The sequence below is a fragment of the Novosphingobium aeonii genome (genome assembly GCF_052279045.1).
GTDB lineage: Bacteria > Pseudomonadota > Alphaproteobacteria > Sphingomonadales > Sphingomonadaceae > Novosphingobium.
In genome coordinates, this window is sequence record NZ_CP176832.1 from 1157283 (window position 1) to 1209401 (window position 52119).

Annotated in this window: 66 protein-coding genes (1 of these 66 cut by a window edge); 37 read left to right on the forward strand and 29 right to left on the reverse strand. The window is 66.1% G+C overall.

Annotation, left to right across the window (positions count from 1 at the left end):
• Positions 1–175 precede the first annotated feature (175 nt).
• The 7 genes from ACLIMP_RS05780 to ACLIMP_RS05810 all read left to right on the forward strand — a co-directional run bounded on the left by ACLIMP_RS05780 (position 176) and on the right by ACLIMP_RS05810 (position 4998).
• Complete coding sequence (locus ACLIMP_RS05780) at positions 176–1222, forward strand: mannose-1-phosphate guanylyltransferase (protein WP_443478101.1); 1047 nt, start codon at positions 176–178, stop codon at positions 1220–1222.
• 142 nt (positions 1223–1364) lie between these two features.
• Positions 1365–2117, forward strand: a complete 753-nt coding sequence (locus tag ACLIMP_RS05785) for an HAD-IIB family hydrolase (RefSeq protein ID WP_054436516.1) — start codon at positions 1365–1367, stop codon at positions 2115–2117.
• Positions 2118–2145: 28 nt separating this feature from the next.
• Positions 2146–2703 carry a hypothetical protein gene (locus ACLIMP_RS05790; protein WP_324698126.1) on the forward strand — a complete coding sequence of 186 codons (558 nt, stop codon included), beginning with the start codon at positions 2146–2148 and terminating at the stop codon, positions 2701–2703.
• A gap of 98 nt (positions 2704–2801) precedes the next feature.
• Positions 2802–3260, forward strand: coding sequence for a Dps family protein (locus tag ACLIMP_RS05795; RefSeq protein ID WP_054436512.1), 459 nt, complete (start codon positions 2802–2804; stop codon positions 3258–3260).
• Positions 3261–3384: 124 nt separating this feature from the next.
• Positions 3385–4005: a 6-phosphogluconolactonase gene (locus ACLIMP_RS05800; protein ID WP_324698128.1), complete on the forward strand. Its 621-nt coding sequence runs from the start codon at positions 3385–3387 to the stop codon at positions 4003–4005.
• Complete coding sequence (locus ACLIMP_RS05805; protein ID WP_324698130.1) at positions 3993–4481, forward strand: NUDIX domain-containing protein; 489 nt, start codon at positions 3993–3995, stop codon at positions 4479–4481. The genes ACLIMP_RS05800 and ACLIMP_RS05805 overlap by 13 nt, the downstream gene beginning before the upstream one ends.
• On the forward strand, positions 4474–4998 hold the full coding sequence (locus ACLIMP_RS05810; RefSeq protein WP_185998027.1) for a GNAT family N-acetyltransferase: 525 nt from the start codon (positions 4474–4476) through the stop codon (positions 4996–4998). The genes ACLIMP_RS05805 and ACLIMP_RS05810 overlap by 8 nt, the downstream gene beginning before the upstream one ends.
• Before the next feature lie 10 nt (positions 4999–5008).
• On the opposite strand, the gene dinB is transcribed toward ACLIMP_RS05810, so the two are convergent.
• On the reverse strand, positions 5009–6130 hold the full coding sequence (dinB, locus tag ACLIMP_RS05815) for a DNA polymerase IV (protein WP_324698132.1): 1122 nt from the start codon (positions 6128–6130) through the stop codon (positions 5009–5011).
• Between the two features lie 91 nt (positions 6131–6221).
• Between dinB and ACLIMP_RS05820 the strand changes: the two genes are divergently transcribed.
• Positions 6222–7481, forward strand: a complete 1260-nt coding sequence (locus ACLIMP_RS05820) for a multidrug effflux MFS transporter (RefSeq protein WP_443478102.1) — start codon at positions 6222–6224, stop codon at positions 7479–7481.
• Between the two features lie 60 nt (positions 7482–7541).
• On the opposite strand, the gene ACLIMP_RS05825 is transcribed toward ACLIMP_RS05820, so the two are convergent.
• From ACLIMP_RS05825 to crtY, 6 genes are all read right to left on the reverse strand, one after another.
• Complete coding sequence (locus ACLIMP_RS05825) at positions 7542–7691, reverse strand: lmo0937 family membrane protein (RefSeq protein ID WP_132268417.1); 150 nt, start codon at positions 7689–7691, stop codon at positions 7542–7544.
• 314 nt (positions 7692–8005) lie between these two features.
• The gene (locus ACLIMP_RS05830) at positions 8006–9019 is read right to left on the reverse strand and encodes a phytoene/squalene synthase family protein (protein ID WP_324699004.1); all 1014 of its coding nucleotides are present in this window, start codon (positions 9017–9019) and stop codon (positions 8006–8008) included.
• A gap of 69 nt (positions 9020–9088) precedes the next feature.
• The gene (locus ACLIMP_RS05835) at positions 9089–9685 is read right to left on the reverse strand and encodes an LOG family protein (protein WP_054436504.1); all 597 of its coding nucleotides are present in this window, start codon (positions 9683–9685) and stop codon (positions 9089–9091) included.
• 3 nt (positions 9686–9688) lie between these two features.
• Complete coding sequence (locus ACLIMP_RS05840; RefSeq protein ID WP_054436502.1) at positions 9689–10123, reverse strand: hypothetical protein; 435 nt, start codon at positions 10121–10123, stop codon at positions 9689–9691.
• On the reverse strand, positions 10120–11598 hold the full coding sequence (locus ACLIMP_RS05845) for a phytoene desaturase (RefSeq protein ID WP_132469920.1): 1479 nt from the start codon (positions 11596–11598) through the stop codon (positions 10120–10122). Before ACLIMP_RS05845 ends, ACLIMP_RS05840 begins: the two co-directional genes overlap by 4 nt.
• Positions 11595–12809: a lycopene beta-cyclase CrtY gene (gene crtY / locus ACLIMP_RS05850; protein WP_443478103.1), complete on the reverse strand. Its 1215-nt coding sequence runs from the start codon at positions 12807–12809 to the stop codon at positions 11595–11597. The genes ACLIMP_RS05845 and crtY overlap by 4 nt, the downstream gene beginning before the upstream one ends.
• Positions 12810–12877: 68 nt before the next feature.
• Between crtY and ACLIMP_RS05855 the strand changes: the two genes are divergently transcribed.
• A complete protein-coding gene (locus ACLIMP_RS05855) occupies positions 12878–13441 on the forward strand; it encodes a GNAT family N-acetyltransferase (protein ID WP_231635784.1) in 564 nt (187 codons plus the stop codon).
• A gap of 8 nt (positions 13442–13449) precedes the next feature.
• Here ACLIMP_RS05855 and ACLIMP_RS05860 read toward each other — a convergent pair whose 3' ends face one another.
• A complete protein-coding gene (locus tag ACLIMP_RS05860) occupies positions 13450–14055 on the reverse strand; it encodes a uracil-DNA glycosylase family protein (protein ID WP_443478104.1) in 606 nt (201 codons plus the stop codon).
• Between the two features lie 173 nt (positions 14056–14228).
• Between ACLIMP_RS05860 and ACLIMP_RS05865 the strand changes: the two genes are divergently transcribed.
• On the forward strand, positions 14229–15593 hold the full coding sequence (locus ACLIMP_RS05865) for an FAD/NAD(P)-binding protein (protein ID WP_324698144.1): 1365 nt from the start codon (positions 14229–14231) through the stop codon (positions 15591–15593).
• Positions 15594–15639: 46 nt separating this feature from the next.
• Here the strand turns inward: ACLIMP_RS05865 and ACLIMP_RS05870 are convergent, their stop codons facing one another.
• The 4 genes from ACLIMP_RS05870 to ACLIMP_RS05885 form a co-directional block, all read right to left on the reverse strand.
• Entirely contained in the window at positions 15640–17925 is a 2286-nt protein-coding gene (locus ACLIMP_RS05870) for a TonB-dependent receptor (RefSeq protein ID WP_054436499.1), read from the reverse strand.
• 73 nt (positions 17926–17998) lie between these two features.
• On the reverse strand, positions 17999–19234 hold the full coding sequence (locus tag ACLIMP_RS05875) for an MFS transporter (RefSeq protein WP_132469919.1): 1236 nt from the start codon (positions 19232–19234) through the stop codon (positions 17999–18001).
• 136 nt (positions 19235–19370) lie between these two features.
• Positions 19371–20453, reverse strand: coding sequence for an LLM class flavin-dependent oxidoreductase (locus ACLIMP_RS05880; RefSeq protein ID WP_324698146.1), 1083 nt, complete (start codon positions 20451–20453; stop codon positions 19371–19373).
• On the reverse strand, positions 20450–21370 hold the full coding sequence (locus ACLIMP_RS05885; RefSeq protein WP_324698148.1) for an aldo/keto reductase: 921 nt from the start codon (positions 21368–21370) through the stop codon (positions 20450–20452). Before ACLIMP_RS05885 ends, ACLIMP_RS05880 begins: the two co-directional genes overlap by 4 nt.
• Positions 21371–21400: 30 nt before the next feature.
• Here ACLIMP_RS05885 and ACLIMP_RS05890 point away from each other — a divergent pair, with 30 nt between their 5' ends.
• Positions 21401–22489 (forward strand): Gfo/Idh/MocA family protein, encoded by a 1089-nt coding sequence (locus tag ACLIMP_RS05890; protein WP_185998019.1) that lies wholly within the window; start codon positions 21401–21403, stop codon positions 22487–22489.
• A gap of 78 nt (positions 22490–22567) precedes the next feature.
• Here the strand turns inward: ACLIMP_RS05890 and ACLIMP_RS05895 are convergent, their stop codons facing one another.
• Positions 22568–24949, reverse strand: coding sequence for an arylsulfatase (locus ACLIMP_RS05895; RefSeq protein ID WP_443478105.1), 2382 nt, complete (start codon positions 24947–24949; stop codon positions 22568–22570).
• 528 nt (positions 24950–25477) lie between these two features.
• Between ACLIMP_RS05895 and ACLIMP_RS05900 the strand changes: the two genes are divergently transcribed.
• The gene (locus ACLIMP_RS05900; protein WP_054436495.1) at positions 25478–25777 is read left to right on the forward strand and encodes a hypothetical protein; all 300 of its coding nucleotides are present in this window, start codon (positions 25478–25480) and stop codon (positions 25775–25777) included.
• Positions 25778–25795: 18 nt separating this feature from the next.
• On the opposite strand, the gene ACLIMP_RS05905 is transcribed toward ACLIMP_RS05900, so the two are convergent.
• The gene (locus ACLIMP_RS05905; protein ID WP_132469918.1) at positions 25796–26422 is read right to left on the reverse strand and encodes an SOS response-associated peptidase family protein; all 627 of its coding nucleotides are present in this window, start codon (positions 26420–26422) and stop codon (positions 25796–25798) included.
• A 239-nt stretch (positions 26423–26661) separates the two neighbouring features.
• On the opposite strand from ACLIMP_RS05905, the gene thiC reads away from it, so the two are divergent.
• From thiC to ACLIMP_RS05945, 8 genes are all read left to right on the forward strand, one after another.
• The gene (gene thiC / locus ACLIMP_RS05910) at positions 26662–28545 is read left to right on the forward strand and encodes a phosphomethylpyrimidine synthase ThiC (protein WP_324698155.1); all 1884 of its coding nucleotides are present in this window, start codon (positions 26662–26664) and stop codon (positions 28543–28545) included.
• Positions 28546–28660: 115 nt separating this feature from the next.
• The gene (locus tag ACLIMP_RS05915; protein WP_054436494.1) at positions 28661–28957 is read left to right on the forward strand and encodes a hypothetical protein; all 297 of its coding nucleotides are present in this window, start codon (positions 28661–28663) and stop codon (positions 28955–28957) included.
• Positions 28954–29721, forward strand: coding sequence for a DUF72 domain-containing protein (locus ACLIMP_RS05920; RefSeq protein ID WP_324698157.1), 768 nt, complete (start codon positions 28954–28956; stop codon positions 29719–29721). The genes ACLIMP_RS05915 and ACLIMP_RS05920 overlap by 4 nt, the downstream gene beginning before the upstream one ends.
• 71 nt (positions 29722–29792) lie before the next feature.
• Entirely contained in the window at positions 29793–30149 is a 357-nt protein-coding gene (locus ACLIMP_RS05925) for a hypothetical protein (protein WP_324698158.1), read from the forward strand.
• Between the two features lie 167 nt (positions 30150–30316).
• A complete protein-coding gene (locus ACLIMP_RS05930) occupies positions 30317–30979 on the forward strand; it encodes a hypothetical protein (RefSeq protein ID WP_132469915.1) in 663 nt (220 codons plus the stop codon).
• Positions 30980–31110: 131 nt separating this feature from the next.
• A complete protein-coding gene (locus tag ACLIMP_RS05935; RefSeq protein WP_324698161.1) occupies positions 31111–31710 on the forward strand; it encodes a hypothetical protein in 600 nt (199 codons plus the stop codon).
• Between the two features lie 216 nt (positions 31711–31926).
• Entirely contained in the window at positions 31927–32241 is a 315-nt protein-coding gene (locus tag ACLIMP_RS05940) for a YciI-like protein (protein WP_324698163.1), read from the forward strand.
• Complete coding sequence (locus tag ACLIMP_RS05945; RefSeq protein WP_185998011.1) at positions 32238–32624, forward strand: YybH family protein; 387 nt, start codon at positions 32238–32240, stop codon at positions 32622–32624. The genes ACLIMP_RS05940 and ACLIMP_RS05945 overlap by 4 nt, the downstream gene beginning before the upstream one ends.
• 29 nt (positions 32625–32653) lie before the next feature.
• On the opposite strand, the gene ACLIMP_RS05950 is transcribed toward ACLIMP_RS05945, so the two are convergent.
• Entirely contained in the window at positions 32654–33247 is a 594-nt protein-coding gene (locus ACLIMP_RS05950; protein ID WP_324698165.1) for a hypothetical protein, read from the reverse strand.
• Positions 33248–33386: 139 nt separating this feature from the next.
• Between ACLIMP_RS05950 and ACLIMP_RS05955 the strand changes: the two genes are divergently transcribed.
• Positions 33387–33785, forward strand: coding sequence for a hypothetical protein (locus ACLIMP_RS05955; RefSeq protein WP_054436487.1), 399 nt, complete (start codon positions 33387–33389; stop codon positions 33783–33785).
• A 95-nt stretch (positions 33786–33880) separates the two neighbouring features.
• Here ACLIMP_RS05955 and ACLIMP_RS05960 read toward each other — a convergent pair whose 3' ends face one another.
• The gene (locus tag ACLIMP_RS05960; RefSeq protein WP_054436486.1) at positions 33881–34168 is read right to left on the reverse strand and encodes a hypothetical protein; all 288 of its coding nucleotides are present in this window, start codon (positions 34166–34168) and stop codon (positions 33881–33883) included.
• A gap of 324 nt (positions 34169–34492) precedes the next feature.
• On the opposite strand from ACLIMP_RS05960, the gene ACLIMP_RS05965 reads away from it, so the two are divergent.
• Entirely contained in the window at positions 34493–34969 is a 477-nt protein-coding gene (locus ACLIMP_RS05965; protein ID WP_054436485.1) for a COG3650 family protein, read from the forward strand.
• A gap of 251 nt (positions 34970–35220) precedes the next feature.
• Here ACLIMP_RS05965 and ACLIMP_RS05970 read toward each other — a convergent pair whose 3' ends face one another.
• The 3 genes from ACLIMP_RS05970 to ACLIMP_RS05980 form a co-directional block, all read right to left on the reverse strand.
• Complete coding sequence (locus ACLIMP_RS05970; protein WP_054436484.1) at positions 35221–35529, reverse strand: alkylphosphonate utilization protein; 309 nt, start codon at positions 35527–35529, stop codon at positions 35221–35223.
• A 51-nt stretch (positions 35530–35580) separates the two neighbouring features.
• On the reverse strand, positions 35581–36009 hold the full coding sequence (locus tag ACLIMP_RS05975; RefSeq protein ID WP_054436529.1) for an OsmC family protein: 429 nt from the start codon (positions 36007–36009) through the stop codon (positions 35581–35583).
• A gap of 110 nt (positions 36010–36119) precedes the next feature.
• Positions 36120–36350, reverse strand: a complete 231-nt coding sequence (locus tag ACLIMP_RS05980) for a DUF2061 domain-containing protein (RefSeq protein ID WP_054436483.1) — start codon at positions 36348–36350, stop codon at positions 36120–36122.
• A 51-nt stretch (positions 36351–36401) separates the two neighbouring features.
• Here ACLIMP_RS05980 and ACLIMP_RS05985 point away from each other — a divergent pair, with 51 nt between their 5' ends.
• The 3 genes from ACLIMP_RS05985 to ACLIMP_RS05995 all read left to right on the forward strand — a co-directional run bounded on the left by ACLIMP_RS05985 (position 36402) and on the right by ACLIMP_RS05995 (position 37975).
• Complete coding sequence (locus tag ACLIMP_RS05985; protein ID WP_231635781.1) at positions 36402–36872, forward strand: hypothetical protein; 471 nt, start codon at positions 36402–36404, stop codon at positions 36870–36872.
• A gap of 176 nt (positions 36873–37048) precedes the next feature.
• On the forward strand, positions 37049–37360 hold the full coding sequence (locus ACLIMP_RS05990) for a hypothetical protein (protein ID WP_324698171.1): 312 nt from the start codon (positions 37049–37051) through the stop codon (positions 37358–37360).
• Positions 37361–37450: 90 nt separating this feature from the next.
• Positions 37451–37975 (forward strand): hypothetical protein, encoded by a 525-nt coding sequence (locus ACLIMP_RS05995; RefSeq protein ID WP_324698173.1) that lies wholly within the window; start codon positions 37451–37453, stop codon positions 37973–37975.
• A 36-nt stretch (positions 37976–38011) separates the two neighbouring features.
• Here ACLIMP_RS05995 and ACLIMP_RS06000 read toward each other — a convergent pair whose 3' ends face one another.
• Positions 38012–38494, reverse strand: coding sequence for a cupin domain-containing protein (locus ACLIMP_RS06000; protein WP_324698175.1), 483 nt, complete (start codon positions 38492–38494; stop codon positions 38012–38014).
• A 94-nt stretch (positions 38495–38588) separates the two neighbouring features.
• Between ACLIMP_RS06000 and ACLIMP_RS06005 the strand changes: the two genes are divergently transcribed.
• Entirely contained in the window at positions 38589–39419 is an 831-nt protein-coding gene (locus ACLIMP_RS06005) for a sugar phosphate isomerase/epimerase family protein (protein ID WP_324698177.1), read from the forward strand.
• A 47-nt stretch (positions 39420–39466) separates the two neighbouring features.
• Here ACLIMP_RS06005 and ACLIMP_RS06010 read toward each other — a convergent pair whose 3' ends face one another.
• A complete protein-coding gene (locus ACLIMP_RS06010; RefSeq protein WP_324698179.1) occupies positions 39467–41056 on the reverse strand; it encodes a GMC family oxidoreductase in 1590 nt (529 codons plus the stop codon).
• A 459-nt stretch (positions 41057–41515) separates the two neighbouring features.
• Between ACLIMP_RS06010 and ACLIMP_RS06015 the strand changes: the two genes are divergently transcribed.
• Positions 41516–42775, forward strand: a complete 1260-nt coding sequence (locus ACLIMP_RS06015) for a dipeptidase (protein WP_324698181.1) — start codon at positions 41516–41518, stop codon at positions 42773–42775.
• A 3-nt stretch (positions 42776–42778) separates the two neighbouring features.
• Here ACLIMP_RS06015 and ACLIMP_RS06020 read toward each other — a convergent pair whose 3' ends face one another.
• The 8 genes from ACLIMP_RS06020 to ACLIMP_RS06055 form a co-directional block, all read right to left on the reverse strand.
• Positions 42779–43021: a hypothetical protein gene (locus tag ACLIMP_RS06020; protein ID WP_443478106.1), complete on the reverse strand. Its 243-nt coding sequence runs from the start codon at positions 43019–43021 to the stop codon at positions 42779–42781.
• A 185-nt stretch (positions 43022–43206) separates the two neighbouring features.
• Entirely contained in the window at positions 43207–43413 is a 207-nt protein-coding gene (locus ACLIMP_RS06025; protein ID WP_054436527.1) for a hypothetical protein, read from the reverse strand.
• A 108-nt stretch (positions 43414–43521) separates the two neighbouring features.
• Positions 43522–43962, reverse strand: a complete 441-nt coding sequence (locus tag ACLIMP_RS06030; protein ID WP_185998002.1) for a DUF1810 domain-containing protein — start codon at positions 43960–43962, stop codon at positions 43522–43524.
• 3 nt (positions 43963–43965) lie between these two features.
• Complete coding sequence (locus ACLIMP_RS06035) at positions 43966–44235, reverse strand: hypothetical protein (protein WP_185998001.1); 270 nt, start codon at positions 44233–44235, stop codon at positions 43966–43968.
• A 155-nt stretch (positions 44236–44390) separates the two neighbouring features.
• On the reverse strand, positions 44391–45227 hold the full coding sequence (gene dapD, locus ACLIMP_RS06040; protein WP_443478107.1) for a 2,3,4,5-tetrahydropyridine-2,6-dicarboxylate N-succinyltransferase: 837 nt from the start codon (positions 45225–45227) through the stop codon (positions 44391–44393).
• Positions 45228–45443: 216 nt separating this feature from the next.
• Positions 45444–46097, reverse strand: a complete 654-nt coding sequence (gene gmk / locus ACLIMP_RS06045) for a guanylate kinase (protein WP_054436474.1) — start codon at positions 46095–46097, stop codon at positions 45444–45446.
• A gap of 107 nt (positions 46098–46204) precedes the next feature.
• A complete protein-coding gene (locus ACLIMP_RS06050) occupies positions 46205–46684 on the reverse strand; it encodes a hypothetical protein (RefSeq protein WP_185998000.1) in 480 nt (159 codons plus the stop codon).
• Between the two features lie 34 nt (positions 46685–46718).
• Positions 46719–47228 carry an SspB family protein gene (locus ACLIMP_RS06055; protein WP_054436472.1) on the reverse strand — a complete coding sequence of 170 codons (510 nt, stop codon included), beginning with the start codon at positions 47226–47228 and terminating at the stop codon, positions 46719–46721.
• A 188-nt stretch (positions 47229–47416) separates the two neighbouring features.
• On the opposite strand from ACLIMP_RS06055, the gene hisB reads away from it, so the two are divergent.
• The 10 genes from hisB to ACLIMP_RS06105 form a co-directional block, all read left to right on the forward strand.
• Positions 47417–48019 carry an imidazoleglycerol-phosphate dehydratase HisB gene (gene hisB / locus ACLIMP_RS06060; protein WP_324698189.1) on the forward strand — a complete coding sequence of 201 codons (603 nt, stop codon included), beginning with the start codon at positions 47417–47419 and terminating at the stop codon, positions 48017–48019.
• The gene (locus ACLIMP_RS06065) at positions 48019–48312 is read left to right on the forward strand and encodes a YciI family protein (RefSeq protein WP_054436470.1); all 294 of its coding nucleotides are present in this window, start codon (positions 48019–48021) and stop codon (positions 48310–48312) included. Before hisB ends, ACLIMP_RS06065 begins: the two co-directional genes overlap by 1 nt.
• Positions 48309–48947 carry an imidazole glycerol phosphate synthase subunit HisH gene (hisH, locus tag ACLIMP_RS06070; RefSeq protein WP_054436469.1) on the forward strand — a complete coding sequence of 213 codons (639 nt, stop codon included), beginning with the start codon at positions 48309–48311 and terminating at the stop codon, positions 48945–48947. Before ACLIMP_RS06065 ends, hisH begins: the two co-directional genes overlap by 4 nt.
• Positions 48948–48951: 4 nt before the next feature.
• Positions 48952–49680: a 1-(5-phosphoribosyl)-5-[(5-phosphoribosylamino)methylideneamino]imidazole-4-carboxamide isomerase gene (hisA, locus tag ACLIMP_RS06075; protein WP_054436468.1), complete on the forward strand. Its 729-nt coding sequence runs from the start codon at positions 48952–48954 to the stop codon at positions 49678–49680.
• On the forward strand, positions 49677–49922 hold the full coding sequence (locus ACLIMP_RS06080) for a hypothetical protein (RefSeq protein WP_054436467.1): 246 nt from the start codon (positions 49677–49679) through the stop codon (positions 49920–49922). Before hisA ends, ACLIMP_RS06080 begins: the two co-directional genes overlap by 4 nt.
• 4 nt (positions 49923–49926) lie before the next feature.
• On the forward strand, positions 49927–50688 hold the full coding sequence (gene hisF / locus ACLIMP_RS06085; RefSeq protein ID WP_132469913.1) for an imidazole glycerol phosphate synthase subunit HisF: 762 nt from the start codon (positions 49927–49929) through the stop codon (positions 50686–50688).
• Positions 50689–50858: 170 nt separating this feature from the next.
• On the forward strand, positions 50859–51029 hold the full coding sequence (locus ACLIMP_RS06090) for a PEP-CTERM sorting domain-containing protein (protein WP_292637113.1): 171 nt from the start codon (positions 50859–50861) through the stop codon (positions 51027–51029).
• A gap of 55 nt (positions 51030–51084) precedes the next feature.
• On the forward strand, positions 51085–51411 hold the full coding sequence (locus ACLIMP_RS06095; protein ID WP_324698195.1) for a phosphoribosyl-ATP diphosphatase: 327 nt from the start codon (positions 51085–51087) through the stop codon (positions 51409–51411).
• A gap of 41 nt (positions 51412–51452) precedes the next feature.
• Positions 51453–51830, forward strand: a complete 378-nt coding sequence (locus tag ACLIMP_RS06100; RefSeq protein WP_054436465.1) for a histidine triad nucleotide-binding protein — start codon at positions 51453–51455, stop codon at positions 51828–51830.
• A 144-nt stretch (positions 51831–51974) separates the two neighbouring features.
• On the forward strand, positions 51975–52119 hold the start of the coding sequence (locus ACLIMP_RS06105) for a YbgC/FadM family acyl-CoA thioesterase (RefSeq protein WP_185997997.1). Its footprint extends 320 nt past the window's final position; 145 of the gene's 465 nt are visible here — the first part of the coding sequence; its start codon is at positions 51975–51977; its stop codon lies beyond the right edge, outside the window.

The following is a 52119-nucleotide window of genomic DNA, read 5'->3' on the forward strand; positions in this document are numbered from 1 at the left end:
GGTCGAGGTTGGGCGTTATCCGCCGGGGGCAGCGGCGCCGGAGAAGGGTCAAACGAACGGGATGGGGCAGGGTTCCGGCCGATGTGGAAGGTCGCTTCGAGTCCTCTATGCAATCCGGCGAGGGGCTAGTATTGGCACAGCGAAAGCCAGACTTCCCTGGCATTCATCGAGCCCCATGTCCCAGATCGTTCCAGTTATTCTGTGCGGAGGCAGCGGCACGCGGCTTTGGCCGCGCAGCCGCGTTGCCAAGCCCAAGCCTTTCCTGCCGTTGGTGGGAGAGAGCACGCTGTTCGAGGCGACGGTGTCGCGCTGCCCGCCGGATCTGGGTTTCGCGGCGCCGGTGGTGGTGACGGGACGGCAGCACCTCGAACATGTCGAGGCGCAGCTTCACGGGCAGGAAGGTGCCTCGGTGATCGTGGAGCCGGCCGCGCGCAACACCGCTGCCGCCATCGCGCTGGCCGCCTGCCGCCTGCCGGATGACGCGGTGATGCTGGTCTGCCCGAGCGACCACCATATCGGCCGCCCGGACGTGTTTGCCCGTGCCGCGGCTGCTGCCGCCGCGCTTGCCAGGGACGGCTGGCTGGTGTCCTTCGGCATCGAGGCGACCGCGCCGGAAACCGGCTTCGGCTACCTCAGGCGCGGCGAGGCGATCGAGGGCACGCCCGGTTTCCGCACGGCCCAGTTCGTCGAGAAGCCTGATCTCGAACGCGCCCGCGCCTTCCTGGCTGAGGGCAATTACGCCTGGAACGGAGGCATCTTCGCTTTCCGGGTGAGCGATTTCATGGCCGAACTCGCCGCGCACCGCCCGCAGATCGCCGCCAAGGTGCGCGAGGCCGTGGCGAAAGGCACGCTCGACGGCCACCGCTTCCATCCCGACGCGGCGACTTTCGCCGAGGTGGAAAGCGATTCGGTGGACTATGCGGTGATGGAAAACACCCGCCGCGCGGCGCTGGTGCCGGCCGACATGGAGTGGTCGGACATCGGCAACTGGCACGCCCTGCACGAAGCGCTCGATCGCGACGACCACGGCAACGCGGTGCGCGGCGCGGGTGATGCGGAACTGGTGGATTGCCGCAATGTCCTGGTCGACAGCGACGGACCGCGCGTCTCGGTCATCGGCCTCGAAAACGTCGTCGTCGTCGTCGATGGAAACGACATACTGGTCACCACCGTCCAAGGTGTGCAAAAGGTCGGCAAGCTATCCGGTGCCGTCAACCAGTAAGGGACGGCAGGCGCCCGGGTCCGGGGGCCGGACATCGGGAGCAACGGTAGGGGATTTGTCATCGTAATGGTGCAGGTCCGACATTTCTTTCCCGGCCGGATGATGGCAGGGGCCCGGATTATCGCATCGCGGAAGGCATGAAATGAAGCAGATCGTAGCGTTCGACCTCGACGGGACCCTGGCGCTGAGCAAGCAGCCGTTGACCGACGAAATGGCCGAACTCATGGCGCGGCTGCTCGAAGTGGCGCAAGTTGCCGTGATCTCCGGAGGGGACTGGCCGCAGTTCGACAAGCAGGTGGCCAGCCGTCTTCCCGCCGATGCCGATCGTTCGCGGCTCTGGCTCATGCCGACCAGCGGCGCCAAGCTCTACGTCCACCGCGACGGCGCCTGGACGCCGGTCTATGCCGAACTGTTCACTGAAGAACAGAAGCGCGAGATTCTCGAAGCGTTCGACGCTTCGCTTGCCGCCACCGGCTTCACGCCCGAGGAAACCTGGGGTGAGCGGATCGAGGATCGCGGCAGCCAGATCACTTTCTCCGCCCTGGGCCAGCAGGCTCCGCTTCATGCCAAGGAGCTCTGGGACCCGGACTTCGCCAAGCGCAAGGTGATCCAGGCCGATCTCGTGAAGCGCCTGCCCGGCGTCTCGGTCAATCTCGGCGGTGCCACTTCGGTGGACGTGACCCAGCCGGGCGTGGACAAGGCCTGGGGGCTCAAGCGGCTTGCCGAACATAGCGGCGTGGCCGAAGCCGACATGCTGTTCATCGGCGATGCCATCTTCCCCGGTGGCAACGACTATCCGGCCAAGGCCATGGGGCTCGACACGATCTGCGTGCGCGATCCCGCCGATACCGCCAACGTCGTCGCCGCGATCGTCGCCTGCCAGAAGGCGGGCTGACGGCAGCGGCGCCTTCGCGGGAAGCCGGATGCCCGCTTTCTACCTGACTTTCATCGCCGTCCTGCTCGCCGGTTTCGGTGCGCGGGACCAGATGACCATATCCGGCCTCGCCGCAAGGCAGGGGCAGCGGCCCGGTGTCCTGCTGGCGGCCCTGCTCAGTGCAGGGCTGACCGCCGCGGGTGCGGCATGGGCGGCGGCTTTCATGCTCGCCCAGCTACCGCCTCCGGCACGGATGATCTTCGCCGCATTCGCCGTGGGTCTTGCCGGGCTTGAGTCCCTGATCCTAGTCCCGCGCCGCCGGCCGAAGGAGCCCACCAATTCGCTCGGCGCACTGCTGCTGGTGCTGCTGGCCAGCCAGATCGCCGATGCCGCCCGGTTCATCGTCTTCGCCATGGGCGTGGGTATGGCAGCGCCTGTGGCATCCGGGGTGGCAGGCGCGCTGGGCGGCGGGATACTGGCGGGGATGGCCTGGGCCTTCCCGCAGTTTTCGAGCGCTCCGGCGGCGGGCTGGATCAGGCGGGGCGTCGGCCTCCTGCTGGTCTGCGCTGCGCTCATGCTGTTCCTTCGGGAATCTTCGATACTCTGATCGGAAATTGATAGAGAACCGGGGGTTCACTTCCGCGTTCACAAATCTACATAGTTCACCGGACGGCATAGGCCGAACAGCAACGAGGGAAACACGGCATGACTTCCAAGGACAATTCCAAGGCCGCTCTGATCGACAGCCTGAACGGGCTGCTCGCCGACACCTTCGCGCTTTACGTCAAGACGAAGAACTTCCACTGGCATGTTCGCGGCCCGCAGTTCCATGACCTGCACCTGCTGTTCGATACCCAGGCAACCGAGATTTTCGGCCTGACCGACCTGATCGCCGAGCGTGTCCGCAAGCTGGGCGGCACCACCCTGACCTCCATCGGCTCGATCGCCGCCAAGACTTCCGTAAAGGACGAGGATGACACCTCGCTCGACGCGCAGGGCATGGTCAAGCAACTGTTCGAGGACAACACCGCTTACGTCGCCACGCTGAAGGAAACCAAGGAACTGGCAGGCGAAGCAGGCGACAATGCCACCGACGGCATCATCGATGACTGGACCGATCAGGCCGAACAGCGCGCCTGGTTCCTTCGCGAGATTCTTGCCTGAGAATGTGCGACCGGCTCGCTACAGCCGTGGCGAGCCGGTCGCACCGGCATTTCGGCACCGCCAACGCGGACCGAACCCGAAGTCTCTCCTCGCGCAGAGACAAAAACCGGCCTAAGTCCAGCTCATGCCGAAACTCGAAATCATCGAAGGTGCCGACGATGGCGCCATTGCCGCTTGGTTCGCGGAGCGCCTCAAGGCTGCTCTTGCAACCAGTCCCGACGACATCGCGATCACCGTGCCCGGCGGTTCGACGCCTTTCCCGATTTTCGACCGGTTGGCGGAGATGGACCTTCCCTGGCACCGCATCTCGGTCTGGCCGGGGGACGATCGCATCGTTGACGAGGATCACCCCGCCAGCAATGTCGGCAAGATCCGGGCAAGGCTCGAGCCTGTGGGCGCGCGCGTCGTGGCGCTGACCGAACAGGCTCGGCCGCCGCATTTCGCGGTCGCCTGGCTTGGCATGGGCGGTGACGGGCATATCGCCTCGCTGTTCCCGAACACCGATCCGCAGATCGACGATCCCCGCGAAATCCGCCGCCTTACGCCCGATCCGTTGCCGCCCGAGGCGCCCTTCGACCGGCTAAGCCTGACCATCCCGGCGCTGACGGACAGCGACGAGCTGATGTTCGTGATCCGCGGCGCTGACAAGCGCGCGGTCTTCGATGCCGCGGTCAAGGGCGAGCACGATCTGCCGGTTGCCCGGCTGCTGCGCGCGGCGCGGCACAAGGTCACGTGTTTCTGCTGAACTGGCTGCTGCACCGGCTTCCGGCGCCGCTCCACCGTACGCTTTACCGCGCGGCACACTGGGGCCGGCGGCAGGTGTGGAAGGTGTGGCGGCCGGAACTGCACGGCGTGCGCGTGCTTGCGCTCGATGGTGAAGGCCGGGTGCTGCTGGTGCGGCATTCCTATGGCTCCGGCCGCTGGATGCCCCCCGGCGGCGGGCTCAATCGCGGTGAAGATGCGCTCTCCGCCGGACGGCGGGAACTGCTGGAAGAGACCGGCTGCGCGCTTGCGGATGTTCGCCTGCTCGTTCTCGTCACCGAGGATCTCGTCGGCGCGAGCAATCATGTCCATGTCGTTGCCGGCAGGACCAACGATGTGCCGCGCGTGGATGGCCGCGAACTCGTGGAGGCGCGGTTCTTCCCGCTGGGGGCGCTGCCCGATCGGATACCGGCGCGGCTTCCCGCCGAACTGGCGCAGTGGATCGCCGAATATGCCTGATGCGGGGATCATGCTGGAGACCGAGCGTCTCTGCCTTCGCCCGCCAGAGCGGGGGGATTTCGAGCCCATGCGGCAGATGTTCTGCGATCCGCTGGTGGTCGCCCATATCGGAGGCAGTCCGCTCCTGCGTACCGAGGCATGGGCGCGGTTTCAGCGAGACGTGGGGCACTGGACGCTGGAGGGTTTCGGCCAGTTCACGGTTCTGGAGAGAGCTTCGGGCCGTTACGTCGGCAAGCTGGGGCATGCACGCTTCCTGCGCGATCTTGGACCTCTGGCGGAGACCGAGATCGAGATGACGTGGACGCTGGCATCGGGGTTTCACGGGCTGGGCTATGGGAGCGAGGCAGGCCGGGCCGCGATCGCGTGGTTCGAGGGACGCGGCCCCCGCCGCACCGCCTGCGTGATTGCTGAGGCGAATCTGCCTTCGCTCGGGCTGGCCCGAAAGCTTGGATATCGGGAAGTTGACCGGCTGGCGGGCGAAGCCGGCGCCCGGATCGTGCTCGTCAGGCAGGGGTGAAAGTCCAGGCCTAAAGAAGCGAAAGCTGCCCATCCCTGGCCGGGCGAACGTCCTCTTCCCCGCGTTCGAGGGCGGAGAGGGTCAGGCCCATCAGGCGGATCGGTTGCGGCAGCGGCAGCAGTTCCTCCAGCAGTCCATGACCGAGTGCGGAGAATTCCGCCTTGTCGGCCACGAAATGATGGAGCGAGCGGGCGCGGGTGAGGGTCTGGAAGTCGGCGTAGCGCAGCTTGAGCGTGACGGTACGGCCACGGGTCTCGGCGCGCTCGATGCGGTCCCAGACGATGTCTACGATGTTGTCCAGCGTTTCGCGCAGGGCCTCGGTGCCCTGGATATTATCGAAGAAGGTGCGCTCCCCGCCGACCGATTTTCTCGGGCGGTTGGCGCGCACCTGTCGCAGGTCCACGCCCCGGGCGGCCTGATAGAGATACTCCGCAAAGCTGCCGAAATGGGCGCGCAGGAAGGCGATGTCCTTTTCGCGCAGGTCCGCGCCGGTCTCGATGCCGAGGCGGGCCATCTTTTCCGCGCCGCGCGGGCCGACGCCGTGAAAGCGGCGTACCGGCAGGCTCGCCACGAACTGCGCGCCCTGGTCGGGGCGGATCACGCAGAGACCGTCAGGCTTGTTCTGGTCGCTGGCGAGCTTGGCGATGAACTTGTTGTAGGACACCCCGGCGCTGGCGGTAAGCCCGGTTTCGGCCTTGATGCGGCGGCGGATCTCCTCGGCGATGCGGGTGGCTGACCCGATTCCCCTGAGGTCGGCGGTGACGTCGAGATAGGCTTCGTCAAGCGAGAGCGGCTCCACGTGGGGGGTATACTCGTGGAAGATCGCGCGGATCTGCTGGCTGACCTCGCGGTAGACCTCGAAACGGGGTTTGCGGAAGATCAGGTCAGGGCAGAGCCGCGCCGCGCGGGCGGAAGGCATGGCGGAGCGCACGCCGAACTTTCGCGCTTCGTAGCTGGCCGCCGCCACCACGCCGCGCAGGGAGGAACCGCCCACCGCCACCGGCTTGCCCCGCAGCGAGGGATCGTCGCGCTGCTCCACGCTGGCGTAGAACGCGTCCATGTCGACATGGATCACCTTGCGCAGGCCGTCGGCCTCGCGGCCCTCTGCCGATTCTGCTTCGCGCGATGACATGGCGGCAGATATAGTCCCTGCGCCGGGAAAAGCGCTATCCGCGGCGCGAAATTGCTGGCCACTGCGGCGCAAGTGCTGCAATGCGCCGTGCATGACCTCCGACACAGCGAATCCCGCGCCCTTTCCGATGCGGGGGGTCGAGTTCGTCGCCCTCATGGCCGCCCTGCAGGCACTTCAGGCGCTCTCGATCGACATCATGTTGCCCGCGCTCGGCGAGATCAGCCGTGACCTGGCGGTCCCTGACCCCAACCAGCGGCAGCTGATCGTCGGCGTGTTCCTGATCTGCACCGGGCTCGGCTCGCTGGTTCCCGGCGCGTTGGCGGACCGTTACGGCCGCCGCCCCGTGCTGCTTTTCGCGATCTGCGCCTATGTGCTGAGCGCTCTGGCCTGCGCGCTGGTCACCAGCTTTCCGATGATGCTGGCGGCGCGCGCGGTGGCAGGACTTTGCACGTCCGCGCTGATGGTCATGCCGATGACCGTCATTCGCGACCGGTTCGAAGGCGATCGCATGGCCAGCATGCAGTCGCTGGTGTCGATGACCTTCATGGTCGTGCCGATGATCGCGCCGATGGTGGGGCAGGGCGTGATGCTGGTTGCCGGCTGGCGCTGGATCTTCGGCCTCATCAGCGTGCTGGGTGCCTGTGTCTACGCATGGACGGCCTTCCGCCTGCCGGAGACCTTGCACCCCGATTACCGGCAGGAAATCCGGCCCCGGGTGATCGCCACCAACATGGCGCTGACCCTGCGCACGCGCGAGGCGGTGGGCTACCTGTTCGGCGTCGCTTTCGTGCAGGGGGCGATGTTCGGCTACATCAACAGTGCCCAGCAGCTGGTGGCGGAGCACTTCGGCGCGGGGTTCTTCTTCCCGGCGGTGTTCGGCGGCATGGCGCTGGTCATGGCCATGACCAACTTCGCCAATTCGCGTATCGTCCAGCGCTTCGGTGCGCGGCGCGTGTCGCAGACGGCGCTGTTCGGCTATATCGCCAGTTCGGTGCTGCACTTCGTGCTGGCCCTGAACGGGGAGACGCTGTGGGTCTTTGTCCCGCTCATGACCTTCTCCATGTGCATGATGAGCTTCATCGGCTCGAACTTCCAGTCGATCGCGATCCAGCCTTTCGCGCGCACGGCAGGGGCAGCAGCCTCGATCATGTCGTTCGTGCGGATGGTGATGGGCGCGGTTCTGGGTGCGTTGATCGGGCAGGCCTACGACGGCACGCCCGGACCGATCCTGGGCTCGATGGTGGCAGCGGGGCTGACGGCGCTTGTCTTCGTGCTCTATTCCGAGCGAGGCCGCCTGTTCCGGCGCCTCAACTATCCTGCCGGCTACTATCCCCCAGGCAAGCGGCCCTGAGCGAGGGGCCTTTATTCGGTAATACGGGGAGCCGGTGCCCCCCGCTTACCTGCCTGAGGGCTAGACGGCCCGGCCGCCGCGAAACAGCTGGACGAGGCCCACGACGATGGCGATCACCAGCAGGACGTGGATCAGCGCGCTGGACACGTGGAACACCACGAAGCCGAGCAGCCACAGGACCAGCAGGATGGCGGCAATGGTGAAGAGCATGGCGATTCTCCCTTGTTCGTTACAAAGCAGCAACGCTCGGTATCGTTCGAGGCTCCCGGATTTTTTTGGTAAGCTCCGCGATCTCCACCGGGAAAACGGTTCGTCCCGGCTTCGGGGCAGGCGATGGAATGCTGCCATGGCCGACGATTGCCGGACAGCGGCGGCCAAGGCATGGTCGCCTCGCGACCGCGAATCGCCCTTGGGCGCATCTCGCCGCGAATTCTTCGGGTCCACCCAATTACGTCGCAACGACGACAGTTCGCGGGCATGGCGCATCCTGTGCCGGCCCGCGACACTCGCCACGCCAGCCCAGACTATTTCCGCAGGCCCATTTCCCTGAGCTCGCGGCGTGACAGCGCCGGGCGGGGCGCTGTGCCCGCAGGCTCGGCTGCGCTTTCCGGCCCGCCGCCCGCCATCCGGTCGGGATCGTTCTGATTACCCGCCTGCGCCTCGTTCCATGCGGACCAGACATGGGCGAGCTTTTCGGCGCGGGTGGTGTGTACGCGGTGGTCCCAGGCATGGGCGCCGAGCCGCTCCACCTCGCGGGCGATGCCGCCGTAGATGTTCGCGGCCGACAGCACCGCCCAGCGCTGGCGGAAGGCCAGCCGGGCAGCTCCGATCCTTGCCGATGCCTCATAGTCCCGCGCGAGCGCGCAGGCGCGGGCGATCATCGGCACCAGCGCGCCACGATAGTGCGGCTTGGTGACTTCGCCGGGCGGGATGTCCGCCTCCACCAGCCATTCGACCGGCAGGTAGCAGCGGCCCCGCGCGTCGTCCTCCCAGACATCGCGCACGATATTGGCGATCTGGAAGGCAATGCCGAGATCGCAGGCCCGGTCCAGCGTGTCGTCGTCGTCGGGCGATACGCCCATGACCGCCGCCATCATCACGCCCACCGCGCCTGCCACGTGATAGCAGTAGCGCAGCATGTCCGCCTCGCAGCGAGGCCGCCAGTCGGCCGCATCCAGCGCGAAGCCGGCCAGCACGTCATCCACCATGGCGGCGGTCAGCGGCACTTCGCGCATGAGCTGGCCGAGCGCGTCGAAAGCGGGCGTGCCGGTGGTTTCGCCCGCCATCGCCAGCTCGGTCAGCGTGCGGATGGTTGCCAGCCGGTCCTCGGGCGAGAGGCGGGTGCCGAGCCGCACGGGGCCGATGGCGTGGCCGTGGTCCTGTTCGTCGGCGATGTCGTCGCAGGCGCGGCACCAGGCGTAGAGCAGCCAGACCCGCTCGCGCGTTTCGCGGTCGAACAGGCGGCTGGCCGCCGCGAAGCTCTTCGATCCCTTGCGGATGGACCGGCGCGCCTCCTTGACGAGGTGCGCGCGGTCCAGCGGCCCGGAGCGGAGGGCGGCGCCGCGCAGGGCGGCTTCGAGGAGCTTCTCAGTCGGCACCCGAAAGCCTCACAGCGTGCTGGGGTCCATCCTGACGATCGGGACGATCGGCTCGTGCGCGTGCATGCGGTCGAGCAGGAGGTCCAGCTCGGTCTCGGCCAGGATGATGCCCTGATGGGCGGGCCGAACGAAGCCGACTTCGGCCATGTGGCGGTTGAATGCGAGCAGGCCGTCATAGAAGCCGAAGGAGTTCAGCACGCCCACCGGCTTGTCGTGATAGCCGAGCTGGGCCCAGCTCACCGCTTCCCACAGTTCGTCCATGGTGCCGACGCCGCCGGGCAGGACCAGGAAGCCGTCCGACAGGCGCGTGAATTCCGCCTTGCGCTCGTGCATGGTCTTGACGACGTAAAGCTCGGTGCAATCGTGATTGGCGACTTCGCCGCCCTTGCCGCCGGCGCCGGTGAGCGCTTCGGGGATCACGCCGATCACTTCGCCGCCCTGCGTGAGCGCGCCGGCGGCCACGGCGCCCATCAGGCCGAGGCGGCCACCGCCATAGACAACGCCGATGCCGCGCGCGGCAAGGGCGGCGCCCACGTCATGGGCAAGCTGGACGTAGCGGGGATCGGCGGGGGTGGCGGAGCCGCAGTAGACGGCGATGCGTTTCATGACTCAGGTAGCCTTCAGTTGTACCCGCGCGCCGTCCGGCAGATCGCGGGTCTGCCGGGCGAGGTCGCCGGTCAGGTAGATCAGGTCGACAAGGTCGATCCGGACCAGATTTTCATGCCCATAGTCGCCCGACAGGATCGCGGAAAGCGTCCGGCTGTAGACTTCCCCCGTGGCGGTGAAGCCGAGCCGCTGCGTCGCCGCGTCTACAAGGGCGTCTGCGCGCCAGATGGCCTTGGTTTCGTCCAGCGCCATGTGGGCCTGCGCCGCGGCTTCGTCGCCCAGCCGGGACAGGCTGAGGAGATCGGGGTCGAGGTAGTGGAAAATGCCTTCGCGGTCGATTAGCAGCATGTGGCCCATCAGGCTGTGGGCCACCTCTTCGGCGAAGTCCACGCCGGTCCACCCCCAGGCGACTTTCAGGGCGTGGAGCGCGCGGCTCACTTCAGGGCATCCAGCATGAGTCTGGCGGTGGCCTTGGCAGAGCCGACGACACCGGGAATGCCCGCGCCGGGATGCGTTCCGGCGCCGACGAGGTAGAAGTTCTTCAGCTTGTCGTCGCGGTTATGGCCGCGGAAGTAGGCGCTCTGCGTCAGCAGCGGTTCGAGGCTGAAGCCGTTGCCGTTATACGCGCCCAGATCGCGCTCGAAGTCAGGCGGGGCGTAGTGGAACCGGGTGACGATACGGTCGTCGATGTCGGGGATCAGGCGGCGACCGACTTCGGCGAGCACGCGCTTTTCGAGGATCGGACCGGCTTCGTCCCAGTCGATCGGCAACTTGCCCATGTTGGCTACCGGGACGAGGGCGTAGAACGTGCTCTTGCCCGCCGGCGCCATCGAGGGATCGGTAACGGTCGGATGGTGGAGGTAGATCGAGAAGTCGCGCGGCAGCACGCCATGCTCGAAGATGTCGTCGAGCAGGCCCTTGTAGCGCGGGCCGAACAGGATGGTGTGGTGCGGGATGCCGGGCCAGGTGCCTTCGAGGCCGAAGTGAACCACGAAGAGGCTTGGCGAGAAGCGCTTCTTCTTCAGCTTGTGCGCCATGTCCTGCCCGCGCTGGTTCCCGGAGAGCAGGTCGCGGTAGGTGTGCATCAGGTCGCCGTTGCTGGCGATGGCATCGAACCGCTGTTTCCAGCCGCTGTCCGTCTCGACCTCCGTCACCTGGTCGCCGAGCGTGTGGATCTGCACGACCTTCTCGCCGAGGCGCAATTGCCCGCCCAGCCGCTCGAACAGGCGGGCCATGCCCTGCGCCAGTTTGTTGGTGCCGCCACGGGCCCACCAGACGCCGCCGTCCTTCTCCAGCTTGTGGATCAGGGCGTAGATCGCGCTCGTGGTCATCGGGTTGCCGCCCACCAGCAGGGTGTGGAACGAGAGCGCCTGCCGCAGGTGCTCGTCCTTCACGAAGTGGCTGACCATCGAATAGACCGAGCGCCAGGCCTGGTAGCGGGCCAGCGCCGGGGCGGCCTTGACCATGCTGGAAAAGTCCAGGAACGCCTCGTGCCCCAGCTTGACGTAGCCTTCCTGATAGACCCCGGCGGCATAGCGCACGAATTCGTCGTAGCCGGGCACATCGCGCGGGGCGACGCGGTTGATCTCGCGGCGCAGGGCGATTTCGTCGTTGGAATAATCGAACGTGACGCCGTCGGTCCAGTTGAGCCGGTAGAACGGCATTACCGGCATCAGGTCGACATCGTCGGCCATTTCATGCCCGGAAAGCGTCCAGAGTTCGCGCAGGGCGTCGGGATCGGTGATGACGGTGGGGCCGGCGTCGAACGTGAAGCCGTCACGCTCCCAGACGTAGGCTCGGCCGCCCACTTTGTCTCGCGCTTCGACAAGGGTGGTGTCGATCCCGGCGCTTTGCAGGCGGATGGCGAGGGAAAGGCCGCCGAACCCGGCGCCGATGACGCAGGCCTTCTTCATCGATTGCCGCCTTTCGGGTCGAGGTCCGCCAGTGGGTGGCCGCGCCCGGCAAGGCTGGCCATCGCCGCGCCCATCGGCACCGGAGGCTTGCCGCAGAGCACGCGGGCCTTGTCGGCCGGTGTGAGGCGGCCGGCGTAGAACCGCTCGATCAGTCCTTCGGGCAGGGTGTAGAAACGTTCGAGAACGGCGCGCCGCTCATCGGGACGGGCGGCGCCGAACAACATGCGCGTCAACATCCGGTAGAAGCGCCCCCCGCGCCAGTGATTTGCGGCCCATGCATGACTTGTCCTTCCTAGGCTCTCGCCGGAGAGCTTGTCGAGTGCGGTCACGTGCATGGCGAATCTTACGGCATCAGGAAACGAATAGGACGTCATCGGATTGACGAGCGCGGCCCGCACTCCTGCACGGGCAACCGGCAGGCCCCCCGCATGGTTCCAGTCGGCGTGGTTCCAGAATGCCTCGAAATCACCGCCCGCGATGACCGGCAGCACGCCGGTCTCTTCATAAGTGACGGATTCGATGTGCCAACCCATCCCGTCGGCGTAATCCCCGATCCTCTCGCCCAGGCTGGCAACGTCGAGCGCGGTATCCCCTGAGTAGTAGGTATCTTCGACGAAGACTTCGGTGGGCGAGAAAGGCAAGCAGTAGATGAAGCGATAGCCGTCGTGCTGGGCGACGCGGGCATCCATCACGACCGGCCGGTCAAGCCCGTGGGGCGCGGCGAGGCGCAGCATCCGGCCAAGGAACTTCTGCCAGCCGCCGGACATGTGCGGCAGGCCGTGAGCGCCGCGAGCGTCGATCACGGCATCGGCGCGGATTTCGCGCCCGTCCGCCAGGATAACGCCGGTCGGAGCGGCCTGGCGCACTTCGGCGCCGGTCAGCAGGGCGTCTGCGGGAAGCGCCGCGCGGACCACTTCGTCGAGCCGGCGGCTGGTCACACTGGCATAGGCCGTGCCGAGACGGCGCGAGTAGCCGGGGAAATGGACGTCGTAGCCGGGCCAGCGCCGCGCGATCAGCGGTTCCACCAGATCGCGGTGCGCGGGCGCTACATCGCTTTCGAAGAAAGACCAGACATGCTCGCCCCCCAGGCTTTCGCCGCGCTCGATCAACAGTACGCGCAGGTCCGGCCGGTGGCGCGCCATTGCGAGCGCGATCAGCGAACCGGCGAGGCCTCCGCCCAGAATTGCCATGTTGCAGGAAATAATTGCCATCTTGGTACCGTTTAAGGACAGGTTGTGCCTGCTGCAACTTGGCAGGGCGGGTGCTTTGCGGCATTGTCATGACAATGACCGAGGAATTGACCGTCTGCGGTGCTTCGATCGAAGATGCTGCAGCCATTGCCGAGATCTACGCTCACTATGTGATCGAAAGCACCGCGACTTTCGAGACAGAACCGCCTGACATCATGGAAAGTGAACGCCGCATTCGCGATATCGTCGATGCGGGTTATCCTTTTCTTGTCGTCCGCGCCGATTCCGATGACGAGGCAGGCGAAGGGCGAGTGCTCGGTTTCGGTTTCGCTCACCGCTACGGTCCGCGCGCGGGTTATCTCTACAGTGTCGAGACCACGATCTATGTCCGGCCGGAAAGCGTGGGCCGGGGGATCGGCGGAAGACTGCTCAACGCCTTGCTGGAAGAATGCGAGAAGCGCGGCTTCCGGCAGGCCTTCGCGGTGATCGCGGAAAGCGAACCGGCCTCGGTCGTGCTTCACGCAAGGGCCGGTTTCCGGCCCGTCGGCACGCTTGACGGCGCGGGCTGGAAGCATGGCAAGTGGCTCGACGTCTTCGTGATGCAGCGCCAGCTTGGCGAGGGGGACCACACGCTGCCGGTGCATTCCGCCTAGTTTACGACCTAGCCTGACCCCACCGGCAGATCCTTTTTCAGCACATGTCTGACGCGGGCCTGCAGGTCCGGCAGCACTTCCGCTTCGAACCATGCATGGCGCGCCATCCAGATGCGGCTGCGCCAGGCGGGGTGAGGCAGCGGAAAGAACCCCTCCGGCGCTTCCTGCCAGCGATGGACCGCTTCGGTCAGGTTCGGCGCGAAATGGCGCGGAAGGTAACGTTTCTGCGCATATTGGCCGACCAGCAGGGTGAGCCGCACATCGGGCAGCGCCGCGCGCAGGCGATCGTGCCAGAGCGGGGCGCATTCGGGGCGGGGCGGCAGGTCTCCGCCCTTGCCCTTGCCGGGATAGCAGAAGCCGCTGGGCATGTGGGCGATCCGGTCCGGGGCGTAGAATGTCGCGGGATCGATCCCGGTCCACTCCCGCAGCCGGTCGCCGCTGTCGTCATCCCAGGCCCGGCCGCTGGCGTGGACCTTGCTCCCCGGTGCCTGTCCGATCACGAGAATGCGCGCGCCGCGTCCCGCCTGCACCACCGGGCGCGGTTCATGCGGCAGCACGCGCCGGCAGGCCCGGCAGGCGCGGATCGCTTCCAGCAGTTCGGGGAGATCTGTCACCCATGGGCAGATGGCGAGAGGTTGGCCTTCGCGCAAGGACTGCTAAGCTGGCGTTCGCAGGCGGCTCGTCTGCCGTCCAAACCGTTATGTCATATTCTCAACCAATTTAGTTGATAATAGGCCGATGCCTTCGCTAGACAGGCATCGCACAGAATACGCCACGGAGCTTGCCCTTGAATAATCGGAATGGAAACGGCGCGCTTCCCGTCGCGATCGTCGGCGCGGGGTTCAGCGGAACCCTGATGGCGATCAACCTCCTGCGCAACGGCGTCCGCGTCGTCCTGATCGAGCGCAAGGATGCCCAGCTTGCCAAGGGGCTCGCCTTCGGCACCCGCTGGCCGGAGCACCTGCTCAACGTGCGCGCCGCCAACATGAGCGCCTTCCCGGACGACCAGGCGAATTTCCTGCGCTGGATCGGCCATAGCGGCGACGAGCAGGCGAACCGCTTCGTGCCGCGCCTGTCCTATGGGCTCTACTTGCGCGAGCTGCTCATCCGGGCGCTGGCGGAAGCGGGGCCGAACGCGCTGATCGTCAATGCCGAAGCCTGTTCGGCCCGCTTCGAGGATGGCCGCGTCCTGGTGGAGATGGCGGACGGGGACGAGATCGAGGCGCGGGCCCTGGTGCTTGCCCTCGGCAATTTCCCGCCTTCGCCTCATCCGGTGCTGGCCACCATACCCGAGGATCGCCGCTTCACCGACCCGTGGCAGCCCGGCACGCTGGAGAAGATCGAGGAGGTCGATCATGTCCTCCTGATCGGCACCGGCCTTACCGCCGCCGACATGGTGCTTTCGCTCGACAAGGCCGGGTTCAAGGGCAGGATTACCGCGCTTTCGCGGCGCGGGCTCAAGCCGCTTGCCCATGCCGAGAGCGGGCCGTCGGTGGATTACGTTCCCGCGCCCGAGGAACGCGGATCGCAGCTCGTGCGCCGGGTGCGTGCGCGGGCGGCGGAAATCGGCTGGCGCGCGGCTGTGGACGAGCTGCGGCCGCACACCCAGAACCTCTGGCGCCGCCACGACGAGGCGGGGCAGCGGCGGTTCCTGCATCACTTGCGTCCCTATTGGGATGTCCATCGCCACCGTCTAGCGCCTGACGTGGCGAAGCGCATCGCCGAGATCGAGGCGGAAGGCCGGCTGGAGTTCGTCGCAGGCAAACTCGTGAGCGCAGAGCCGACCGAAAGCGGGGTCTCGGTGGCCTATCGTCCGCGCGGGAAGGACGAACTGGTGCGGCTGGGCGTATCGCGCACGATCAACTGCACCGGCCCGGAAGGAGACCTGATGCGCAGCGGCGCGCCGCTGGTGAAGGACCTTCTGGCGCAGGGCAAGGTGCGCTCCGACGCGCACAGGCTGGGGCTCGATGTCGATCATCTCGGCCGGGTGCGCGATATCGACGGAGAGCCGCAGGATACGCTCTTCGCGGTGGGCCCCGTTACCAAGGGCGAGGCGTGGGAGATCGTCGCGGTGCCGGATATCCGGCGGCAGGTCTGGAATCTCGCGCGCTATCTGGCGGATGCGCACTGGGTGGGCGGCGAGGGTCTGTAAGACGGAAGAAAGGCCCGGGAGACGATTCCCCCGGGCCTTCTTTTCCTCAGAAGTCCTTGCGCAGCATGATGCCGCCGTAGCGCTTGTCGTCACGCGGGACATAGCGGACGATGCCGGCGAGCGTGCCGTTGGCGAGGAAGTTCGAGTAGCTCTGGTTCGTGATGTTCTTCACGAAACCGCGCAGTTGCCACCCGTCGTTCGTGCCGATCAGGGCGACGCTGCCGTTCCAGATGTAGTAGCCCGGCTGGATCGTGCCCGGCGTCTGCGTCAGCTGGTACTGCGTGCGGCTCTTGAGTGTGATGTCGGACTGGAATTCGAGGTCGATCGAATCCGACAGCGCGAAGCGATAGGCCGCATTGCTGTAGAGCTTCCACTTCGGTGCGAAGGGAAGGACTTCGCCGTTGATGTTGCAGCTCGACGGAGCGCCTTCGGGGCAGATGAAGTTCAGCACCTTGGCGTCGGTATAGGCCACCGAGGTGTCGAGCGAGAGGCCCGGGATCGGGCGCACGCCGAAGTCGAGTTCCACGCCCTTGGTCTGGACGGTGCCGGCGTTGATGAGACGCGTGACCTGCGCCCCGCCGACCACGTCGTTGTAGTTGGCCTGGTAGTTGTGGAACTTGGTGGAATAGACGGCCAGCGCGTAAGTGATCTTGCGGTCCACCGCCGAGCCCTTGATCCCGCCTTCGAACGAATCCGAGGTTTCCGGCTTCAGCGCGATTTCGTCCAGCGGCGTGGTCGCGTTAAGCGAGCGCATGTTGAAATAGGCATTGTAGGCCGGGCCCTTGTACCCGCGCGAGTAGGTGAAATAGGCCTGGTTGTTCGCCGCGAAGTCCAGCTGGAGGCCGCCGCGATAGGAATCGCCGCGCTTCGAGGTCGAGCCTGCCGAATTGTGGTAGGCGCGGATGCCTGCCACGTCGAGCGCGGTCGCGCCCGAGTTCGTCGGGTCGTTGCTGGACGTGCGGACGTGGTAGTAGCTGAGATCGTCCCAGGTCGAACGGTAGCCCGCGATGGCGCGCAGCCAGGAGGTGAAGTTCACGTTGGCTTCGCCGAACACGGCGTAGTTGTCACTGGTGACGCCGTAGTTCGCCACGCCCGAAACGGTGTTCTCCGCACCGGAGATCAGGCGGGTGAGCGTGCGGGTATAAACCTCGTCGGTCTTGGCGTGGAGGTAATAGGCGCCCACGACATAGTCGATGAACTTGCCCTTGGGCGAGGTCAGGCGCAGTTCCTGCGAGAACTGCTTGTTGTTGACGGTGCCGTAATCCTCACCTTCGGGGAAGGTCGCGGAAAGTTCGGACAGCGCGTCGTAATCCTGGTGCTGGCGGTTCTTCCACTCGCGATAGGCGGTGATCGAGGTCACCGTGTAATCGCCCAGGCCCCACTCGGCCGTCAGCGAGCCGCCATAGTTCTTGTCGCGCACGTCGGTGTCGAAGTTGGTGCTGACTTCGCGGTTCTCGCTGCCGGGCGTGATGCCCTTGCCGGCGAGGAATGCGGCAAGCGCGGCGGAATCGGTGACGGTGCCGGTCGGATAGGCGATCTGGCTGGTGCGCGCGTAGACGCCGCTCGGCGTGGTGTCGTGCGAATGGAGGTAGTCACCCGAAAGCGTGAGCTTCAGGTTGTCGGTCGGCGTCGCCTCGATCTTGGCGCGGGCGCCGTAACGCTCGTAGCCGTTCACTTCGTTGCCGGTGGTGACGTTGCGCACGTTGCCGTCATAGTTGGCGTAGAGGCCGTCGATCCGGGCCGAGACGTTCGGGGCGATGCCGCCGGTCACGCCTGCCTTGATGCGGTATTCCTCGTCCGTGGTGGCCGATCCCTCGGCATAGGCGTGGAATTCCTGCGAAGGCGCGGCGGTGACGACGCTGATGACGCCGGCCGAGGCGTTCTTGCCGAACAGCGTGCCCTGCGGTCCGCGCAGCACTTCGATCCGCGAGACTTCGCCCACGTCGAGCGTCGCCTGCCCCGGACGGGTCAGGACGACACCGTCGAGAACTGTCGAAACGGAGGATTCGACGCCCGGCGACGTGCTGATCGTGCCCACGCCGCGGACGAAGACGGTGCGGTCCTTGTTGGAGGCGCCGTTGCGGAAATCGATCGAGGGGACCGAGGCGCTCAGGTCCTGCAGGTTGTGGATCGCCCGGTCGTTGAGCGATTCGCCGCTGACGGCGGTAATGGCGATCGGCACCTGCTGGAGCGATTCGTCGCGGTAGCGCGCGGTCACGACGATCTCGCCGGAAGCGGGTTCGGCGGCTTCATCGGCATAAGCAGTTGCCGGGAACAGGACCGCGGAAGCCAGCAGCAGGGTGCGGGCGGCGCGGAGCGGGGTCATTGTCATTTGGATCTCCCTGGAACCCGCGGAGCTATACTCAACCGTTTCGGTTGAGAAAGATAGTTTTCCTTTAGTCGCCCTATGCGAGAGACGAACCGGCGTCCTCTGCCGGGACGATGCGGGGCATGGTAAGCTGGATCCAGCCCAGCGCCAGCAGGTAGGAAACGGCCGCAAAGGCGAACAGCGGCCCGTAGCCGAGCCCGGCTGCCAGAACGAGACCGGCGATCTTGCTGATCGCGGTGCCGCCCAGATTGCCGCAGAAAGCGCCGAATCCGGTTACCCGGCCCACCTTGTGGCGCGGCGTCACGTCGGCGATCAGGCCGAACAGATTGGTCGAGAAGCCCTGGTGTCCGGCCAGGGTCAGTGCCATCAGGCCCACCGCGGGCCAATAGCCGTCCACGTGAAGGGCCAGCGGCACCGGCACCACGCAAAGCGCCGATATCAGCATCAGGGTCTTGCGCGTGCGGTTGGCGCTCCAGCCGCTCGACAGCAGGCGGTTCGCCGCGAAGCCGGAGATCAGCGAACCCGCGGCCGAACCGCAGTAGGCCAGCGCCAGCGGCGGGCCGAGTTCGGTGCCGGAAAGGCCGAACTGCCGGTTGAAATAGTCCGGCATCCAGAACAGCATGAGCCACCAGGTCGCGTCCGAGAGCACCTTGGCGAGAGCGATCGTCCAGGTGCGGCCTTCCTTGAGGAACAGCTTGTCGCCCGAAACGAGATTGCCGGAAACGCCGGGCTGCCGGTCGCCAAAATCCACCCCGCGCGAGGCGGCCAGCCACGCCGCGACCCAGAACAGCCCGACCACGCCCGCCAGCACGAAAGCCGCGCGCCAGCCCCAGACCGCCGCCACCAGCGGGATCGCCAGCGGCGCGAGGATCGCGCCAAGGCTGTTCATCGCGTTGGAAAGCCCAAATCCGATGGAGCGCAGGTTCGGCGGGAAGATCGTTGCAATGGTCTTCACGTTCGCCGGCGTGCCCATCGATTCCGTGGCGCCAAGCCCGATGCGGCAGAGCACGAACTGGCTGAAACTGTGCGCCCACCCATGCGTCATCGCCGCCAGCGACCATGCCGCCACACCTGCCGCGTTGGCCCACTTCGCGCCCAGCCGGTCGACGATCCAGCCCGCTGCGAGGAAGCCGAACGCCGCGCCCGCCTGGAACCAGGCGGCCAGGGTGCCGTAGTCGTCGTCGCTCCAGCCGAGGTCGGCGGCGATCGTCGGCTTCAGTACCGAGATGATCTGGCGGTCCACGAGATTGAGCACGCCCGCCGTCAGGGCCAGCGTGAACAGCAGCCAGCGGCGGCGCGGGGAGAGGGTCATGCGCGGCGCATCCGGGTTTTGGGGGATTTCTGCATCGCGGATCGTCTAGCGATGGCGAGGGGCAGGGGCGAACAAGAAATTCTAGGGCGGCAAGGGAGAGGCAGGGGGTGTTCGGCCCCCTGCCTCTCCCTTGTTCCTAAAGCGCCAGGGGCCCGTGATCGATCCGGGGCAGCACGTGCCGTGCGAACAGGTCCGCCTCTGCCGCATGCGGATAGCCCGAGAGGATGAAGGCATCGATCCCGGCCTCGCGATAGGCCTGCAGTTTCGCCAGGACCTGATCCGGATCGCCGACGATCGCCGCGCCGCAGCCCGAGCGGGCACGGCCGATGCCGGTCCAGAGGTTGTCCTCGGCATAGCCGTCGTCGCTGGCGGTTTCGCGAAGCGCAGCCTGAGCCTGTACGCCCACCGACTGGGAATCGAGCGAGCGGGCACGGATCGCGGCGCCCTCTGCCGCGTCGAGGCGCGAGAGCAGGCGGTTCGCCGCATCGCGCGCATCGGCTTCGGTCTCGCGCACGATCACGTGGACGCGGTAGCCGAAGCGCAAGGTGCGGCCATACTTCGCGGCGCGGGTGCGCATGTCGGCGATGGTTTCCTTTACCGCTTCCATGCGGTCCGGCCACATGAGATAGACGTCGCAGCCCTTGGCGGCGACTTCGCGGGCGGGTTCGGAGAGGCCGCCGAAGTAGAGCGGCGGGCACTTCGAACCCGGCGCGATCATGCGCGGGGCATCCAGTCTGAGGTTCCAGAAGCGGCCCTGATGGTCGAGCGACTGACCCGACAGCAGCGTGCGCAGGATCTCGATGGCCTCGGTCGTGCGCTCGTAGCGGGCGCCGCCATCCAGCGTTTCACCCGGCATCTCGCTGGAGATGATGTTGATGTTGAGGCGGCCGCCCCCGTTCCTTTGGCCAAGAATCTGGTCGATCGTGGCGATCTGGCGGGCAAGCTGGGCGGGCCACATCTCGCCGATGCGCACCGCCATCAGCAGCTTGATACGGCGGACCTGCGTGGCGATGGCGGCGGCGAAGGCGGTGGTGTCTATCCCGAGCGCATAGCCGGAAGGCAGCAGCACATTGTCGAACCCGCCTTCCTCGGCGGCAGTCACGATATTGCGGCAGTGTTCCCAGCTGGAGCGCAGCATGGGGTCCGGCTGGCCGAGGAACTCGTAGTCATCGTCGCAGAGCGCCGAAAACCAGCTGATCTCGCAAGGGTCCAGTGTCACGGCAGGCGCGCTCCCATCGATGCTTCGAGCACCGCGTACCATTCGGATGCGGTCCATTCGACCTTGAGCGCATCGCGCGAGGCGAGAATGCGTTCGGGGGTCTGCGAACCGACGATGGGGATCGCGCGCGAGGGGTGCGCCATGATCCACGACAGCGCGGCGGCGGCGGCATCGGTGCCGTAGCGCTCGCCCTGTGCGGCTACCAGCTTCGCCACCGGGTCTTCCGAATCCGCGGCAAGGCGGCCGCCACCAAGTGGCGACCATGCCAGCACCGCCACGTCGCGGGCCATCGCCTGATCGAGCGTGCCGTCATAGAGCGGCGCATAACGGGCGGCCGAGAATTCGGGCTGGGTCGAGACGATGGGGAAGGGCAGGTAGGTCTGGAGCGCGTCGAATTCGGCGGGGCTGTAGTTGGAAACGCCGATGGCCTTGACCTTGCCGCTCTTGACCATGGCAGCCAGGGTGGCCGCCACGTCGCGCGGGTGGGCCAGGAAGTCGCGGCGGTGGATCTGGTAGAGTTCGACCGAAGGCAGGCCGAGCCGTTCGAGCGAGGCTTCAAGGGCCTTGTTCAGATAGTCGGGGCTCGAATCGTAAGGCACGCCCAGCACGATGCCGCCCTTGGTGGCGATCGTCATCCGCTCGCGAAGGTCGGGGCGCAGGGCCAGCGCCTTGCCCAGCAGCAGTTCCGCGCCGCCGAAGCCGAGCGCGGCGTCGCAGCCGTAGATGTCGGCGGTATCGAACAGGGTGATTCCCGCTTCAAGCGCCGCCTCGATGCGGGCGACGATGGCGCCGATATCGTCGTTGCCGTCGGGGCGGGCGAGCCGCCACATGCCCCAGGCAATCGGAAAAACGGAAATTCCGCTCTTGCCGAGCGGGACGGATTGGGCCGATAGGCGCGTCGTCGTGGGGGAAGTCATGGGTCGCCACATGGCACACGGAGTTGCGAAATGGTAGAGACGCTGCGTTACGGAATTGTCGGAACCGGGATGATGGGTGTGGAGCACATCCACAACCTCAATATCCTCGAAGGCGCCGAAGTGGTCGCCATCGCCGACCCTGAGCCGACCTCGCTCGGCTGGGCGAAGGATGCCCTGGGCGACAAGGCCGAAGGCGTCCGGGAATTCGCCGATAGCGCCAGCATGATCGAAAACGCGGGCCTCGATGCCGTGGTGGTGGTCTCGCCCAACTTCACGCACCGCGCGGTGCTGGAGCCGCTGCTGGACAGCGACGTGGCGATCCTCTGCGAAAAGCCGCTCTGCACCACGATGGACGATGCGCGCTGGGTGGTCGAGCGGGCAGAGGCGCGCAAGGGCCTGTTCTGGACCGGCATGGAATATCGCTTCATGCCGCCCGCCAAGGCCTTCATCGACGAGATTCACGGCGGCAAGGTCGGCCGTTTGCAGATGCTCTCGATCCGCGAGCATCGCTTCCCGTTCCTGGTGAAGGTGCGGGACTGGAACCGCTTCTCGGCCAATACCGGCGGCACCATGGTGGAGAAGTGCTGCCACTTCTTCGACCTCATGCGGCTCATCACCCGTTCGGAGCCGGTGCGTGTCTATTGCTCGGGCGCCATGGACGTGAACCATATCGAAGAGCGCTATGACGGCCGCCAGCCGGACATCATCGACAACAGCTTCACCACCGTCGATTTTGCCGACGGCACCCGCGCGCTGCTGGACCTGTGCATGTTCGCGGAAGGCGCCGAGCATCAGGAAGAGATGAGCGCCACCGGCGACAAGGGCCGTCTCGACGTGCTGATCCCGCCGGGCGATCTCGTCTGGTCGCCGCGCGTGCCGTGGCCGGGGCCGAAGTCGGTCGAGCGCTGGCATGTCGCGGTGGACGAGGCGGCGATGGATGCCGGTTCGCACCACGGCGCGACGTTCTATCAGCATGAAGCCTTTGCCCGCGCCGTTCGCGGCGAGGGCGAGGTTCAGGTGACCGCGCGCGACGGCCTGATGGCCGTGGCCATCGGCGCGGCGGCGGAACTCAGCGCGCGCGAGAAGCGCGTGGTGGAGATGGCGGAACTGCTGGGCTGATGCCGAACAGGGCGTCGTCCCGGGCATGATCCGGCCAGACCTGATCCGGCCAGACCTGGTCCGGGACGACGTGCCGTTTCATTTCAATTCCAGCCGCGTCTCGCCGAGCACCTCGCTGTAGGGCTGGCGTGCCGCCGCTTCCGAGCCGACCGGCGAGTTCCGGTCTTGCCCGATATCGAAGCTCTCCGAAAACGCGCCGATGCTGGTCGGGAAGTCCGCGATCCTGCCCTCTCCCACCGGCTGGCCGTTCACGAAGAGCCGGATCGTTCCCGAAGCGGGCCGGGAGAAGAACGCGCCCTGTCCGCCGGGGGCCTGTCCGCCGGGGGGCTGGGCGGGCACGAATTCGTAGCCCACGGTCGCCGCGCCTTGCGGTAGCTTCGTGGCGGAGACCACGCGGTCCCGGCGCAGGCCGTAGGCGTTGTTCTCGAAGACCAGCTGCCCGTCCTTGGCATAGAGCACGAAGCCGCCCAGCCTTCCGCCCTCTGCCACCAGAGCGCCCTGTCCGGCGGCGGCATTGCCCTTGATCGCGACCGTCAGGCTATGTGCCTTCGATAGGTCCGGGACGGCATTCTGCGGAAGCGGGCCGATATCCGCCTGATAGACGAAGCTCCTGCGCTTGGGATCGAGCAGTGTCGGCACGCCCATCGGCAGCGGGACGAGCGGGAAGACGCCGTTGCGCTGGCCTTCCTTGACGAACTCGGCCTTGAGTTCCTCCAGCTTGGCCGGGTTCGTGGCGGCGAGGTCCTTGCTTTCGCTGAAGTCGTGCGCGACGTCGTAGAGTTCCCAGCGGTCGTTCCCGGGATCGTCGAGGAACACGCGCTGGAGGTTCTCCAGCAGTTCCCACGGGCGGTAGTTGCGCTTGGCGGCGGCAACCCAGCCCTGCTTGTAGATGGCGCGGTTGCCGAAGATCTCGAAATACTGCTCGGTATGCTCTTCGGGTGCCTTGGGGTTGGTGAAGGTGGCGAGCAGGCTGTGGCCGGCGAAAGGCGTCTGCTTCACGCCGTCCACTTCGGTGGGGAAGGCGATGTGCGCGGCGTCGAGGATGGTCGGCGCGATGTCGTTGACGTGGCCGAACTGGCTGCGCACGGCACCCGGCTGGCTGGTGTGGCCGGGCCACGAGACGATCAGCGGATTGCGCGTGCCGCCGAAGTGCGAGGCGACCTGCTTCATCCACTGGAACGGCGTGGTGGTGGCCCAGGCCCAGCCCGCGCCGTAGTGGTTGGAAAGTTCCGGCCCGCCCAGCGCATCGATATGGGCAAGCTGGGTCGGCAGGTCGTGCGGCGCGCCGCTGGCGGAGGCGCCTTCGTTGGTGATCCGGCCCTCGATCCCGCCCTCTGCGCTGCCGCCATTGTCGCCCACGACGTAGACCACCAGCAGGTTGTCGCCGCCCGGCCGCGCGCGCAGGGTCTGGATCAGGCGCCCCACTTCGTAGTCGGTCTGTTCCACGAAGGCGGAGTAGATCTCCATCTGCCGGGCATAGAGCTTGCGTTCGTCGGCCGAGAGGCTGGACCATGCCGGAATGCCCTCGGGCCGGGGTGTCAGCCTGGCATCGGCGGGAATGATGCCGAGCTTCTTCTGGCGGGCGAAAGTCTCCTCGCGGTATTTGTCCCAGCCGCCGTCGAAGCGGCCCTTGTTACGGTCGATCCACTCCTGCGGGACATGGTGCGGGGTATGGACCGCGCCGGTGGCGAAATAGAGGAAATAGGGCTTCTGCGGGGCCAGCGCGTCATGTTCGTCCACCCAGCCGACCGCCTTGTTCACCAGATCGGTGGTGAGGTGGTAGCCCTGCTCGGGTGTGGCCGGGGCGGGAATCGCGGTGGTGTCGTTGTAGAGGTGCGGCTCCCACTGGTTGTCCTCGCCGGACATGAAGCCGTAGAAATGGTCGAAGCCCAGCCCGGTCGGCCAGTGGTTGAACGGCCCGGCCGAGGAAATCTCCCACTTGGGCGTATTGTGCCACTTGCCGAAGGCGGCGGTGGAATAGCCGTTGCCTTGCAGGATGCGGGCGATCGAGGCGGTCTCGGCCTTCCAGATTGTGTTGTAGGCTGGGAAACCGGCGGGAATGTCGGCAAGGTTGCCGAAGCCGACCTGATGCTGGTTGCGCCCGGTCAGCAGCGATGCGCGCGTGGGCGAGCAGATCGCGGTGGTATGGAAGCGGTTGTAGCGAAGCCCTTCCGCCGCCAGTTTTTCCAGCGCGGGGGTGCGGGGCACGCCGCCGAAGGCAGAAGTTGCCGCGAAGCCCGCATCGTCGAGCAGGACCAGCAGTACGTTCGGCGCGCCCTTGGGCGCCTGCGGCGGCGCCGGAAAAGCGGGGGCGGAATCGGCGCGGGTGAGGCCGACCCTGCCGGTGAACACCTCGGCCCCGTTTATTCTGGCTTCCTGCGCCATGGCGCCTGTGGTGAGCGCGGACGTGGCGAGCGAGGACGCGGCAAGCAGCAGCGCTGCCCTTGTGAAGACATGCATGGAATTACCCCAAGTATCATGGCGCGGGCATCTGCCGGCGCGTGACGAACGTTCCGATCGTGGAAATGGCGCGTGCCGGAACAGCCGGCCCCTGCGGGGGCCGGGAGCGGCGCGGGAAGGCCGGGCCCACAAGTCTGGGCTCCGGTTTTCGGCCTCAGGTCTGGATCATGTTCATGCGCATCGTTTCACCTCATGAGGAGGGAATCACGATGCTGGCGCGGTCGCCCGGGCATCGTGCGCTTTAGCTGTTGGTGACGCGGAGCAAGCTGCATCCCGATCAAAAGCCGCGGGTCGGCACCTGAATTGAACGCAGGGGCGACCGACCATCGCTCCCCCTTGGGTGTATTCTCAACTTAATTGATAGAGAATGTGAGTCAAGCCCGCGCCGCCGCACCATCGTCCCGGCGTGGGCCTGATCCGTCGGGAGTTCTCCGGCAGTGACGGCGCCGGACTTGCATCTGGCGGCCGGGTCCGGCATTATGCTGCGGTGCACAACAGTCCTGTCCAATCCTATCCGGTATGCCGTCCATGAGTGAAACACGCCTGAAGCTGATGGAGGCGATCACCCGCAAGCGCACCGTCACCGCCCAATACAATGGCGGCGTCATCAAGCTTGCCCCGCACCTGCTGTTCGAGCGGCATGGCGACCTGTTCGTCAGCGCGCTCAACATGAGCAAGAACTGGCGGAGCGAGGAAGACCGGAGGCTGGGCCAGTTCAAGCTGGCAGGGCTTGGCGCAACCGAACTGCTGGACGAAAGCTTCGACCCGTTGCCCTCGTTCGAACCGGCGGCCCCGCGTTCCGACGATACCCTTATCCTGGCGATCTGAGCCGGTTTCTCCCGTCGCTCAGGACGCTGTTCGCAGGGTCATGAGGGAGGAGGAATAGGGCAGGACCAGTTGCGCGGCGCGCTTCCAGTCGCCGCGCAACCAGAGATCGTGCGCTTCGGGCGGCAGGATCACCGGCATCGTATCGCGCCCTTCCGCCCGCAAGGCGGCGTTCGCCTCGCAAGTGAGCAGGGCGAAACTCGGCACTTCGCTGTCCTTCCATACCGCCGCCATCGCGAAGATCGGCTGGTCGGCCGCGCCGAACCAGTTCTGGCGGCGCTTGCCGTCTGTCGGGCTTGCCTTGCCCCATTCCATGAAAGCGGTGGCGGGCACCAGGCAGCGGAACTCGCTGTTGCGCAAGTTGCCGATCCAGAACGGGCTTTCGAGATTGCGCACGGTGAGGATGCCGTGGCGGCGCTGGTCGAAGGCGGCGGGCGGTGGCGGCACGCCCCAGAGGCGCGGCACCATGCGGCGCGGCAGGCGCTTTTCGGGGCGCGGCCCGGCCACGAACTCGCGGCCCATCGTCACCACCGGCGCGAATCCGCCGCCTGAAACCGAACCGCCGGGCCAGGGATCGTCACCGGCTTCGGCGCCCATGGCACGGGCGACTTCGCGGGCGGGCGCGTCGAGGCGATAGATGATCGGCATGTCTGTGAGGCCCTAGACGGCTGGAAAAGCCGCGTCTATCGTCCCCGCCATCCCCGGGGAGCTTGTGCCCAGGGCTTTCGAATCCCGAAAGCCGGACGGAAACAAATGGCTGAGAGGGGCAGGTCACGCTGCCCGACCCGTTGAACCTGAACCCGTTAACACGGGCGGAGGGAAGGGCGGGCCACAGGACACTTCTGTCGCGACCTTTCTTTCGTCCATAAGCCGAAGGAAAATCGCTTATGGCCGACATCAACTCCAAGCTGGAGATCGGCGTTACCACCGGACCCATTCGTGGGTCGAAGAAGATTCACGTCGGACCGCTAGGCGTTGCCATGCGGGAAATCCGCCTTGAGCCGGGATCGGGCGAGGCGCCGGTGCGTGTCTACGACACTTCCGGTCCCTACACCGATCCGAACGTCACCATCGATATTGCAGCGGGCCTTGCCGCCAAGCGCCGCGAATGGATCGTGGCACGCGGCGATGTCGAGGAATACGACGCCCGCGCAGTGAAGCCCGAGGATAACGGCCAGCTCGGCCCGGATCGTTCGGGCGGCGTCCCGGCCTTCCCCAACGTGGTGAAACGCCCGCTGCGCGCGAAGGCAGGCATGAACGTCAGCCAGATGCACTATGCTCGCCGCGGCATCATCACGCCGGAGATGGAATACGTCGCCGAGCGGGAGAACCTCGGCCGGGCGATGCTGAAGGAATATGCGCGCGACGGGCAAGACTGGGGCGCCGCCATCCCGGACTACGTAACCCCCGAATTCGTGCGCGAGGAAGTGGCTCGTGGTCGCGCCATCATTCCCTCCAACATCAACCACCCCGAATCCGAGCCGATGGCGATCGGCCGCAATTTCCTGGTCAAGATCAACGCCAATATCGGCAATTCCGCCGTCGCCTCGGACGTGGCGAGCGAGGTGGACAAGATGGTCTGGTCGATCCGCTGGGGTGCGGACACGGTGATGGACCTCTCCACCGGGCGCAACATCCACGACACCCGCGAATGGATCATCCGCAACAGCCCCGTGCCGATCGGCACCGTGCCGATCTATCAGGCGCTGGAAAAGGTCGGCGGCATTGCCGAGGACCTGACCTGGGAGGTGTTCCGTGACACCCTGATCGAACAGGCCGAGCAGGGCGTGGACTACTTCACCATCCACGCCGGCGTGCGCCTGCCGTTCGTGCCGCTCGCCGCCAAGCGCGTGACCGGCATCGTCAGCCGCGGCGGCTCGATCATGGCCAAGTGGTGCCTTGCCCATCACAGGGAATCGTTCCTCTACGAACGCTTCGACGAGATTACCGAGATCATGAAGGCCTACGACGTCGCCTACTCGCTCGGTGACGGCCTGCGCCCCGGCTCGATCGCGGACGCCAATGACGAGGCGCAGTTCGCCGAACTCTACACCCTGGGCGAACTCACCAAGCGCGCCTGGGCGCAGGACGTTCAGGTGATGATCGAGGGGCCGGGCCATGTGCCGATGCACAAGGTGAAGGAGAACATGGACAAGCAGCTTGAGGCCTGCGGCGAGGCGCCGTTCTACACCCTCGGGCCGCTGGTGACCGACATTGCGCCGGGCTACGACCATATCACCAGCGGCATCGGCGCGGCCATGATCGGCTGGTACGGCACGGCGATGCTCTGCTACGTCACGCCCAAGGAACACCTTGGCCTGCCGGACCGCGATGACGTGAAAGTCGGCGTCGTCACCTACAAGCTGGCCGCCCATGCCGCCGATCTGGCCAAGGGGCACCCGGCCGCCAAGGTCCGCGACGATGCACTGTCCCGCGCCCGTTTCGAATTCCGCTGGCGCGACCAGTTCAACCTCAGCCTCGATCCCGACACGGCCGAACAGTACCACGACCAGACGCTCCCGGCCGAAGGCGCCAAGTCCGCGCATTTCTGCTCGATGTGCGGGCCGAAGTTCTGCTCGATGAAGATCAGCCAGGAAGTGCGGGACTTCGCGGCGAAGCAGAACCAGCCTTCGACCGGCTTCATCGCCGCCGAAGAAGGGGGCATGCTCGCCATTTCCGAAGCGGAGGCGGGGATGGCCGAAATGAGCAAGGTGTTCAGGGAAACCGGCAGCGAGCTTTACATGGGCGCCGGAGACCGCGAGCACGATTGACCTGGAAACCGCCGTCCCGGATCGAATCCGGGACGGCGGTTCCGCTCCCACCAATTCCCCTTCGCGGGAATCGATTGCGCTGCTAGGGTCGCTCTCCATTACGAAGGGTTCCTGCATGTCCCGCAATGCCAATGGCGACTGGATGAAACTCGCCCACGACAGCTACTGGCTCTGGGCCGAATCCATGATGGTCATGGGTATGCGCACAACCGACATGATGACCGGCCGAGGCAGCAATCGCGAAAACGTGCTGATGGTCACCGAAAAGCTGCAGGCCAACGCCGAACTGGCGGTATCGCTGGCGATGGGCGGGCTGACTTCTCCCGAGAAGACCGCGCACAAGGCCGTTCGCCACTATCGCAAGCGCGTGACCGCCAACCGCCGCCGCCTCTCGCGGAAGAAAACCCCATGACCGCGAAGGCGCCGGGAGAGATCCACGTCGGCATCGGCGGCTGGAGCTACGATCCCTGGCGCGAGACTTTCTATCCCAAGGGCGTCTCCAGGGCGCGGGAGCTGGAATATCTGGGCCAGCACCTCACCGGCACCGAAATCAACGCCACGTTCTACGGCCGCCAGAAACCTGCGAGCTTCGCCAAGTGGCGCAACACGGTGCCCGACGGGTTCAGGTTCGCGCTGAAGGGCTCACGCTACTGCACGAACCGCAAGAACCTGGGCGAAGCGGGTGAGAGCGTCACCAATTTCGTGGAGCAGGGCCTTGTCGAACTGGGCGACAAGCTCGGCCCGATCAACTGGCAACTCGCCGCCACCAAGCAATTCGATCCCGACGAGATCGCCGCGTTCCTGGCCCTGCTGCCGGACAAGCACGAGGGCCTGCCCCTGCGCCACGCCATCGAGCCCCGCCACGAGAGCTTCCGCGACCCGGCCTTCCTCGACCTCGCCCGCAAGGCCGGCGTCGCCGTCATCCTTGCCGACAGCCCCAAGTACCCGGTTTTCGAAGAGGCGGCCGAGGCAGGCCCGTTCCTTTACGTCCGCCTCCAGAATGCCCGCTCCGAAATCGAGCAAGGCTATCCCGACGCCGAACTGAGCCCTTGGGCGGCGCGCGCGCAGGACTGGTCGAAAGCCGGACGCGACGTGTTCATGTTCTTCATAAACGGCGCAAAGGAGCGGGCTCCCGCAGCGGCGATGGCGTTGATCGGGAAACTGCAAGGCGCCTAACCACTTCGCAAGATCATTTGCCTTCGATAATGATGCCAAAGGGCAAATGATTTCATCGCGAAGGGGGCGTTATGGAGAAAGAAGCAGCAAGGGGCGAATATGTAGGGCCGGCTGAGCAGGTCGTGCAGTATTCCGACATGGGCACGTTCATGCCTGTTGGATATTATCGTCCCATTCCGATCGTCTGGTTTGCCGGGGCCTGGTTCGCGCAAGTCGGATTGCTGCTGTTCCTGTTCGTCCTGCTGCTGGGCAAGCCCATGGCCTATACGCTTTTGACCTCGGCGCTCGTGAGCGTCGGGATCTGGCGCTGGACTTTCGGAAGAGGAATGTCCGAGGCTTCCTCCGGCTGGAAGATCTTCACGACAGGCGCACTGCTATTCAACTGGCTACTGGTCGCATTTGTGGAATGGGCGGTCATTCAGGGCTGACAATCGCGCGGCCGGTCATAACCCGAGGGGCGGATAGTCTTCAGGCCGGTGTGAACGATTACAGGAATTTCACCGGCCATTGTCGCGGCACTGCTTTTCCAGCCGCCAACATTGTTCTAGCTGCTTGAGAATCGGCCTGTCGTGGCCGATTTGAAACGGGGGAAATCATGAAATTCACGAGCCTCGCCGCCATTGCGGCGGCGATGACGGCTGCCAGTCCGGTTCTGGCGGCGGAGCAGGCTGTCAGTTCGGCGGTCGTTGCCGCCCAACCCGCCTTGTCGGTAGCCCCGGCAGGCTCTCTCACGCTGCCGGCCAATTCGGAACTGACAGTGACGCCCAATAGCGAGGTGTCCTCGAAGTCCATGCGTGAGGGCGACGTCTTCACCATCACCACGGTCTACGACGTGATGATGAACGGCTATGTGGTCATCCCCAAGGGCACGCGGGGACAGGGCAAGATCACGTGGCGGACCGGCAAGGGGGCGTTCGGCAAGTCTGCGAAGATGGATGTCACCATGGAGTGGCTGGAGATCGGCGGCCGCCGCGTCGTGATCGAGGGCAAGCATCGCCAGGAAGGACAGGGCAATACCGCCGCGACCCTCGGTACCGTGCTTGCGGTAGGCGTGTTCGCGGGCTTCGTGACCGGCAAGTCCGCAGTCATTCCCAACGGCATGCAGTTGAAGGCCTATACGGCTGAGCCGATCCAGTTCCAGGCGGCCGGTCTCGCCCCGGCGCCGGTGCAGGCCGCTGTCGTTCCGGGTAGCGCTGTCGTCTCGCAGGGCACCTCGCCGGCGGTTGCGACGGTTTCGTCGGGTGATCACGCCCAATAAGGCGCACCCGGCAGGCGCGCCCGGCAGGATGGTATCCTTACGGGCGGTGCCAGCGCAGCAAGAGGCGCCCCGGCAATCCGGGGCGCCTTTTTTTGCGGAACAACGGGGCTATCCTTTTCGTTGTTCCGGGCATGAAAAACCTCCTCACCGCCTCCGTGCTCGCCGTCGCTCTTGCAGCCTGTTCGTCCGAGCCTGCGAAGGCGCCCGAGCAGGCTAGCGAAGCGGCGACATCTTCCGCCCTGCCGGACGAAACCGTTTCCGAAGCGCCGCTCGCCGCGCCCACCGATGGTGCTGCCGGCGCGAGGGTGCTGGCGCTGGAGGGGCTTGGCGATCTCCGGATCGGCGAGGCGGTACCCGCCGGCTCGTCCTGGGCGGAGCGCGGTGCTCAGGCGTCCGATGCCTGCCGCACGGTGACGTCGCCGGACTATCCGGGTGTTTATGCCATCGTGGAAAAAGGCAAGGTCCGGCGCATCACGCTCGGCCAGCGATCCGAGGTCAGGTTGGTCGAGGGGATCGGCGTCGGCTCCAGCGAGGCGGACGTGAAGAAGTGGTTCGCGGGCTTCCGCGAGGAGCCGCACAAGTATGAACCCGCCCCGGCGAAGTACCTCACCGCGCCCAATGCCAGAAGCGGCGATCCGGCCTTGCGGTTCGAGATCGGGCAGGATGGCAAGGTCAAGCTCATCCACGTCGGCACGATGCCGGTGCTGGGTTATGTCGAGGGCTGTTCCTGAGCGCCTTGGGCGGCTCTCCATTTTCCTACAGCCCCGCCGCTCCGGTAAGCGTGGGCGATGACCCGGGATTCCGCGCTTCTGCGGCTGATGGCGCGGCTCGACCGCGCTTGCGGCCGGTTTGGCGCGGGGGTGTGGGCATGACAAGGTGGCGCGACACATTCGGTGCGTTTCGTGTAAACCCGGCGGCCTCACTTCGAAGCACGAGAGACGCCCGCGATGAATCACTATCTGCTGACCTACCATCTCGCGCCGGACTATCTGGAGCGCCGGCCGCAGTTCCGGGAGCCGCATCTGGCGCTGGCCTGGGCCGCGGCTGAGCGCGGCGAACTGGTGCTGGGCGGCGCGGTGGAGGACCCGGTGGACATGGCGCTGCTGCTCTTCGCGGGCGCGGGGCCCGAGGTGGCGGAGACCTTCGCCAGGGCCGATCCCTATGTGACGGAGGGCATCGTCGAACGCTGGACAGTCAGACGCTGGGCAACGGTGGTGGGCGAGCATGCCGCCCATCCGGTGCGCGCGGAGCGACAGGCGTGAGCGGGGCCGAGCTTGCCATCCGCTCCCGCCGGGCAAAGTTCAACCGCGCCATTGCCGAGGGGGATGCATCCGCCATCGGTCCGATCCTCGCGCGTGATTGCGTGATGGTCACGGGCACCGACAGCGCGCTGATCTCGGGCCGGATGGGGCAGGTGAAGGTCTGGCGGCGCGAATTCGCTGGGACGGCGCGGCTGGTCTACACCCGCACGCCGAAGGAGGTCACGGTCTCGCCGGTGGAACCGATCGCGATGGAGCATGGCCACTGGGAAGGGATCGACAGCACCTCCGACGTGCTGACGGCCTCGGGCACCTACACCGCCAAGTGGCGCGAACTGGGCGGTGAATGGGTGATCGAGGCGGAGATATTCCTGACCCTGGCTTGAGACGGACCGCCTGAGTCAGGCCGCTTGAATCAGGCGCCTTCGCGCTCGGCGGCAAGGACATCGGCGGCCGCTCCGGCGGCGCGGGCGGCGGCATCTGCGGCGGAATCGCGGACAGGCGGCGCAGCGGGACGGGCAGGGGCGCCCATCTGCGGGGCGGAAGGCTGCGGCGCGTAGGCGCGCGGGCCGGGCTGCGCCAAGGAGCGCTGCGGCGCGATGAAGGGGCGGCCCTGCTCGGCGTAAATGCGCTCGTCATCCTCGTCACCGCGCCAGTGGCGGCGGGACGGGGCGGCACTGTCGTCCTCTGCCCAGCCCGAACCGTCGAGGATGACCATCCGGCCGCGCGGCGGGCCGAACCCGGAATGGTCGGAAGCGGCGTAGTCGCCTTCCTCCTCGCCGGGATAGTCGCGAGGGCCGGGCATCTGCTCGTCGGACAAGGCGTAATCCTCGCGGTCGGCCCTGCTGCCTGCGGCATAGTCGCCATCATCGTGCCTGGCACCGCGCGAGCCGGAGAGCGCATAGTCCTCGGGGAACTTCTGCATTTTCCCGGTGGTCATCCCTGCGGCGACGATGCCCGCACCGACGCCGCCGGCAACCAAAACCAGAACCCACTTTCCGAAACCCATTTCAACTCCAACGGCATGGCCTGCCTCACCTTCCACTATAGGACTAAACGAGCCGCCATGTCGGTGAGGTGAATGCATGAGGGAAGATACGGGGCAGAAACGCAAGGTTTCGGTCATTCCCGGGTGACATGGTGAATGCATGTTTAAGAACCGAACCGACGCCTACTCGCTGACCCCCTGCTGGTTCACGCGCGTGCACGAGCCCGATGGGCGGCGCGAGCGGGACGACGACGGCACGCTGGTCTGCACCTGCCGCTACTGCCGCAAGCGCATTCGATCACGCGGCGGGGACAGGTGGAACCTGGCCGACGGGCTCGATCTCGATGCGCTGGCGGCATCGTGCATCTCCAGCCATTTCAGCGTCGTGGACGTGGACGATGGAATGATCCTGGCGCGCTACCAGCTTCCTGCGGGCGCGGACGAGGCGGCGATTGCGGAAATGCGCCAGAACATCGCCGCCAAGCATGGCGTGGAACAGGGAGACGGGATCGAGATCCGCCTTGTCCGGCACGAGGACGTCCTCCAGAAGCGCCATTGACCCGGTAGCGGGTTAGAGTTTCAGGCTTGAGAGCACGCACGAAAAAGGGCGCCTTCCCTGAAGGAAGGCGCCCCAATTCTTCGGTGGCCCGAGACTTACTGGCCCGAGAGTGCCGCTTCAGCCAGAGCGCCCTTGGCGTCGGCGAGGCGGAAGTTCACGTTGCGCGAGTTGTAAGTGCCGGTAACGCGGTTGCCGCTCACGTAGAGACGGAAGGGAACCTGACCCGAGGCCATGCCTTCGATCACGGTAACCTTGCCCTTCTGCTCGGTCGTGTAGTTGTAGTGCACGCCGTCGTGCGAGAAGCTGCGGGGATCTTCAGCGTGAGCGGCGGTGGTGGCAAGGGCGGCGAAAGCGGCGCCGGCGGCGAAAACGGTCTTCAGCATGGCAATGTCCTTTGTAGGGGATAGGAGATTGCCTCGGGCACCTCTTATCTTGTTGCGGTGCAACATCGCTATCTCGCACCATCGTCGCAATGGAATTACTTGCCACCGGTGTTGCGTTTACTGCATCTGCTGAAAATTCCCCGCCAAGTGATGATGTTAGCGCTATCGTAAAATGAGCCCGGCGTTCTCGGAGCCGAAAATTTCAACGATTCCGCATGGGACCGGCGTTCTCTTTCGGCCGAATCATCTCAGAGGCCGAATGTCGGGGCGGTTTGCGAAGGCCGGCGATTGCGTCTTTTGCGGTGGGCCGATAGATATCGCGCCATGGAAGTGACCCGTGCTGCCCTGCAGCGTATCGCGCTTGGCCTGATGTCGAGCATCGTCCTTGCCGGGTGCCATGGCGGCAACCATGCGAAGGACATGCCTGGCGACGCTGACGATCACGCGCCGTTTCATGCCATTTCGGCGGAAGATCACGTTCGCTTCACCGGGACCGAGCCGTTTTGGGGCGGGGATGTCTCGGGAACCCGGATGACCTATTCCACGCCGGAAAATCCCGGCGGCGATGTGATCGAGGTCAGCCGCTTCGCGGGCCGTGGCGGTCTATCGTTCAATGGTGAGGCGAAGGGCGTGCAGATGACGCTGGCGATTACGGCGGGCTCTTGCAGCGATGGAATGTCGGATCGCCGCTATCCCTTCGTGGCCATGCTGAAGATCGGGGAAGAAACGCGCAGCGGCTGCGCCTGGACCGATCGTCAGCCGCCTATCGGCGGTGAAGGCTCGGCTGCGGGCAGGCCTTGAGCCTGCCGCCCGGCCCGGGCGCCGGAACCATCGGTGCCGGCAACTTGCGAATCCGGGCTGGTTGAATCTCCGCTACCCGTATCCGTACCGGCAGGCAGGCACGCACCAGCCAGGGCGCCGAGGGTAACGGCGGCGGCGATCGCACCCAGAACATTCGTCGACATCGGCAATGGCGTTCTCCGCTTTCCCTCTCGCTATGGTTGAACGCGGGGAAACGCGGGCTGTTCCGTGGTGCGATCGCCTGAGGGGCCTTATCGCTTGCGCACGAACTCGGCGCGCAGCACGAGGCCCTTGATGCCGGGATACTTGCAGTCGATCTCCTGGGCATCGCCGGTCAGGCGGATGGACTTGATGAGGGTGCCCTGCCGAAGCGTCTGGCCGGCGCCCTTGACCTCGAGATCCTTGATGAGCGTGACCTGGTCACCATCGGCCAGAAGGTTGCCGACGGCATCGCGCACCTCGACCGCGTTCTCGGCGGCGCGCTTCGCCGCAAGTTCCGATGCGGGCAGCCATTCGCCGCTTTCCTCGTCGTAGACGTAATCCTCGTCGTCGCCTGCCATGGTGGTCCTTCCGGTTGGGAAGCCCGCCATGGCAGGGACGGGATCGGAGTTCTAGCCTTCGAGCGACTTTTCGAGGGTGATCTCGCAGTTGAAAAGTTTCGAGATCGGGCAGCCGGCCTTGGCTTCGTCAGCCAGCTTCTCGAACTCTTCCGCGCTGATCCCGGGAATGCTGGCCTTGAGCGTGAGCGCCGATTTGGTGACGGCGAAGCCGCCGTCGGCACTGTCGAGCGTCACGGTGCACTGGGTGTCGAGCGTGCCGTCCGCATAGCCGGCCTTGGCCAGGGCAAAGCTCGTGGCCATGGTGAAGCAGGCGGCATGCGCGGCGGCGATCAGTTCTTCCGGGTTGGTGCCGGGCTGCCCTTCGAAGCGGGTGCCGAAGCCGTAGGGCTGTTCGCTGAGGACGCCGGAACGCGTGGTGATCGCGCCTTTGCCCTCCTTGCCGAGGCCGAGGTAACGGGCGGAAGCGGAATTCGTGGTCATCCGGGTGTCCTTTTCCAGTGTTCGCAGAAGGGGGGTATGCTTCGGATCGGCCAACGCGGCCGGCCCGGACCTGTTCCCGATTCGCGAAGCGGCGAGGACCGATCCGGTGCTCAGGCGGGGTGAAGCGCCCTTGCGGCCACGTTTTCCACGTTAGCGGATGCAGCATCGACCCGCTTCCAGGCACGCTCGTGGAACCAGAAGGCTACTGCGTTGATGCAGGGTTCGACAAGCGCGATACCACCCGCAAGCGCCAGCGATCCCGTCATTGCATAGGCAACCGTGAAGCCCACCGTCAGATGAAGGCACAGGTAGGTCAGGGTCTTGGCAAGATCACGAGGCATGACGAATTCCTTTCGCAGTGCAAAATATCGGAATTGCGCGGGTTACGGCCAATGATCGCTTCCGATTTCTTTGATCGGCTGCTATGCATGACCAACAATAAGGACGGACCACAACGATGGTATCGTCCATGGGAAGAGGATGCTGTCATGGAGAAGTTCCTGGCAACATTGCAGGCTGGACTTGTCCTGTTTGCCGTGGCCTGGTCGGGCGTAGGCTCGGCCAGCGATACAGGTCGCCAAGCTGGCGATCTGAACGGCGCGGATACTGCCGCAATGTCGTCCGATGAGATGACGGGTGCTTACTTCATGCGGGATACCCTGGTTCCCCGAGCGGACGATCTCGCTCTTATCCAGCGCAAGCCGGCGCTGTACGTTGCCAGCTTCAACGATGGCATGGCGACAGTGGCCTATTCGCTGGCGGAAGGGCGGATCGTCTATCGGGTGGTTTCAGGGACAGTGGACGATACTGCGCGTGACGCCATCGATCACGCACTCGTCAGGTTGCAGCGCAAGCTGGCCTGACAACAGGGAGTATGCCGGGCGGAAACGCCAAGGCCGAGGGAAAGGGAGAAGGTCAAGGCGCGTCGGGCCACAGTCCGTCGCGCCTTGATGCCGTTCGGCCTGATATTTCCCGAAATGAACGTGACTTATGCCGCCCGCCTGCTGGACCGGATTGATGCGCCGCAGCATAAGGAAGCATGGAATTCGTTCACCAGTATGAGCGCGCGATCACCTGGATCGTTGCCCAGTGTCCCGCGCCGGACAAGTTCGCCCACACTTATGCGGGGCTGACGATCTGGTTGCTCACTGCGATACTCCTCAAGAAGAAGCTCAGCTCGAACTGGCCGCTCGCCGTGGTGGTGCTGGCGGAACTGGGGAACGAATATATCGACCGGCTCGCCCATGGCTCCTGGTCCTGGCACGATACGATCGGCGACGTGATCGCCACACTGTTCTGGCCCTTGGTCATTTCCTTCGCGATGCGCCTGCGGCCTGCCATTCGCGGCTAGTTTACGGCCTGGGTTATTGCCGCCGCCTCGGGAAAGAGGGATGCTCCGTCGGGAATCGAAGCCGATCACAGCGGCGAAGGAGAGAGCCCGATGCGGAATGGAAACTGGCGAGTGGCGGTGGCAGGCGCCGTGCTTGTCCTGATGGCGGGGTGCAAGGGCGGCGCTGAGCCCGGCCCGGGCGCTTCGCCGACCATGTCGGAAGATGCTTCGCCCGCCGCCGTCGAGGCGACCGAGGCGGTAGACTCCGGCGCGCCCGACAGTCTCTCGGTCTATGTCGGCAAGTATCCGCTCGACAAGGTGGGTGCGTACGGTTTCTTCGATCACCCCAAGGTGCAGGAGGGCGTGACCCGTGCCGTCACCGATCCTCGCGTGGCCGGGGCTATCGCGGCGATGGAGGGGCCGGTCGGCCCGGTCCTGCGCAAGGATAACGACATTGCCGCCTCGCGGTGCGAATTGCACAACTGCGGGGCGCACAACTACGCCATCCACGTCGATGCGACGACGAACGAGGTCACTTCGGTCTGCTACTATGACGAGAAGGCCGGGCCGATTGCCACCTGGTACAAGCCCGATGGCGCCAAGGTCAGCGAAGGAGGGGGCTGTTCCGTCGGGTGAACCGGCGCTGGATCATCGGCCCGCCTCGCTTCACCCTCATGCCGTCTGGCCGGGCTCCCATTCGGGCGCGGCCAGTTCGAAGCCGCCGAAGTGGAAGCCCGGCGACACCACGCAGCTTACCAGTGCCCAGCCGCCCAGCGGCTCCGCAGCTTGCCAGTGTCCGGTGGGAACGAGCAGTTGCGGCGCTTCGCCCCGGAGCAGATGCCCGCCCAGCACATGGCGCTGCACCGGGCCGGTGTCCGCCGGGGCGATGGAGAGGGCGATGGGCGCTCCGGCGTGCCAGAACCACAGTTCCTCTCCGTCTACCCGGTGCCAGTGCGAGCGCTGGTGGGCTTCCAGCAGGAAATGGATGGCGGTGGCCAGCGGCCGCTCGCCTTCCGCGGTGGAGGCCAGCGCCGCCGCGGTCATGGGCGCCGTCCAGGTCCGGCCGTACCAACCGCCTTCGGGGTGAGGCTTGAGCCCGAGCCGGGCGATCAGTTCGGCGGCTTCTCCGTTCGGTTCGGCGACAGGGGGTGTCATCGTGGCCTTTCGTCTGATGAAGGGTTCGCGGCTACCCCAATGAAGGCTATTCAGGACGCCTTCACAACCCCTCAACAGGTTCAAGGATTCGATCATGCCCCATCCTCTCGGCATCGACATGCGCACGGTTGCGGGCATGGGCCCGGTCGAACACGTGCGGCTGGCCGCCGAACTGGGATGCAAGGCGGTTTCCATGAGCCTTGAGCAGGCGCCCGGGCCGCAGGGTTATCCCGCCTGGTCCCTGCGCGAGGATGCCGGGCTGCGGCGCGAGGTGAAGGCGGCGCTGGCCGATGCCGCGATCCGCATCGGGCTGGGCGAAGGGATCGGTGCCGATATCGGTGTCAGTATCGGTGAGGGCGACAATCTGCGAGCGCCGGAGGACCATGCTGCCGACATGGATATATTCGCCGAACTGGGCACGCGCCGGATCGGCGTGCGCGACGGTGGGCTGGAGCGGGATCGCGCTTTCGACACCATGGCGCGCTTCGCGGAAATGGCGCGGGAGCGTAACATGGACTTCGGTTTCGAGTTTTCGCCGGGCATGACCGTGCGAAACCTCAAGGGCGCGCTGGATCTGGTGCGGCATATCGGCGGAGACCGGGTGAGCGTGACCGTGGATGCCCTGCATTTCTTCCGTTCCGGCGGTGCTGCACGCGAATTGGCCGAACTGGATGCAGCGCTGATCGGGCATGTCCGGCTCTGCGATGCTGCGCTCAACGGAACTGGAGCCCCCTCTTCGGAAGCGCGGGACAGCCGCCTCATTCCGGGCGAGGGCGAATTGCCCCTGCGCGAATTCGTTGACGCCCTGCCGCGCGGCAAGACGCTTGGCCTGGACCTTTCGCTGCCGCAGGCCGCGCTCGGCGTGGAGGCGGCGCGGGACTATCTGGTCGAGGTCGTGACGCGGACCCGCGCGCTGCTGGCCTGAAACGCTGCTGGCCTGAAATGCTGTTGGTTTGAAACAGGGCCAGGCCGTCAGGCGCGGCGGTCCGCGAGGATCATTTCCGCGCCTTTTTCCGCGATCATCATCGTTGGCGCATTGGTATTGCCCGAGGTGATCGTGGGCATGACCGAGGCGTCGATCACCCGCAGCGCGCCAACCCCCATGACCCGCAGCGCGGGATCGACCACGCGGCCCATGGCCGCAGTGCCGACGGGGTGGAAGATCGTCGTCCCGATCGCACCCGCAGCCTCGCGCAGTTGTTCCTCGCTGGCGAAGTCCGCGCCCGGTCGAAGTTCTTGCGGCAGGTAGCGGGCGAGGGCAGGGCGGTTCACGATCTCGCGCGTCAGCCGGATCGACTGGGCGGCAACCGCGCGGTCTTCCTCGGCGGCGAGATAATTGGGCCGGATGCTGGGCGCCGTTGCCGCCTCTCCAGCCACGACATGGGTGGAGCCGCGGCTTTCGGGGCGCAAGTTGCAGACGCTGGCGGTGAAGGCGGGAAAGGGATCGAGCGCGCCGCCGAAGGCCTCGAGGCTGAGCGGCTGAACATGATATTCGAGATTCGGCGTCGCGTAGCGGGCATGGCTGCGGGTGAAGACGCCGAGCTGGCTCGGGGCCATGGCCATCGGCCCGCTGCGGCGCAGGGCATATTCCATGCCGATCAGCGCCTTGCCGAAAAGATTGGCCGCCCGCTGGTTGAGCGTGGCGACACCGGAGACCCGCCACGCGCAGCGCAGTTGCAGGTGATCCTGAAGGTTCTCGCCCACGTCGGGCAGGTTCTGCACGGGCGCGATGCCGAGCGCCGATAGCCGCTGCGCATCGCCCACCCCGCTGCGTTCGAGGATCGCCGGGGAGCCGATCGCTCCGGCCGCAAGGATGACCTCGCCGCCCGCACGCGCCACTCGAGCCTCGCCGCCGCCGAGGCTGTAGGCCACGCCCACGGCGCGCCCCTGCTCAAGGATCACGCGGTCCACCAGTGCCCCGGTTTCGACCTTGAGATTGGCGCGGCTGCGCACCGGCTTGAGGAAGGCGTCCGAGGCGCTCCACCGCCAGCCCCGGCGCTGGGTGACCTGGAAGAACCCCGCGCCTTCGTTGTCGCCCCGGTTGAAGTCGGCCACGGCGGGGATACCCTGCTCAGTGCAGGCCTCGCGGAAGGCTTCGAGGATGTCCCAGCGCAGCCGCTGTTTCTCCACGCGAATCTCGCCGCCGGCGCCGTGGAATTCGCTTGCCCCTTCGTAATGGTCTTCGGCGCGCCGGAAATAGGGGAGCACGTCGTCCCAGCCCCAACCGGCATTGCCGGCCTGCCGCCAGTGGTCGTAATCGGCAGCCTGTCCGCGCATGTAGATCATGCCGTTGATCGAGGACGAGCCGCCCAGCACCCGGCCGCGCGGATAGCGCAGAGTGCGCCCGTTGAGCCCGGCTTCCGCTTCGGTGGAGAGGCACCAGTCGGTGCGCGGGTTGCCGATGCAGTAGAGGTAGCCCACCGGCACGCGGATCCAGATATAGTCGTCCTTGCCGCCGGCCTCCAGCAGCAGGACGCGGTTTCGCGGATCGGCGCTCAGCCGGTTGGCGAGCACGCAGCCCGCACTGCCGCCGCCCACGACGATGTAGTCGAACTCTCCCATTTCCAAGGGCTAGGCTGCCGTTTCACGTGGATCAAGCGTTCGCGGGAACTGGCGTGAAACCCGCTCCGGCGATGCCTTGGGGCGGCCTCTGTCCGGGGTTCCCGCCCCGGATTGTTAAATTTCTGAAACGCTCTGTCATTGCGGCCCGCATTGACGAATACACCAGCCCACGAACGTAGCATCGCGAGTTAGAGAATGGCGTCTCGGCGCCATTTTTGACAGGAGCCGCCGGTGCTTGGGACAGATCGTCGTCGGGGGGCGAACGATCGGTCCGGGGCGTGAGCACGATACTCGGTGTCGGGCTCGGGACACGCTTCCGCCGGCGGCTCATTGCATTTCTCGGCGCATTCCTCAGCGCATCGCACTTTCGGGAAATGTCGTAAAAGCCCGGTCAGCCTCTTGCGCGCGGATGCGTGATCGATTCTCCTGCCGTGCAGATCGTTCACAGGGGTAATGACGATGCGGCAGGGATATTGGCTGGCAGGTGCGGCGCTGGCCTCCATCTGGGCGACGGGCGCCATCGCGGCGCCTTCTCCCGAACAGGTGGCCGAAGCCGCACTGCGCGCCGCGCCGGTGTGGGACGGGCACAACGACGTTCCCGAGCAATTGCGCGACCGCCGCAAGGACATGCTGGCGGGCTTCGACTTCCGCGACACCGCGAATACGGCCGGCGACGGACGCGCCGCCATGCAGACCGATCTCTTGCGCCTGCGCAAGGGCCGGGTCGGCGCGCAGTTCTGGTCGGTCTACGTCTCTGCCGAGCTTGACGAACAGCACGCGGTACAGGCGGTGCTGGAGCAGATCGACGTGGCGAAGCGGCTGATCGCGTCCAATCCCGATACGATGCAGTTTGCGCAAAGCAGCGCGGATGTGGAAAAGGCGATGAAGGCGGGCCGGATCGCCTCGCTGCTGGGCATGGAGGGCGGCCATTCGATCGGCGGGTCGCTCGGGGTGCTGCGGCAGATGTATGCACTGGGCGCCCGCTATCTGACGCTCACCCATTTCCGGAATACGGCCTGGGCCGACAGCGCCACCGATGCACCCGCTCATGACGGTCTTACCGATTTCGGGCGGGACGTGGTGCGTGAGATGCAGCGGATCGGCATGTTGGTCGATCTCAGCCACACCAGCGCGGCGACGATGAACGATGCGCTGGATGTAGCCGGGGCGCCGGTGATCTTCAGCCATTCCAATGCCCGCGCGGTGAACGGCCATGCCCGCAACGTGCCGGATGACGTGCTGGCGCGGCTGGCGGCGAACGGCGGGATCGTCATGGTCAATTTCTATCCGCCATACGTGGTGGAGGCCACGCGGCAATGGCAGGCGGAAAGGGCCGGCGAGAAGGCGCGGCTGGCTTCGCTCCACGTGGGCGATCCGGCGGCGGCCGATGCGGCGCTGGCGGCGTGGGAGCACGCGCACCCCATGCCGCGCGGCTCGCTGCGTGACGTGGCGGACCATATCGAACATGTCATCAAGGTGGCGGGCGTGGATCACGTCGGCCTCGGCGGCGATCTTGACGGCGTGGAGACCACGGTAGCGGGGCTGGATGATGCTTCCACTTATCCCGCGCTATTCGCCGAGCTCGCACGGCGGGGCCATTCGCAGGCGGATCTGGAGAAGATCGCCAGCCGCAACATGATGCGCGTGATGAAGGCCGCCGAGGCATATGCGGCCGGCCACCGCGGCGATCCGCCGATCGAATCGCCTACGGTTTTCTAGGGGCTAATGCCCCATCCGGCTCTCCTCGATCGGTGCCTGCTGGCCAGCCGAGATCGGCTGCTCCACGCCGGGGCGCTGCCAGAGGCTGGTCGAGAACCAGAGGATAGAGATCGCCAAGATGAAAATGGCGAAGATCGCGATCAGCATGTGAGACAGCTTGGGCGACGTGCCCGCATGATTGTTGCCCGGGGCATTGCCCTGCACCGTGGCTACGCGCGATTCAGCAAATTCGGTATCCGGTCCCATCCAGATTTCCTCTCTCCACCCGGAATCGGGCGTTTCGGCCCCCACGTTCCCGCAAACCCTGATCGGCATGCATGCGCGGAGTGTCCGGAGAGGAGATCACCGCAAGCTGCCGCGGCTGTCAACCTTTCGTGACTTTCAGGCAATGTGCGGCCGGGCAATGTGCGGTGCGAACGGCCCGCTGGGCATCAGCTACCCAGGGCGTGCTCTTCCGCCGTGACCGGATGTCCCTGCGGCGGGGCCTGATCCCACCATGCCCGCGAAATCCATATTGCCGACATGGCCAGTATGGCGAGAAGCAGGCTCGCGATCAGGACGTACCGCACGATATGGGGCGTACTGCCCGAGCGTGCTTCGTCCTCGTCCAGATGAACTTCATCGCCAATGCGTTGCATGGTGGCTCTCCCGTCGGCCCGGCGGCGTCTGGGCCACATTGCATTACGGGCCGGAAAGTATAACGCGTCAGCACGCCCGGAGTTCCCGCAAGGAAGCGGGTGCCGGGCCTAGGGTAAATCCCTCGATGAGGAGCCGAGGCCGAGCAGGCGCAGGGTGCGCTCGTCGCGGCGGCCCTGGCAGAAGGCATCAAGGGCGTGGGCATGGCGTTCGCCGCCGCCGGCCGCCTCGAACAGCGTCATGGAACTGCCGAACTTCAACGCGTCCAGTTCGCCCAGTATGGCAGAGGCGCTGCGCTCTCCTGCCCAGCCGAGCATTGCATCGGTGCATTCGCCAAGCCGCGCGCCAAGCAGCGGATGGGCAAGATAGGCTCGTGCTTCCGTGAGCCCGGAGAGCGCGTAATACCGCGAGGTCTCACTTGATCCGAGGCCGGCAAGCTGCGGAAAGACGTACCAGATCCAGTGGCTTTGCTTCACCCCGCGCGCGAGTTCCGAAGTGACGGCGGCGTAGTCCCGCCGCTGGGCCTCGACGAAGCGGTCAAGCCCGCTCATGGATCAGCGGGAGGGTGGGGATTGCGGCGCATCCGGGGCCTGGGCGCCGGGCTGGTCCTGCGGATTGGCTTCTCCGTCCCGCACGGCTGCCGCGGTATCCGCGTCGCCGCCGGTGCTTTCGGGGGCCTGCACCGATCCGGTGATCCAGATCGCGGAAAGCGCCACGATCGCCAGCGCCAGGCTGACGAGCAGGACATAGCGCATCACGTTCGGCGCCGAACCGGCGCGCGCATCCGTCTTGTCGATATGAATTTCCTCGCCCGGTCGCTCCATGCCTGCATCTCCCGTCATGCCGGCGCGGGCCGGCTTCCTCAGGTCAACGCCCCATGGCCGGGGCACGTTCCGTGCAGCAGGGCACAGATGCGCGAAGGGGCCGGATGCGCTGGCATCCGGCCCCTTCGGCTGTTCCTGCGTTGCGGCCGGTTGGATCAGTCGCGCAGAAGCTCGTTGATGCCGGTCTTCGAGCGGGTCTGCGCGTCCACGGTCTTGACGATCACGGCGCAGTAGAGCGACGGGCCGGGGGTGCCGTCGGGCAGGGGCTTGCCGGGCAGCGAGCCGGGAACGACTACCGAGTAGGGCGGAACCTTGCCGATGTGGACTTCGCCGGTTGCACGGTCGACGATCTTGGTCGATGCGCCGAGGAACACGCCCATCGAGATCACCGCGCCTTCGCCGACGACCACGCCTTCGGCCACTTCCGAACGGGCGCCGATGAAGCAGTTGTCCTCGATGATGACCGGGCCGGCCTGCAGCGGTTCAAGCACGCCGCCGATGCCGACGCCGCCCGAGATGTGCACGTTCTTGCCGATCTGCGCGCAGGAACCGACGGTGGCCCAGGTGTCTACCATGGTGCCTTCGCCAACGTAGGCGCCGATGTTCACGAAGCTCGGCATCAGCACGACGCCCTTCGAAATGAAAGTGCTGCGGCGGGCGACGGCGCCCGGAACCACGCGGAAGCCGGCCTTGCGGAAGTCGTCCTCGGCCCAGCCGTCGAACTTCACGGGCACCTTGTCGAACGCGGGCGCGCCGCCGGCGCCGTGAGCGACGGGGGCGTTGTCATTGAGGCGGAACGAGAGGAGCACTGCCTTCTTCAGCCACTGGTTGACCTTCCAGCCACCGTTGCCGTCGGGCTCGGCGACGCGGGCAGCGCCCGATTCGATCAGGCCCAGCGCTTCGTCGACGAGCTTGCGCACGTCCGCGCTGGCGGGGGTGACGGTGTCGCGCGCTTCCCAGGCGGCTTCGATCGCGGTTTCGAGTTCGGACATGTTCGCGTCTCCAGAAAGTCGGCCAAAAGGCATGTTTGCAGGCGCGCCTAGAGGGTGGGAACCGGCGCGACAAGCAGGAAGGATGCGGCGGCTATAAGCACCGCACAGGAAAGTATCGGAAGTTCATGGCGCTGAACGGAAAGTGCGCGGTGGCGCATTTTCCGTTCGGACACTTGTTCGAAAATCCACCCCGGCGGATGCCAGGGGCGTGCTCGATCAGGGGGCCATCAATTCGCGGACGAAGCCGATCAGGCCGGTCTGGCGGGCGCGGCGCATGCGCTCGGCGTCGAGAATCGTCTTCACCTTCTCGAAGCAGTGGTCGATGTCATCGTTGACGACGACATAGTCGTACCCGTCCCAGTGGCTGATTTCCGAGCGGGCGCGTTCCATGCGGGCGGCGATCACGTCCATGCTGTCGGTGCCGCGGCCGGTCAGCCGGCGGCGCAGTTCGTCGATGCTGGGCGGCAGGAGGAACACGCGCACGACGTCGCGTTCCAGCTTCTGGTAGAGCTGCTGGGTGCCCTGCCAGTCGATGTCGAACAGATAGTCCTGCCCATCCTTGAGGCCCGCCTTCACTTGCGCTTTCGGCGTGCCGTAGGAGTTGCCGAAGACGGTTGCCCATTCGAGGAATTCCTCGTTTTCGACCATCTGGTCGAACTGGGCCTGGCTGACGAAGTGATAGTCCTTGCCGTCCACTTCGCCGGGACGGGGCGTGCGCGTGGTGCAGGAAACCGAATTGCAGATATGCGCATCGTGTTCGAGCAGCATACGCGAGATCGTCGTCTTCCCCGCGCCCGAGGGGGAGGACATGATGAGCATGAGGCCGCGCCGGGCAAGGGGGCCGGCGGGATTGTCCGGAGAGTTGACCATGTGCCCCGATGCCGATGACCGGCGCGCAAATCAAGGGGTGACGTGAGCGGCCGGGGGTGCTGCGGCGCTACCGGGAATAAAGGTTCGGCAATTCCCGGCGCGCCGGGTCAGGCGCCGAGGTCGGGCACCAGGTCCGATTCGCCTTCGCCCTCTTCGGCCATGTCCTGGATCTCCGCTTCCCCGCGCGCGCGCTGCTTGCGGGCCTTGCTGCGTTCGTAGAGCGTCTTTGCGGCAAGGCCGCCGATCACCAGCGCGGCGCCGGGGGCGGAGCCCATGGCGACACGGGCTATCGCGGTGTGGAGCATCGACTGGGCGAACGAGCGCCCGCGCAGGATGTCCTTGGCCTTCGCCGGGGTATAGCGCTTGCCGAGCAGCGCATGTTCGACCGCGCGGCGCGCGATGGCGGTGCCGCCGCGCAGGGCGATGTCGGCAATGGCAAGGTTGGTGGCGGTGTTCGGGCTGGGGCCGCGCAGGGTAACGGCCTTGTCGCGGGCCCTGGCAGCGGTGTTCTTCACCGCCGTTCCGGCCTTGCTCACACCGTTGCCGATGCCTTTTCCGACTTTCCGGGGAACAGTGGTGACGCCCATGGACCTTGCTTTCCCGGGCCTTGTCCCGCCCGCTTTACTTCTTCTTGCCGAAATCGACCGAAACGACGTTCGATCCGTCGTCGCTGGGAATAATGCGCGAGGCGACGTCGCGTTCCGTGGCCGAATCGTTCTCGGGGTGGCCGGCGAGATCGTCTTCGTCCTCGTCGTCCGTCACGGCCTGGAACTGGAGGCCGAAGTCCACCGCAGGGTCCACGAAGGCGGTGATCGCCGAGAAGGGGATCACCAGCTTGGACGGCATCTGGTTGAAGCTGAGGCTGACCGTGAAGCCATCTTCGCGCACCGCGAGATCCCAGAACTTGTTCTGGAGAACGATGGTCATTTCGTCGGGGAAGCGGGCTCTCAGCTCTCCGGGAACCGACACGCCGGGCGCACCCGTCTTGAAGGTTATGTAGAAGTGGTGAGTACCCGGAAGGACGCCGCCGGCGTCTTCGACCTGGCCAAGCACGCGGCCGACAACGGCGCGCAGGGCCTCCTGGACGATTTCGTCATAGGGGATCAGGCTGTCTGGTGTCGTATCGTTCATCGCGCCCTAGGTGCTCATGGTTCCTTGGTCGGTCAAGCGTGTTAAAGCGTAAAATAGCACGCCCCGGCGGGTTTTCCCTAGGTCGTTTCGGAAAAGGACGACCGAAGATTACCTCAGGAACGCTTTTCGCGCACACTTGGTGCCGGGTGGAATTGATTCCCCGGCGTACCGGGCTATAGGCCCATGCCATGCGCACCGCCTCGATCAACCGCAAGACTCACGAGACCGACATCGCCGTGGAGGTCAACCTCGACGGCACCGGAGCCTATCAGGTCTCCACCGGGATCGGTTTCCTCGATCACATGATCGAGCAGTTCAGCCGCCATTCGCTGATCGACATTACCTGCCGGATCAAGGGCGACCTTCACGTCGACCAGCATCATACGACCGAGGACAGTGCCATCGCCATCGGGCAGGCCATCAGCCAGGCGCTGGGCGACCGCGCCGGGATCGGCCGCTACGGCGACGTCCATTCGCCGATGGACGAGGCGCTGAGCCGCGTTTCGCTGGATATCTCGGGCCGCCCGTGGCTGGTCTGGAAGGCCGGTTTCACGCAGGAGAAGCTGGGCGAGTTCGACACCGAGATGGTCGAGCACTGGTTCCATTCGATTTCGCAGGCCGTGGGCATCACCCTGCATATCGAGCTTCTCTACGGCACCAACAATCACCATATCTGCGAGGGTATCTTCAAGGGCTTCGCGCGCGCCATGCGCAGCGCGGTGGAGCTCGATCCGCGCAAGGGCGGGGCAATCCCCTCGACCAAGGGCATTCTCGGACAGGACACGCTCTGATGGCCAGCTTCATCATCTCGCTTCGCTACACCGCTCCGATCGAGGACGTGGACGGCCTGCTGGCCGATCATGTCGCCTGGCTGCGGGCCAACCACGCCGAAGGCCGCTTCCTGGGCTGGGGCCGCAAGGTTCCGCGCGAAGGCGGCATCATTCTCGCCCGGGGCGACAGCATCAACGAAGTCGAGATCCTGGCCGCCAGCGATCCCTTCGTGGCGGGCGGGGTCGCCGAAGTCGAAGTGATCGAATGGGCGCACGGCTTCCTCGACGACAGCATCGCCGGTCTGGCCGGATGACCGGAGGCCGCCCGACCCTGGCGCTGATCGACTACGGCGCGGGCAACCTCTATTCGGTGGCCAACGCGCTGCGGGCGGCCGGAGCCGAGGACGTGGCGATCACCGCCGATCCCGCCGTGGTGCGCGCGGCGGACCGCATCGTCCTTCCCGGCGTGGGCTCGTTCCGCGCCTGCGCCGAAGGGCTCTGGGGCATTCCCGGCATGGTCGAGGCGATGGCCGAGCGGGTCCATGTCGGCGGGGCGCCGTTCCTCGGCATCTGCGTGGGCATGCAACTGCTCGCCACCCAGGGCCTCGAACACGGGGTGACGCGGGGGCTGGACTGGATCGGCGGGCAGGTCCGGATGATCGAGCGTACCGACCCCCACATCAAGATCCCGCACATGGGCTGGAACGATGTCCTGCTCGGCCGCAAGGACCCGGCGCAGGGGCTGATCGAGCCCGGCGAGGCCTATTTCCTGCACTCCTACCACTTCCAGCCCGATGACGGTGCGCATGTGGCGGCGATGACCGACCACGGCGGCGGCCTGGTGGCGGCGGTGGCGAAGGACAATGTCGTGGGCGTGCAGTTCCACCCCGAGAAGAGCCAGGCCTACGGCCTCGCGCTGCTGACCCGTTTCCTCGAATGGAAGCCCTAGAATCATGATCGTTTTTCCCGCCATCGACCTCAAGCAGGGTCAGGTCGTGCGTCTCGCCGAAGGCGATATGGACCGCGCCACCGTCTATGGCGACAATCCCGCCGCGCAGGCCATGCTCTTTGCCGAAGCGGGCTCGCAGCACCTGCATGTCGTCGATCTCGACGGTTCCTTCGCGGGTCGGGCCGAGAACCGCGAAGCGGTGGAAGCCATCCTCGAGGTGTTCCCCGGCCACGTCCAGCTTGGCGGCGGCATCCGCACGCCCGAGGCGGTGGCGGGCTGGTTCGACCTTGGCGTCAGCCGCGTGGTCATGGGCACGGCGGCGCTGAAGGACCCGCAGTTCGTCAAGGACATGGCGAAGGCCTATCCCGGCGGCATCGTCGTTGCCGTGGATGCGCGCGACGGCATGGTCGCCACCGAGGGCTGGGCCGAAGTCTCCGACGTCTCGATCGTCGACATGGCCCGCCGGTTCGAGGATGCGGGCGTGGCCTCGCTGCTGTTCACCGATATCGGCCGCGACGGGCTGCTCAAGGGCGTGAACATCGATGCCACCGTCGATCTTGCCCGCCGCACCGACCTGCCGGTCATCGCCAGCGGCGGGGTGAAGGGGCTGGACGACATCCGCCTGCTCTCGCTCCATGCGAACGACGGCATCGAGGGCGTCATCACCGGGCGCGCGCTTTACGACGGCCGGCTGGACCTTGCGGCGGCGATCGCCATGGCTGAAAAGGCGTGAACGAGAACCGCCTCGTCGCGGGTCTGGCGCTGGCCATCCTCGTGCCGGGCGCGGTCATGGCCCTGGGCGATTTTCGCAAGGGCAAGGCGCGCCTGATGCTGTTCAGCCGGGCACGCTCGAAAGTGGAAACCTCGCTGGCGGAAAATTCGCGCAAGTTCTGGGCCTACTCCGCCTTCAACCTCGCGGTATGCCTGATGGTCGGGGTGTTCTGCGTGCTGCTGTTCCTGAAGCCCGAGGAGTGAGCTCATGACCGTTCGTATCCGCGTCATCCCCTGCCTCGACGTTCGTGACGGGCGCGTGGTGAAAGGCGTGAACTTCGTCGATCTGGTCGACGCCGGCGATCCGGTGGAGCAGGCCCGCGCCTATGACGCGGCCGGGGCGGACGAGCTGTGCTTCCTTGACATTTCCGCCAGCCACGAAGGGCGCGGCACCCTGCTCGACGTCGTGCAGCGCACCGCAGAGGTCTGCTTCATGCCGCTGACCGTCGGCGGCGGCGTGCGCACGGCCGAGGATGCCCGTGCGCTGCTGCTGGCCGGGGCGGACAAGGTGGCGGTCAATTCCGCCGCCGTCTCGCGGCCCGAAGTCGTGGCCGACATTGCCGAGAAGTTCGGTTCGCAATGCATCGTCGCCTCGGTCGATGCGCGCAAGGTCGCGCCCGGCAAGTGGGAGATCTTCACGCACGGCGGCCGCAAGGCCACCGGGATCGACGCGCTGGAACATGCGGTGAAACTGGCCGACTACGGCGCGGGCGAACTGCTCGTCACCTCGATGGACGGAGACGGCACGCAGAACGGCTACGACCTCGAACTGACCCGCCTCATCGCCGAGAGCGTCTCGGTGCCGGTGATCGCCAGCGGCGGCGTCGGCAATCTCGACCACCTCGTGGCGGGCGTGACCGAAGGCAGGGCCAGTGCGGTGCTGGCGGCTTCGATCTTCCACTTCGGCAAGCACTCGATCGCGGAAGCCCACGCGGCGCTGCGCTCGGCAGGCCTGCCGGCGCGGGGGTAGGCATCCGCAGGGGGGCGGGCGCAGGCGGCCGGAATGTAGTTTCCCGCCGCCGCCTTTCCTCGAAACTTCCACCCGTTTCATTGCCCCGGATCGGGACACGCCCCGATCGCCCCTTGCAGCCCCGCGCCAAGGGTCCAAGGGTTCAGTCAAGTCATCCGCAGGAGCCTGTCGTGCATCACTACCGCTACCTGCCCGCCATGCTGGCGGTATTCCTCGCACCCGTTCCCGCGTTCGCGGCCGATGCCACGAGCCTGCCCGAGCCGAGCGGGCTGTTCCTGCTGGCGATGGGCGTCATCGGCGTGGCGGTGGGCCGCAGGCTGTCGTCGAAGCGCTCCGACTGAGGCGGCGGGGCCACGAAGTCTTGACCCCATCGCCCTTGCGCCGCATGGGCATGGCATGAGCAGCTCCGACACCCTCGCGCGCCTGGAGGCGACGATCGCCGCGCGCCGCGCCGCCGATCCCGAAAGCAGCTATGTCGCCCGGCTCAATGCCAAAGGGCTGGGCAAGATCGCGCAGAAGCTCGGCGAGGAAGCCACCGAAACGGTGATCGCCGCGCTGACCGAGGATGAAAAGGCGCTGGTCGGCGAGGCTTCGGACCTGATCTTCCACCTCATGGTCCTGCTGGGTGCCCGCGATGTGCCGCTGAGCGCTGTCCTGGCCGAACTGGATCGCCGCGAAGGCGTCTCGGGCATCGCCGAGAAGGCTGCTCGTCCCAGGGACTGAGGCCCAGTCCGGCCGCATTCGAAATCTTTCGGGAGAAACCGATGCCGATCGACCCCAAGCTGCCTTACGACGACAACAACATCTTCGCGAAGATCCTGCGCGGCGAACTGCCGTGCAGCAAGGTCTACGAGGACGAATTCGCGCTGGCCTTCAACGACATCCGCCCGCAGGCGCCGATTCATGTGCTGGTGATCCCCAAGGCGCCCTACGTTTCGTGGGACGATTTCACCGCCAAGGCCGGCGATGCGGAAATCGCGGGCTTCATGCGCGCGGTGGGCAACGTGACGCGCCAGCTCGAAATGGACGGGCCGGGATATCGGCTGATGGTGAACATGGGCACCAACGGCCATCAGGAAGTGCCGCATCTCCATGTCCACATCTTCGGCGGACGCCAGTTCTTCCAGATGATCGCGGAATAACGGCCGGGGGCGGCGGCAGCGCTGCGGAAATTCCGACAAGTCCGACGATTACGACGCAATTAACCGTCGGCTTGCCCGCACGCGCGGGATAACTGCGACGAGTGGATTGCACTGCCGGCCTCGCCCGCTACACAACCTGACGGCATGAGCAGCGATCCTCTTCCTCCCAGCGGCGTCCTCGACGGTCCGGTCCACCGCTATGCGCTTCGCGTGTTCTACGAGGACACCGACGCGGGCGGCGTGGTCTATCACGCCAACTACATCCGCTGGTTCGAACGGGCCCGTTCCG

Bases quoted from the DNA above. Each gene is read 5' to 3' on its own strand.
- ACLIMP_RS05780 (WP_443478101.1), top strand. From the start codon at position 176: ATGTCCCAGATCGTTCCAGTTATTCTGTGCGGAGGCAGCGGCACGCGG.
- ACLIMP_RS05785 (WP_054436516.1), top strand. From the start codon at position 1,365: ATGAAGCAGATCGTAGCGTTCGACCTCGACGGGACCCTGGCGCTGAGC.
- ACLIMP_RS05790 (WP_324698126.1), top strand. From the start codon at position 2,146: ATGCCCGCTTTCTACCTGACTTTCATCGCCGTCCTGCTCGCCGGTTTC.
- ACLIMP_RS05795 (WP_054436512.1), top strand. From the start codon at position 2,802: ATGACTTCCAAGGACAATTCCAAGGCCGCTCTGATCGACAGCCTGAAC.
- ACLIMP_RS05800 (WP_324698128.1), top strand. From the start codon at position 3,385: ATGCCGAAACTCGAAATCATCGAAGGTGCCGACGATGGCGCCATTGCC.
- ACLIMP_RS05810 (WP_185998027.1), top strand. From the start codon at position 4,474: ATGCCTGATGCGGGGATCATGCTGGAGACCGAGCGTCTCTGCCTTCGC.
- dinB (WP_324698132.1), bottom strand. From the start codon at position 6,130: ATGTCATCGCGCGAAGCAGAATCGGCAGAGGGCCGCGAGGCCGACGGC.
- ACLIMP_RS05820 (WP_443478102.1), top strand. From the start codon at position 6,222: ATGACCTCCGACACAGCGAATCCCGCGCCCTTTCCGATGCGGGGGGTC.
- ACLIMP_RS05825 (WP_132268417.1), bottom strand. From the start codon at position 7,691: ATGCTCTTCACCATTGCCGCCATCCTGCTGGTCCTGTGGCTGCTCGGC.
- ACLIMP_RS05835 (WP_054436504.1), bottom strand. From the start codon at position 9,685: ATGAAACGCATCGCCGTCTACTGCGGCTCCGCCACCCCCGCCGATCCC.
- ACLIMP_RS05845 (WP_132469920.1), bottom strand. From the start codon at position 11,598: ATGAAGAAGGCCTGCGTCATCGGCGCCGGGTTCGGCGGCCTTTCCCTC.
- crtY (WP_443478103.1), bottom strand. From the start codon at position 12,809: ATGGCAATTATTTCCTGCAACATGGCAATTCTGGGCGGAGGCCTCGCC.
- ACLIMP_RS05855 (WP_231635784.1), top strand. From the start codon at position 12,878: ATGACAATGACCGAGGAATTGACCGTCTGCGGTGCTTCGATCGAAGAT.
- ACLIMP_RS05870 (WP_054436499.1), bottom strand. From the start codon at position 17,925: ATGACAATGACCCCGCTCCGCGCCGCCCGCACCCTGCTGCTGGCTTCC.
- ACLIMP_RS05875 (WP_132469919.1), bottom strand. From the start codon at position 19,234: ATGACCCTCTCCCCGCGCCGCCGCTGGCTGCTGTTCACGCTGGCCCTG.
- ACLIMP_RS05885 (WP_324698148.1), bottom strand. From the start codon at position 21,370: ATGACTTCCCCCACGACGACGCGCCTATCGGCCCAATCCGTCCCGCTC.
- ACLIMP_RS05890 (WP_185998019.1), top strand. From the start codon at position 21,401: ATGGTAGAGACGCTGCGTTACGGAATTGTCGGAACCGGGATGATGGGT.
- ACLIMP_RS05895 (WP_443478105.1), bottom strand. From the start codon at position 24,949: ATGCATGTCTTCACAAGGGCAGCGCTGCTGCTTGCCGCGTCCTCGCTC.
- ACLIMP_RS05900 (WP_054436495.1), top strand. From the start codon at position 25,478: ATGAGTGAAACACGCCTGAAGCTGATGGAGGCGATCACCCGCAAGCGC.
- ACLIMP_RS05905 (WP_132469918.1), bottom strand. From the start codon at position 26,422: ATGCCGATCATCTATCGCCTCGACGCGCCCGCCCGCGAAGTCGCCCGT.
- thiC (WP_324698155.1), top strand. From the start codon at position 26,662: ATGGCCGACATCAACTCCAAGCTGGAGATCGGCGTTACCACCGGACCC.
- ACLIMP_RS05915 (WP_054436494.1), top strand. From the start codon at position 28,661: ATGTCCCGCAATGCCAATGGCGACTGGATGAAACTCGCCCACGACAGC.
- ACLIMP_RS05920 (WP_324698157.1), top strand. From the start codon at position 28,954: ATGACCGCGAAGGCGCCGGGAGAGATCCACGTCGGCATCGGCGGCTGG.
- ACLIMP_RS05925 (WP_324698158.1), top strand. From the start codon at position 29,793: ATGGAGAAAGAAGCAGCAAGGGGCGAATATGTAGGGCCGGCTGAGCAG.
- ACLIMP_RS05930 (WP_132469915.1), top strand. From the start codon at position 30,317: ATGAAATTCACGAGCCTCGCCGCCATTGCGGCGGCGATGACGGCTGCC.
- ACLIMP_RS05935 (WP_324698161.1), top strand. From the start codon at position 31,111: ATGAAAAACCTCCTCACCGCCTCCGTGCTCGCCGTCGCTCTTGCAGCC.
- ACLIMP_RS05940 (WP_324698163.1), top strand. From the start codon at position 31,927: ATGAATCACTATCTGCTGACCTACCATCTCGCGCCGGACTATCTGGAG.
- ACLIMP_RS05950 (WP_324698165.1), bottom strand. From the start codon at position 33,247: ATGGGTTTCGGAAAGTGGGTTCTGGTTTTGGTTGCCGGCGGCGTCGGT.
- ACLIMP_RS05955 (WP_054436487.1), top strand. From the start codon at position 33,387: ATGTTTAAGAACCGAACCGACGCCTACTCGCTGACCCCCTGCTGGTTC.
- ACLIMP_RS05960 (WP_054436486.1), bottom strand. From the start codon at position 34,168: ATGCTGAAGACCGTTTTCGCCGCCGGCGCCGCTTTCGCCGCCCTTGCC.
- ACLIMP_RS05965 (WP_054436485.1), top strand. From the start codon at position 34,493: ATGGAAGTGACCCGTGCTGCCCTGCAGCGTATCGCGCTTGGCCTGATG.
- ACLIMP_RS05970 (WP_054436484.1), bottom strand. From the start codon at position 35,529: ATGGCAGGCGACGACGAGGATTACGTCTACGACGAGGAAAGCGGCGAA.
- ACLIMP_RS05975 (WP_054436529.1), bottom strand. From the start codon at position 36,009: ATGACCACGAATTCCGCTTCCGCCCGTTACCTCGGCCTCGGCAAGGAG.
- ACLIMP_RS05980 (WP_054436483.1), bottom strand. From the start codon at position 36,350: ATGCCTCGTGATCTTGCCAAGACCCTGACCTACCTGTGCCTTCATCTG.
- ACLIMP_RS05985 (WP_231635781.1), top strand. From the start codon at position 36,402: ATGATCGCTTCCGATTTCTTTGATCGGCTGCTATGCATGACCAACAAT.
- ACLIMP_RS05990 (WP_324698171.1), top strand. From the start codon at position 37,049: ATGGAATTCGTTCACCAGTATGAGCGCGCGATCACCTGGATCGTTGCC.
- ACLIMP_RS05995 (WP_324698173.1), top strand. From the start codon at position 37,451: ATGCGGAATGGAAACTGGCGAGTGGCGGTGGCAGGCGCCGTGCTTGTC.
- ACLIMP_RS06000 (WP_324698175.1), bottom strand. From the start codon at position 38,494: ATGACACCCCCTGTCGCCGAACCGAACGGAGAAGCCGCCGAACTGATC.
- ACLIMP_RS06005 (WP_324698177.1), top strand. From the start codon at position 38,589: ATGCCCCATCCTCTCGGCATCGACATGCGCACGGTTGCGGGCATGGGC.
- ACLIMP_RS06010 (WP_324698179.1), bottom strand. From the start codon at position 41,056: ATGGGAGAGTTCGACTACATCGTCGTGGGCGGCGGCAGTGCGGGCTGC.
- ACLIMP_RS06015 (WP_324698181.1), top strand. From the start codon at position 41,516: ATGCGGCAGGGATATTGGCTGGCAGGTGCGGCGCTGGCCTCCATCTGG.
- ACLIMP_RS06020 (WP_443478106.1), bottom strand. From the start codon at position 43,021: ATGGGACCGGATACCGAATTTGCTGAATCGCGCGTAGCCACGGTGCAG.
- ACLIMP_RS06025 (WP_054436527.1), bottom strand. From the start codon at position 43,413: ATGCAACGCATTGGCGATGAAGTTCATCTGGACGAGGACGAAGCACGC.
- ACLIMP_RS06030 (WP_185998002.1), bottom strand. From the start codon at position 43,962: ATGAGCGGGCTTGACCGCTTCGTCGAGGCCCAGCGGCGGGACTACGCC.
- ACLIMP_RS06035 (WP_185998001.1), bottom strand. From the start codon at position 44,235: ATGGAGCGACCGGGCGAGGAAATTCATATCGACAAGACGGATGCGCGC.
- dapD (WP_443478107.1), bottom strand. From the start codon at position 45,227: ATGTCCGAACTCGAAACCGCGATCGAAGCCGCCTGGGAAGCGCGCGAC.
- gmk (WP_054436474.1), bottom strand. From the start codon at position 46,097: ATGGTCAACTCTCCGGACAATCCCGCCGGCCCCCTTGCCCGGCGCGGC.
- ACLIMP_RS06050 (WP_185998000.1), bottom strand. From the start codon at position 46,684: ATGGGCGTCACCACTGTTCCCCGGAAAGTCGGAAAAGGCATCGGCAAC.
- ACLIMP_RS06055 (WP_054436472.1), bottom strand. From the start codon at position 47,228: ATGAACGATACGACACCAGACAGCCTGATCCCCTATGACGAAATCGTC.
- hisB (WP_324698189.1), top strand. From the start codon at position 47,417: ATGCGCACCGCCTCGATCAACCGCAAGACTCACGAGACCGACATCGCC.
- ACLIMP_RS06065 (WP_054436470.1), top strand. From the start codon at position 48,019: ATGGCCAGCTTCATCATCTCGCTTCGCTACACCGCTCCGATCGAGGAC.
- hisH (WP_054436469.1), top strand. From the start codon at position 48,309: ATGACCGGAGGCCGCCCGACCCTGGCGCTGATCGACTACGGCGCGGGC.
- hisA (WP_054436468.1), top strand. From the start codon at position 48,952: ATGATCGTTTTTCCCGCCATCGACCTCAAGCAGGGTCAGGTCGTGCGT.
- hisF (WP_132469913.1), top strand. From the start codon at position 49,927: ATGACCGTTCGTATCCGCGTCATCCCCTGCCTCGACGTTCGTGACGGG.
- ACLIMP_RS06095 (WP_324698195.1), top strand. From the start codon at position 51,085: ATGAGCAGCTCCGACACCCTCGCGCGCCTGGAGGCGACGATCGCCGCG.
- ACLIMP_RS06100 (WP_054436465.1), top strand. From the start codon at position 51,453: ATGCCGATCGACCCCAAGCTGCCTTACGACGACAACAACATCTTCGCG.